This is a genomic window from Streptomyces malaysiense (assembly GCF_000980885.2).
Classification (GTDB): domain Bacteria; phylum Actinomycetota; class Actinomycetes; order Streptomycetales; family Streptomycetaceae; genus Streptomyces; species Streptomyces malaysiense.
The window spans coordinates 1-55,800 of the sequence record NZ_LBDA02000095.1; the positions used below are offsets into that span (position 1 = coordinate 1).

57 protein-coding genes and 1 tRNA gene are annotated in these 55,800 nt (G+C 71.3%); 31 read left to right on the forward strand and 27 right to left on the reverse strand.

Going from position 1 to position 55,800, the window contains the following annotated elements; all coding sequences use genetic code 11:
- Nucleotides 1-327: 327 nt before the first annotated feature.
- The 6 genes from eno to VT52_RS31490 all read left to right on the forward strand — a co-directional run bounded on the left by eno (nt 328) and on the right by VT52_RS31490 (nt 7,102).
- Nucleotides 328-1,623, forward strand: a complete 1,296-nt coding sequence (gene eno, locus VT52_RS31465) for a phosphopyruvate hydratase (protein WP_046419843.1) — start codon at nt 328-330, stop codon at nt 1,621-1,623.
- Between the two features lie 149 nt (nt 1,624-1,772).
- Nucleotides 1,773-2,249, forward strand: a complete 477-nt coding sequence (locus VT52_RS31470) for an FtsB family cell division protein (RefSeq protein WP_046419841.1) — start codon at nt 1,773-1,775, stop codon at nt 2,247-2,249.
- A gap of 45 nt (nt 2,250-2,294) precedes the next feature.
- Nucleotides 2,295-2,834, forward strand: coding sequence for a DUF501 domain-containing protein (locus tag VT52_RS31475; protein WP_046419840.1), 540 nt, complete (start codon nt 2,295-2,297; stop codon nt 2,832-2,834).
- Nucleotides 2,831-3,772 carry a Ppx/GppA phosphatase family protein gene (locus tag VT52_RS31480; protein WP_046419837.1) on the forward strand — a complete coding sequence of 314 codons (942 nt, stop codon included), beginning with the start codon at nt 2,831-2,833 and terminating at the stop codon, nt 3,770-3,772. Before VT52_RS31475 ends, VT52_RS31480 begins: the two co-directional genes overlap by 4 nt.
- Before the next feature lie 444 nt (nt 3,773-4,216).
- Entirely contained in the window at nt 4,217-5,590 is a 1,374-nt protein-coding gene (locus VT52_RS31485; protein ID WP_079175401.1) for an NAD(P)/FAD-dependent oxidoreductase, read from the forward strand.
- A 213-nt stretch (nt 5,591-5,803) separates the two neighbouring features.
- Entirely contained in the window at nt 5,804-7,102 is a 1,299-nt protein-coding gene (locus VT52_RS31490) for a class I SAM-dependent methyltransferase (protein ID WP_046419834.1), read from the forward strand.
- 115 nt (nt 7,103-7,217) lie between these two features.
- Here VT52_RS31490 and VT52_RS31495 read toward each other — a convergent pair whose 3' ends face one another.
- Together VT52_RS31495 and VT52_RS31500 are read right to left on the reverse strand one after the other, a co-directional pair.
- Nucleotides 7,218-9,746: an ABC transporter permease gene (locus VT52_RS31495; protein WP_046419831.1), complete on the reverse strand. Its 2,529-nt coding sequence runs from the start codon at nt 9,744-9,746 to the stop codon at nt 7,218-7,220.
- Entirely contained in the window at nt 9,746-10,519 is a 774-nt protein-coding gene (locus VT52_RS31500) for an ABC transporter ATP-binding protein (RefSeq protein WP_046419830.1), read from the reverse strand. Before VT52_RS31500 ends, VT52_RS31495 begins: the two co-directional genes overlap by 1 nt.
- 395 nt (nt 10,520-10,914) lie before the next feature.
- Here VT52_RS31500 and VT52_RS31505 point away from each other — a divergent pair.
- Together VT52_RS31505 and VT52_RS31510 are read left to right on the forward strand one after the other, a co-directional pair.
- A tRNA-Leu gene (locus VT52_RS31505) sits at nt 10,915-11,001 on the forward strand.
- Nucleotides 11,002-11,191: 190 nt separating this feature from the next.
- Entirely contained in the window at nt 11,192-12,076 is an 885-nt protein-coding gene (locus VT52_RS31510; protein WP_046419829.1) for a Bax inhibitor-1/YccA family protein, read from the forward strand.
- A gap of 77 nt (nt 12,077-12,153) precedes the next feature.
- Here VT52_RS31510 and VT52_RS31515 read toward each other — a convergent pair whose 3' ends face one another.
- Complete coding sequence (locus tag VT52_RS31515) at nt 12,154-12,384, reverse strand: DUF4287 domain-containing protein (protein ID WP_046419828.1); 231 nt, start codon at nt 12,382-12,384, stop codon at nt 12,154-12,156.
- A gap of 99 nt (nt 12,385-12,483) precedes the next feature.
- Here VT52_RS31515 and VT52_RS31520 point away from each other — a divergent pair, with 99 nt between their 5' ends.
- Nucleotides 12,484-12,795, forward strand: coding sequence for a hypothetical protein (locus VT52_RS31520; RefSeq protein WP_240509954.1), 312 nt, complete (start codon nt 12,484-12,486; stop codon nt 12,793-12,795).
- Nucleotides 12,796-12,855: 60 nt separating this feature from the next.
- Here the strand turns inward: VT52_RS31520 and VT52_RS31525 are convergent, their stop codons facing one another.
- From VT52_RS31525 to VT52_RS31535, 3 genes are all read right to left on the reverse strand, one after another.
- Nucleotides 12,856-13,635: a hypothetical protein gene (locus VT52_RS31525; protein ID WP_046419825.1), complete on the reverse strand. Its 780-nt coding sequence runs from the start codon at nt 13,633-13,635 to the stop codon at nt 12,856-12,858.
- 308 nt (nt 13,636-13,943) lie between these two features.
- Entirely contained in the window at nt 13,944-15,164 is a 1,221-nt protein-coding gene (locus VT52_RS31530) for an acetyl-CoA C-acetyltransferase (protein WP_046419824.1), read from the reverse strand.
- A 154-nt stretch (nt 15,165-15,318) separates the two neighbouring features.
- Nucleotides 15,319-16,338 (reverse strand): SGNH/GDSL hydrolase family protein, encoded by a 1,020-nt coding sequence (locus VT52_RS31535; protein ID WP_206306659.1) that lies wholly within the window; start codon nt 16,336-16,338, stop codon nt 15,319-15,321.
- 159 nt (nt 16,339-16,497) lie between these two features.
- Here VT52_RS31535 and VT52_RS31540 point away from each other — a divergent pair, with 159 nt between their 5' ends.
- Nucleotides 16,498-17,889 carry a cystathionine beta-synthase gene (locus tag VT52_RS31540; protein WP_046419822.1) on the forward strand — a complete coding sequence of 464 codons (1,392 nt, stop codon included), beginning with the start codon at nt 16,498-16,500 and terminating at the stop codon, nt 17,887-17,889.
- Between the two features lie 58 nt (nt 17,890-17,947).
- Here VT52_RS31540 and VT52_RS31545 read toward each other — a convergent pair whose 3' ends face one another.
- The 4 genes from VT52_RS31545 to VT52_RS31560 are packed head-to-tail and all read right to left on the reverse strand — an operon-like array spanning nt 17,948 to nt 19,354.
- Nucleotides 17,948-18,139: a DUF397 domain-containing protein gene (locus tag VT52_RS31545; RefSeq protein ID WP_046419820.1), complete on the reverse strand. Its 192-nt coding sequence runs from the start codon at nt 18,137-18,139 to the stop codon at nt 17,948-17,950.
- Nucleotides 18,136-18,330 carry a DUF397 domain-containing protein gene (locus VT52_RS31550; protein ID WP_046419818.1) on the reverse strand — a complete coding sequence of 65 codons (195 nt, stop codon included), beginning with the start codon at nt 18,328-18,330 and terminating at the stop codon, nt 18,136-18,138. Before VT52_RS31550 ends, VT52_RS31545 begins: the two co-directional genes overlap by 4 nt.
- Nucleotides 18,327-18,521, reverse strand: coding sequence for a DUF397 domain-containing protein (locus tag VT52_RS31555; RefSeq protein WP_046419816.1), 195 nt, complete (start codon nt 18,519-18,521; stop codon nt 18,327-18,329). Before VT52_RS31555 ends, VT52_RS31550 begins: the two co-directional genes overlap by 4 nt.
- Entirely contained in the window at nt 18,518-19,354 is an 837-nt protein-coding gene (locus VT52_RS31560; RefSeq protein ID WP_046419814.1) for a helix-turn-helix domain-containing protein, read from the reverse strand. The genes VT52_RS31555 and VT52_RS31560 overlap by 4 nt, the downstream gene beginning before the upstream one ends.
- A gap of 121 nt (nt 19,355-19,475) precedes the next feature.
- Here VT52_RS31560 and VT52_RS31565 point away from each other — a divergent pair, with 121 nt between their 5' ends.
- The 3 genes from VT52_RS31565 to VT52_RS31570 all read left to right on the forward strand — a co-directional run bounded on the left by VT52_RS31565 (nt 19,476) and on the right by VT52_RS31570 (nt 20,795).
- A complete protein-coding gene (locus VT52_RS31565) occupies nt 19,476-19,934 on the forward strand; it encodes a hypothetical protein (protein ID WP_046419813.1) in 459 nt (152 codons plus the stop codon).
- Between the two features lie 163 nt (nt 19,935-20,097).
- Entirely contained in the window at nt 20,098-20,271 is a 174-nt protein-coding gene (locus tag VT52_RS38270; protein ID WP_167377758.1) for a hypothetical protein, read from the forward strand.
- 56 nt (nt 20,272-20,327) lie between these two features.
- Nucleotides 20,328-20,795 (forward strand): hypothetical protein, encoded by a 468-nt coding sequence (locus VT52_RS31570; protein WP_143070947.1) that lies wholly within the window; start codon nt 20,328-20,330, stop codon nt 20,793-20,795.
- A 197-nt stretch (nt 20,796-20,992) separates the two neighbouring features.
- Here the strand turns inward: VT52_RS31570 and VT52_RS31575 are convergent, their stop codons facing one another.
- From VT52_RS31575 to VT52_RS31595, 5 genes are all read right to left on the reverse strand, one after another.
- Nucleotides 20,993-21,439: a hypothetical protein gene (locus VT52_RS31575; protein WP_046419808.1), complete on the reverse strand. Its 447-nt coding sequence runs from the start codon at nt 21,437-21,439 to the stop codon at nt 20,993-20,995.
- An 87-nt stretch (nt 21,440-21,526) separates the two neighbouring features.
- Entirely contained in the window at nt 21,527-22,180 is a 654-nt protein-coding gene (locus VT52_RS31580) for a carbonic anhydrase (protein ID WP_079175402.1), read from the reverse strand.
- Nucleotides 22,181-22,399: 219 nt separating this feature from the next.
- Nucleotides 22,400-22,864 (reverse strand): hypothetical protein, encoded by a 465-nt coding sequence (locus tag VT52_RS31585; protein WP_046419806.1) that lies wholly within the window; start codon nt 22,862-22,864, stop codon nt 22,400-22,402.
- Between the two features lie 131 nt (nt 22,865-22,995).
- Nucleotides 22,996-24,792: an alpha/beta hydrolase gene (locus VT52_RS31590; protein WP_046419803.1), complete on the reverse strand. Its 1,797-nt coding sequence runs from the start codon at nt 24,790-24,792 to the stop codon at nt 22,996-22,998.
- Between the two features lie 7 nt (nt 24,793-24,799).
- Nucleotides 24,800-25,240 (reverse strand): hypothetical protein, encoded by a 441-nt coding sequence (locus VT52_RS31595; protein WP_053055470.1) that lies wholly within the window; start codon nt 25,238-25,240, stop codon nt 24,800-24,802.
- A 366-nt stretch (nt 25,241-25,606) separates the two neighbouring features.
- Here VT52_RS31595 and VT52_RS31600 point away from each other — a divergent pair, with 366 nt between their 5' ends.
- Nucleotides 25,607-26,449, forward strand: a complete 843-nt coding sequence (locus VT52_RS31600) for a MurR/RpiR family transcriptional regulator (RefSeq protein ID WP_206306660.1) — start codon at nt 25,607-25,609, stop codon at nt 26,447-26,449.
- A 148-nt stretch (nt 26,450-26,597) separates the two neighbouring features.
- Entirely contained in the window at nt 26,598-27,152 is a 555-nt protein-coding gene (locus tag VT52_RS31605) for a hypothetical protein (protein ID WP_046419802.1), read from the forward strand.
- A 10-nt stretch (nt 27,153-27,162) separates the two neighbouring features.
- Here VT52_RS31605 and VT52_RS31610 read toward each other — a convergent pair whose 3' ends face one another.
- The 5 genes from VT52_RS31610 to VT52_RS31630 all read right to left on the reverse strand — a co-directional run bounded on the left by VT52_RS31610 (nt 27,163) and on the right by VT52_RS31630 (nt 30,898).
- The gene (locus VT52_RS31610; RefSeq protein ID WP_046419800.1) at nt 27,163-27,537 is read right to left on the reverse strand and encodes a roadblock/LC7 domain-containing protein; all 375 of its coding nucleotides are present in this window, start codon (nt 27,535-27,537) and stop codon (nt 27,163-27,165) included.
- An 11-nt stretch (nt 27,538-27,548) separates the two neighbouring features.
- Complete coding sequence (locus tag VT52_RS31615) at nt 27,549-28,037, reverse strand: roadblock/LC7 domain-containing protein (RefSeq protein WP_046419798.1); 489 nt, start codon at nt 28,035-28,037, stop codon at nt 27,549-27,551.
- A gap of 31 nt (nt 28,038-28,068) precedes the next feature.
- Nucleotides 28,069-28,965: a hypothetical protein gene (locus VT52_RS31620; RefSeq protein WP_046419796.1), complete on the reverse strand. Its 897-nt coding sequence runs from the start codon at nt 28,963-28,965 to the stop codon at nt 28,069-28,071.
- Complete coding sequence (locus VT52_RS31625; protein ID WP_046419793.1) at nt 28,962-29,345, reverse strand: hypothetical protein; 384 nt, start codon at nt 29,343-29,345, stop codon at nt 28,962-28,964. The genes VT52_RS31620 and VT52_RS31625 overlap by 4 nt, the downstream gene beginning before the upstream one ends.
- A gap of 179 nt (nt 29,346-29,524) precedes the next feature.
- A complete protein-coding gene (locus VT52_RS31630) occupies nt 29,525-30,898 on the reverse strand; it encodes a type III PLP-dependent enzyme domain-containing protein (protein WP_240509955.1) in 1,374 nt (457 codons plus the stop codon).
- Nucleotides 30,899-31,036: 138 nt separating this feature from the next.
- Here VT52_RS31630 and hutU point away from each other — a divergent pair, with 138 nt between their 5' ends.
- The 4 genes from hutU (at nt 31,037) to hutI (ending at nt 36,547) form a co-directional block, all read left to right on the forward strand.
- Nucleotides 31,037-32,701 carry a urocanate hydratase gene (gene hutU, locus VT52_RS31635; protein ID WP_046419788.1) on the forward strand — a complete coding sequence of 555 codons (1,665 nt, stop codon included), beginning with the start codon at nt 31,037-31,039 and terminating at the stop codon, nt 32,699-32,701.
- An 89-nt stretch (nt 32,702-32,790) separates the two neighbouring features.
- Nucleotides 32,791-33,990 (forward strand): allantoate amidohydrolase, encoded by a 1,200-nt coding sequence (locus VT52_RS31640; RefSeq protein ID WP_206306662.1) that lies wholly within the window; start codon nt 32,791-32,793, stop codon nt 33,988-33,990.
- A complete protein-coding gene (locus VT52_RS31645; RefSeq protein ID WP_046419786.1) occupies nt 33,987-35,321 on the forward strand; it encodes a formimidoylglutamate deiminase in 1,335 nt (444 codons plus the stop codon). Before VT52_RS31640 ends, VT52_RS31645 begins: the two co-directional genes overlap by 4 nt.
- A gap of 50 nt (nt 35,322-35,371) precedes the next feature.
- On the forward strand, nt 35,372-36,547 hold the full coding sequence (gene hutI / locus VT52_RS31650; RefSeq protein ID WP_046419848.1) for an imidazolonepropionase: 1,176 nt from the start codon (nt 35,372-35,374) through the stop codon (nt 36,545-36,547).
- A gap of 129 nt (nt 36,548-36,676) precedes the next feature.
- On the opposite strand, the gene VT52_RS31655 is transcribed toward hutI, so the two are convergent.
- The gene (locus VT52_RS31655; RefSeq protein ID WP_046419783.1) at nt 36,677-37,573 is read right to left on the reverse strand and encodes an RNA polymerase sigma factor SigF; all 897 of its coding nucleotides are present in this window, start codon (nt 37,571-37,573) and stop codon (nt 36,677-36,679) included.
- Nucleotides 37,574-37,820: 247 nt separating this feature from the next.
- Here VT52_RS31655 and VT52_RS31660 point away from each other — a divergent pair, with 247 nt between their 5' ends.
- The 5 genes from VT52_RS31660 (at nt 37,821) to VT52_RS31680 (ending at nt 42,695) form a co-directional block, all read left to right on the forward strand.
- A complete protein-coding gene (locus VT52_RS31660) occupies nt 37,821-38,207 on the forward strand; it encodes an STAS domain-containing protein (RefSeq protein ID WP_046419781.1) in 387 nt (128 codons plus the stop codon).
- A 415-nt stretch (nt 38,208-38,622) separates the two neighbouring features.
- The gene (locus VT52_RS31665) at nt 38,623-39,210 is read left to right on the forward strand and encodes an ATP-binding protein (RefSeq protein ID WP_046419780.1); all 588 of its coding nucleotides are present in this window, start codon (nt 38,623-38,625) and stop codon (nt 39,208-39,210) included.
- A gap of 199 nt (nt 39,211-39,409) precedes the next feature.
- On the forward strand, nt 39,410-40,144 hold the full coding sequence (locus tag VT52_RS31670) for an LPXTG cell wall anchor domain-containing protein (protein WP_046419777.1): 735 nt from the start codon (nt 39,410-39,412) through the stop codon (nt 40,142-40,144).
- Nucleotides 40,145-40,356: 212 nt separating this feature from the next.
- A complete protein-coding gene (locus tag VT52_RS31675; RefSeq protein ID WP_046419775.1) occupies nt 40,357-41,412 on the forward strand; it encodes a hypothetical protein in 1,056 nt (351 codons plus the stop codon).
- Nucleotides 41,413-41,414: 2 nt separating this feature from the next.
- Entirely contained in the window at nt 41,415-42,695 is a 1,281-nt protein-coding gene (locus tag VT52_RS31680; RefSeq protein ID WP_046419772.1) for a hypothetical protein, read from the forward strand.
- Nucleotides 42,696-42,851: 156 nt separating this feature from the next.
- Here VT52_RS31680 and VT52_RS31685 read toward each other — a convergent pair whose 3' ends face one another.
- Nucleotides 42,852-44,357, reverse strand: coding sequence for a peptide MFS transporter (locus tag VT52_RS31685; RefSeq protein WP_046419771.1), 1,506 nt, complete (start codon nt 44,355-44,357; stop codon nt 42,852-42,854).
- A gap of 498 nt (nt 44,358-44,855) precedes the next feature.
- Between VT52_RS31685 and VT52_RS31690 the strand changes: the two genes are divergently transcribed.
- Nucleotides 44,856-45,533 (forward strand): response regulator transcription factor, encoded by a 678-nt coding sequence (locus tag VT52_RS31690; protein WP_020940464.1) that lies wholly within the window; start codon nt 44,856-44,858, stop codon nt 45,531-45,533.
- A gap of 41 nt (nt 45,534-45,574) precedes the next feature.
- Nucleotides 45,575-46,846 carry an ATP-binding protein gene (locus tag VT52_RS31695; protein ID WP_046419766.1) on the forward strand — a complete coding sequence of 424 codons (1,272 nt, stop codon included), beginning with the start codon at nt 45,575-45,577 and terminating at the stop codon, nt 46,844-46,846.
- A 51-nt stretch (nt 46,847-46,897) separates the two neighbouring features.
- Here the strand turns inward: VT52_RS31695 and VT52_RS31700 are convergent, their stop codons facing one another.
- Nucleotides 46,898-47,404 (reverse strand): GtrA family protein, encoded by a 507-nt coding sequence (locus VT52_RS31700; protein WP_046419764.1) that lies wholly within the window; start codon nt 47,402-47,404, stop codon nt 46,898-46,900.
- A gap of 217 nt (nt 47,405-47,621) precedes the next feature.
- On the opposite strand from VT52_RS31700, the gene VT52_RS31705 reads away from it, so the two are divergent.
- The 3 genes from VT52_RS31705 to VT52_RS31715 are packed head-to-tail and all read left to right on the forward strand — an operon-like array spanning nt 47,622 to nt 50,520.
- Nucleotides 47,622-48,761, forward strand: coding sequence for a 5-(carboxyamino)imidazole ribonucleotide synthase (locus VT52_RS31705; protein WP_046419761.1), 1,140 nt, complete (start codon nt 47,622-47,624; stop codon nt 48,759-48,761).
- A complete protein-coding gene (gene purE, locus VT52_RS31710) occupies nt 48,758-49,336 on the forward strand; it encodes a 5-(carboxyamino)imidazole ribonucleotide mutase (RefSeq protein WP_079175403.1) in 579 nt (192 codons plus the stop codon). Before VT52_RS31705 ends, purE begins: the two co-directional genes overlap by 4 nt.
- A 5-nt stretch (nt 49,337-49,341) precedes the next feature.
- Entirely contained in the window at nt 49,342-50,520 is a 1,179-nt protein-coding gene (locus VT52_RS31715; RefSeq protein ID WP_046419759.1) for a dipeptidase, read from the forward strand.
- Between the two features lie 68 nt (nt 50,521-50,588).
- Here VT52_RS31715 and VT52_RS31720 read toward each other — a convergent pair whose 3' ends face one another.
- A complete protein-coding gene (locus VT52_RS31720) occupies nt 50,589-50,981 on the reverse strand; it encodes a VOC family protein (protein WP_046419757.1) in 393 nt (130 codons plus the stop codon).
- 20 nt (nt 50,982-51,001) lie between these two features.
- Nucleotides 51,002-51,370 carry a VOC family protein gene (locus tag VT52_RS31725; protein ID WP_046419756.1) on the reverse strand — a complete coding sequence of 123 codons (369 nt, stop codon included), beginning with the start codon at nt 51,368-51,370 and terminating at the stop codon, nt 51,002-51,004.
- 99 nt (nt 51,371-51,469) lie between these two features.
- On the opposite strand from VT52_RS31725, the gene VT52_RS31730 reads away from it, so the two are divergent.
- Nucleotides 51,470-51,976 (forward strand): CGNR zinc finger domain-containing protein, encoded by a 507-nt coding sequence (locus VT52_RS31730; RefSeq protein ID WP_046419753.1) that lies wholly within the window; start codon nt 51,470-51,472, stop codon nt 51,974-51,976.
- 135 nt (nt 51,977-52,111) lie between these two features.
- On the opposite strand, the gene VT52_RS31735 is transcribed toward VT52_RS31730, so the two are convergent.
- Entirely contained in the window at nt 52,112-53,455 is a 1,344-nt protein-coding gene (locus VT52_RS31735; protein ID WP_046419751.1) for a UDP-glucose dehydrogenase family protein, read from the reverse strand.
- 200 nt (nt 53,456-53,655) lie between these two features.
- Here VT52_RS31735 and VT52_RS31740 point away from each other — a divergent pair, with 200 nt between their 5' ends.
- Complete coding sequence (locus VT52_RS31740) at nt 53,656-54,813, forward strand: acyl-CoA dehydrogenase family protein (protein WP_037660888.1); 1,158 nt, start codon at nt 53,656-53,658, stop codon at nt 54,811-54,813.
- A 199-nt stretch (nt 54,814-55,012) separates the two neighbouring features.
- Here VT52_RS31740 and VT52_RS36330 read toward each other — a convergent pair.
- The coding region (locus VT52_RS36330) for a tyrosine-type recombinase/integrase (protein ID WP_143070949.1) at nt 55,013-55,800 on the reverse strand (788 nt) is incomplete at its 5' end.

A 55,800-nucleotide genomic window follows, 5' to 3' on the forward strand; every position in this document is an offset into this window, starting at 1 on the left:
CCCGGGGAACCCGGCTCTTGTGGCCGCCACCCCCAACCGCCACAGGGCCCGCCCCCCACGGTTCCCCCCGGCCCCCGAACTCCCCGCCCCGGTGCGAATTCCCCCGTTCACGCCGGGGCGGGGTCTTGCCGTTTTCCAGGATTTCAGCCGGGTCTCATCCGCGAACCCCTTTGTTCCGGCAGTGAACAATGGGTACCGTCTGCATGTCCCCGTCGCCCACCAGACGGTCGGTCGGTGGCCGGCGACCCCGGGACGGTTAGGCTCTAGTCGCAAGGCGCAGCCGCACGGCCGCCGCCCCGCACTTCCAGCGTCACATCCAAGAAGGAGATGCTCGTGCCGTCCATCGACGTCGTCGTAGCCCGGGAAATCCTGGACTCCCGAGGCAACCCCACGGTCGAGGTCGAGGTCGGCCTCGACGACGGCAGCACCGGTCGTGCCGCCGTTCCGTCCGGCGCCTCCACCGGCGCCTTCGAGGCCATCGAGCTGCGCGACGGTGACCCCAACCGCTACCTGGGCAAGGGTGTCGAGAAGGCCGTCCTCGCCGTCATCGAGCAGATCGGCCCGGAGCTGGTCGGCTACGACGCGACCGAGCAGCGCCTGATCGACCAGGCCATGTTCGACCTGGACGCCACCGACAACAAGGGCTCGCTGGGCGCCAACGCCATCCTCGGCGTCTCCCTGGCGGTCGCGCACGCCGCCTCCGAGGCGTCCGACCTGCCGCTCTTCCGCTACCTGGGCGGCCCCAACGCGCACCTGCTGCCGGTGCCGATGATGAACATCCTGAACGGCGGCTCGCACGCCGACTCCAACGTGGACATCCAGGAGTTCATGATCGCCCCGATCGGCGCGGAGTCCTTCTCCGAGGCGCTGCGCTGGGGTGCCGAGGTCTACCACACCCTCAAGAAGGTCCTGAAGAGCAAGGGCCTGGCCACCGGTCTCGGCGACGAGGGCGGCTTCGCCCCGAACCTCGGCTCCAACCGTGAGGCCCTGGACCTGATCCTCGAAGCCATCAAGGAAGCCGGCTACGCGCCCGGCGAGCAGATCGCCCTCGCCCTCGACGTCGCCGCCTCCGAGTTCTACAAGGACGGCAAGTACCTCTTCGAGGGCAAGGAGCGCTCCGCCGCCGAGATGACGGAGTACTACGAGGAGCTGGTGGCGGCCTACCCGCTGGTCTCCATCGAGGACCCGCTGTTCGAGGACGACTGGGCCGGCTGGAAGGTCATCACCGACCGGCTCGGCGACAAGGTCCAGCTGGTCGGCGACGACCTGTTCGTCACCAACCCCGAGCGCCTGGCCCGCGGCATCGAGGAGGGCTCCGCCAACGCCCTGCTGGTCAAGGTCAACCAGATCGGCTCGCTGACCGAGACCCTGGACGCCGTCGAGCTGGCCCAGCGCAACGGCTTCAAGTGCATGATGTCCCACCGCTCCGGCGAGACCGAGGACGTCACCATCGCCGACCTGGCCGTCGCCACCAACTGCGGCCAGATCAAGACCGGTGCCCCGGCCCGCTCCGAGCGCGTCGCCAAGTACAACCAGCTGCTGCGCATCGAGGAGATCCTCGACGACGCCGCGGTGTACGCCGGCCGCAGCGCCTTCCCGCGGTTCCGCTCCGCGAACCAGTAGGCGCGAGCACGGCGAGGGCTGACCCACCCCGGGTCACCTCTTGGCCAGTCGTACGTACGTCCCCGTACCCGGTCCCGTACCGTGTCCGGGGACGTACGCACGTGTGCGACCGCCTGAAGAGGGCGTGAAAGGGGAGGCGGAGAGCCGACATGGCCGCAAGGGACCGGGACCGTTTCTCCACCGCGACCAGGCTGCGGCTGCTCGGCGAGCAGACGGCGGCCCGGGTCTACCGCTCGCAGACCAAGCGGCAGGCGCGCCGCTCCCGGCTGACCGGCCGCGCCGCGCTGCTCGCGCTGGTGCTGTGCTCGATGGTGGTCGCGCTCGCCTACCCGATGCGTCAGTACGTCTCCCAGCGCGCCCAGATCTCCGACCTCCAGCGGCAGCAGTCCGAGGCCAGCGAGCGCGTCGAACAGTTGCGCGACCTCAAGGCGCGCTGGCAGGACGACGCCTACGCAGAGCAGCAGATCCGCAGGCGTCTGCACTATGTGATGCCCGGCGAGACCGGGTACGTGGTCGTCGACCCGGGCGCCGTCCGGCAGTCCCGCACCGACACCGGGGCCGCCCACCGGCCCTGGTACACGAACATCTGGGACGGGGTCGACAAGTCCGACGCCTCCGACCAGTGACCGGCCCCGGCCGGTGACCCACAGAAAGCCACTCTGAGAGCAGTCATGGAAACCCCTCCGCCGCCCACTCCGCGCACCGAGCCCACCGACGCGGACGTCGAGGCATTCAAGCAGCAGCTCGGCCGCCCCCCGCGGGGCCTGCGCGCCATCGCGCACCGCTGCCCGTGCGGTCAGCCGGACGTCGTGGAGACGGCGCCGCGCCTGCCCGACGGCACCCCCTTCCCGACGCTGTACTACCTGACGTGTCCCAAGGCCGCCTCGGCGATCGGCACGCTGGAGGCGGGCGGCGTCATGAAGGAGATGACCGAGCGCCTGCGGAGCGACCCGGAGCTGGCCGCCGCCTACCGGGCCGCGCACGAGGACTACATCAGGCGCCGGGACGAGATCGAGGTCCTCCAGGGCTTCCCGAGCGCGGGCGGCATGCCGGACCGGGTGAAGTGCCTGCACGTCCTGGTCGGCCACTCGCTGGCCGCGGGCCCCGGCGTCAACCCGCTCGGCGACGAGGCGATCGCGATGCTGCCCGAGTGGTGGCGCAAGGGCGCGTGCGTGACGCTCGCGCAGGAGCCCGAGGGGGAGGCGCAGTGACCCGGGTCGCCGCGATCGACTGCGGTACGAACTCCATCCGGCTGCTGGTCGCGGACGCGGACCCGGCGACCGGCGAACTGGTCGACCTGGACCGCCGCATGACGATCGTGCGGCTCGGCCAGGGCGTCGACCGTACCGGCCGGCTGGCCCCCGAGGCGCTGGAGCGCACCTTCGCCGCGTGCCGCGAATACGCCGCGATCATCAAGGAGCACGGCGCCGAGCGGCTGCGCTTCGTCGCCACCTCCGCCTCCCGGGACGCCGAGAACCGCGACGACTTCGTGCGCGGTGTGCTGGACATCCTCGGCGTGGAGCCGGAGGTCATCACCGGCGACCAGGAGGCCGAGTTCTCCTTCACCGGTGCGACCAGGGAGCTCACCGGCCGCACGGATCTCGCCAGGCCCTATCTGGTGGTGGACATCGGGGGCGGCTCCACCGAGTTCGTCGTCGGCGACGACCACGTGCGCGCCGCGCGCTCCGTGGACATCGGCTGCGTGCGGATGACCGAACGGCATCTGGTGCACGGCGGCGAGGTGAGCGATCCGCCCACCGAGGAGCAGATCGCCGCGATCCGCGCCGACGTCGAGGCCGCGCTGGACCTGGCCGAGCAGACCGTCCCGCTGCGCGAGGCGCGCACCCTGGTCGGCCTCGCCGGCTCGGTCACCACGGTCTCCGCGATCGCCCAGGACCTGCCGGACTACGACTCCGCGCGCATCCACCACTCCCGTGTCTCGCGCGCCCGGGTCCGCGAGATCACCGAGCACCTGCTGCACTCCACCCACGCCGAACGCGCCACCATTCCCTCCATGCACCCGGGCCGGGTCGACGTCATCGGGGCGGGCTCCCTGGTGCTCCTCGCGATCATGGACCGCATCGGCGCCGAGGAGGTCGTCGTCAGCGAGCACGACATCCTCGACGGCATCGCCTGGTCGGTGGCGTAGCTCTCTTTTGTTACCCATCGGTAGCATCCGGCTGAGCAGGTCGGATAACGTTTGAGCGTCTTCGAGGGGCCCCCAGGGGCCCCTCGTCCGCACCCCGGCGGAAACCTTCGTGAAGTTCTTCACAAGGAAATGGGTCATGACTGCTCCCTGGAGGGGGCCGGTTGGCCCTTCCGGGGGGTCAAAACCCGTTTGAACATGTTCAGATGAGGCGCGCAAAGATGGCCGGAAGGAGGGGTTCCACAGGTCGCCCCGGAGTCTCTACGATCGCCTCGAAGACTCGGACCAGCAGCTCACGCGGCCTTGACAACGGTACGAACCGCCTCGCGGTTCCTCCTCGGCGACATGATCTGTGTCACGCGGGCCGCGGAGTTTAGCACAGCCCCTCCACAACCTTGTGAAGGGGCGCACGAGCCACCCCCCTCCAGCGGGTGGATACTCGATGCCATGAGCACCACGGAGCGTCCCAGGATCCTCGTAGTAGGCGGTGGGTACGTAGGCCTGTACGCAGCTCGGCGCATTCTCAAGAAGATGCGCTACGGCGAGGCGACCGTCACGGTCGTCGACCCCCGGTCGTACATGACCTACCAGCCCTTCCTCCCCGAAGCCGCCGCCGGCAGCATCTCCCCTCGCCACGTCGTCGTCCCGCTGCGACGCGTGCTGCCGAAGGCGGAGATCCTCACCGGTCGGGTCACCACCATCGACCAGGACCGCAAGGTCGCCACGATCGCCCCCCTCGTGGGCGAGGCGTACGAGCTGCCGTTCGACTACCTGGTCATCGCCATGGGCGCGGTCTCCCGCACCTTCCCGATCCCCGGCCTCGCCGAGCAGGGCATCGGCATGAAGGGCATCGAGGAGTCCATCGGCCTGCGCAACCACGTCCTGGAGCAGCTGGACAAGGCTGACTCCACGACCGACGAAGAGATCCGCCGCAAGGCGCTCACCTTCGTCTTCATCGGCGGTGGCTTCGCGGGTGCGGAGACCATCGGCGAGGTCGAGGACATGGCCCGCGACGCCGCCAAGTACTACAAGAACGTCTCCCGCGAGGACATGCGGTTCGTCCTCGTGGACGCCGCGGACAAGATCCTTCCCGAGGTCGGCCCGAAGCTCGGCCAGTACGGCAAGGAGCACCTGGAGAGCCGGGGCGTGGAGATCTACCTCTCCACCTCCATGGACTCCTGCGTCGACGGCCACGTGGTCCTCAAGAACGGCCTCGAGGTCGACTCCAACACGATCGTCTGGACCGCCGGCGTCAAGCCGAACCCGGCCCTGAGCCGCTTCGGTCTGCCCCTCGGCCCGCGCGGCCACGTCGACTGCGAGCCCACGCTCCAGGTCAAGGGCACCGACTACATCTGGGCCGCGGGCGACAACGCCCAGGTCCCGGACCTCGTCGGCCGCAAGGCGGGCAACGAGAACGCCTGGTGCCCGCCGAACGCCCAGCACGCGCTGCGCCAGGCCAAGGTCCTCGGCGACAACGTGGTCTCCGGCATGCGGGGCTTCCCGCAGAAGGAGTACGAGCACGCCAACAAGGGTGCGGTCGCCGGTCTCGGCCTGCACAAGGGCGTGGCGATGATCGTCATGGGCAAGACCAAGATCAAGCTCAAGGGCCGTCTCGCCTGGTACATGCACCGCGGGTACCACGGTCTGGCGATGCCGACCTGGAACCGCAAGATCCGTATCTTCGCCGACTGGACGCTGGGCATGTTCCTCAAGCGCGAGGTCGTGTCCCTGGGCGCCATGGAGAACCCCCGCGAGGAGTTCTACGAGGCCGCCAAGCCGGCGCCGGTCGCCGCCGCGAAGACCGAGGCCAAGGCTTCCTGACGCCCGGTCACCGAACGACCCGAAGGACCTCCCGCCATCCGTGGTGCGGGAGGTCCTTCGGCGTTCCCGGCCCGCCCTCGCCGTTCCGGGCCCGTCCAGGTGGTCTGTGCGACTGTTTTGCCCAGCCGTAACTCCTTCGCGGGACTGTGCCGGACGCTCCATGGTGTTTACGTGGTATCCGGCATCCGGGATCTCGTCTTGGAGGTGTGCGTCATGACCGACGCCGCGTCGCGGCTGAGCAATCTTGCCGAGCAGATGCTGGGGGCCCCGCTCCCGCTACGACTGCGGGCCTGGGACGGATCACAGGCCGGACCTCCCGGCGCTCCCACGCTCGTCGTGCGCAACCGGCGCGCTCTGCGCCGGATTCTCTTCAAACCCGGGGAGTTGGGCCTGGCCCGCGCCTGGGTCTCCGGCGACCTGGCCATCGAGGGCGACCTGTACGCGGCGCTGGACGCCGTGTCGGGACTGATCTGGGAGCGCGACGACGGCGGCCGCACGCTCGTCCAGGCGCTGCGCGACCCGGCCGTACGGGCCGCGGGCCGCGAGCTGCTGAAGCTCGCCGGGCCGCCCGTCCCGCCCGCGCCGCCGCAGGAGGAGGTCCGCCGGCACCGTCATCTGCACACCCGGCACAGCGACAGACGGGCCATCAGCCACCACTACGACGTGGGCAACGACTTCTACGAGCTCGTCCTCGGCCCCTCGATGGTGTACTCCTGCGCCTACTGGGAGTCCTTCGGCGAGGACGCCACCCTGGAGGCCGCCCAGCGCGACAAGCTCGAACTGGTCTGCCGCAAGCTCGGCCTCAGGGAGGGCCTGCGGCTGCTGGACGTCGGCTGCGGCTGGGGCTCCATGGCCCTGCACGCGGCCCGTGAACACGGCGTGAGCGTCGTCGGCGTCACCGTCTCCCAGGAACAGGCCGGCTACGCCCGCAAGCGGATCGCGGACGAGGGTCTGACCGACAAGGTGGAGATCAGGGTCCAGGACTACCGGGACGTCTCCGACGGCCCCTTCGACGCCATCTCCTCCATCGGCATGGCCGAGCACGTGGGCGCCGAACGCTATCTGGAGTACGCGCGGCAGCTGTACGGCCTGCTGAAGCCCGGCGGGCGGCTGCTGAACCACCAGATCGCCCGCCGCCCGCAGACCGACGAATCGGCGTACAGCGTCGACGCGTTCATCGACGCCTACGTCTTCCCGGACGGCGAACTCGCCCCCATCGGCACCACCGTCACCCAGCTGGAGCACGCCGGGTTCGAGGTGCGCGACGTGGAGGCGCTGCGCGAGCACTACGCCCGCACCCTGCGCGAGTGGGTGGCCAACCTGGAGGCCGGCTGGGAGCGCGCGGTCCGGTTCACCAGCCCCGGCAGGGCGCGCGTGTGGCAGCTGTACATGGCCGCCTCCGCGCTCGCCTTCGAGCACAACCGCATCGGTGTCAACCAGGTCCTCGCGGTCCGCACCCCGCCCTCGGGCGCCTCCGTACTGCCGCCGCGCACCCGCACCTGGCAGGTCTGATCCGGCCGGTACGCCGAAGGGCCCCGCTCCGGTGCCGGAGCGGGGCCCTTCTCGGTGCCGGACGAGCGTGGCGCCGTACGGGTGCCGTACGGGCCCGGTGTCGTACGGCCGTTCGCTACTCGGCCTTGATGGCCGTCAGCATGTTCAGCCGGGCCGCGCGGCGGGCCGGCCACATGGCGGCGAGGATGCCGACCACGCCCGCCAGCAGCAGGAAGAGCGCCAGCCGGCCCCAGGGCAGGACCAGTTCGTACGTGGGCATCGTGGTGCCGAGCAGCTCACCGGCCGCCCAGCCGAAGAACACGCCGAGACCGATGCCGAGCACGCCGCCGAAGAGCGAGATCACCAGGGACTCCAGGCGGACCATCCGCTTGACCGACCGGCGGTCCAGGCCGATCGCGCGGAGCATGCCGATCTCCTGGGAGCGCTCGAACACGGACATCGCCAGGGTGTTGATGACGCCGAGGACCGCGACGATCACCGCCATGCCGAGCAGTCCGTAGACCATGTTCAGCATCATCGTGAACATCTGCGCGATGTCATCGGAGATGTCCTTCTTGTCCTGGATCTTGATCGCCGGGTTGGAGCCCAGGGCGCTCGCCAGCCGGTCCTTGGTGGCGGTCGAGGCGCCGTCGACCGTCTTGACCATGACCTGCATGTCGGCGGGCCGGCGCAGGTGCGGGGTGAGCACCTTGTCGTCGAGCATGATGCCGCGGATCATGTCGTTGCCGTCGTAGATCCCGGCGACCGTCAGGGTCTGCGCCTTGCCGTCCTCGAAGTGGGCGGTGAAGTGCGAGCCGGGCGTCCAGCCGTACTCCTTGGCCCGGTCCTTGTCCACGACGACGTCGTTGCCGCCGACCGTGAAACGGCCCCGGTCGACCTTCAGGTCCGTCAGCTCGGCGATGGACGCGCCGTCGACGCCGGTCACGAACTCGGTCTTGCCGTCGATGCGGGACTCGGCGTTGCGCAGCGGGCTGCTCGCGCTCACTCCGTCGGTGGCGGCGATCTTCCGCGCCACGTCCGGGGAGAGCGGGGAGTGGTTCGCCATGGAGACCACGTAGTCGGCGCGGATCGCGGAGGCGGCCATCTTGTCGATGGACGACTGGAGGCTGCCCGCCATCACCGTCATGCCGGTGATCAGGGTCAGGCCGATCATCAGCGCGGAGGCGGTGGCGGCCGTACGGCGCGGGTTGCGCACCGAGTTCTGGCGGGCCAGCTTGCCCGAGACACCGAACGCGCGCAGCAGCGGGGCGGCGGCCGCGATCAGCGGGCGGGACAGCAGCGGGGTCAGCACGAACACGCCGATGATGAGCAGGACGGCGCCGAGGCCCATCGGGGCCTCGCCGGAGGAGGCGTCCATCGACGTGGCGGCGACGGTCACCGCGGCACCGGCCGCCGTGAACAGCGCGCCGATGGTGTTGCGCAGCACCAGCGACTTGGTGGTCGCCTGGGCGTGCACGCTGTTCATCGCCGCCACCGGCGGGATCCTGGCGGCCCGGCGGCCGGGCAGCCAGGCGGCGAGCATGGTGATGAGGATGCCGACCGCGAGGGCGGCCGCCACGGTCCCCGGGCTGATCACGAGCGGTCCGTCGGGCATGCTCGCGCCGAAGGAGCCCACCAGGGCGCGCAGGCCCGCGCCGATGCCGATGCCTGCGGCCAGACCGGCCACACCGGCGACCGCGCCGACCACGAAGGCCTCGATCAGCACCGAGCGGGTGACCTGCCGGCGGGAGGCGCCGACCGCCCGCATCAGGGCCAGCTCCTTGGTGCGCTGGGCGACCAGCATGGTGAAGGTGTTGGCGATGATGAACGTGCCGACGAACAGGGCGATCCCGGCGAAGACCAGCAGGCCCTGCTTCATGCTGCTCATCGAGTCGGCGATCGCCTTCGCCTGGTCGGCGGCGAGCTTCTGGCCGGTGGTGGTCTTCACCTTCTGCGTGGGCAGCGCCTTGTCGAGCGCGTCCTTGAGCGCGGCCTGGCCGGTGCCGGGCTTCGCCTTGACGTCGATCTCGTCGTAGGTGCCCTTCTTGTCGAACAGCTTCTGCGCGGTCGGCGTGTCGAACAGGGCGAGGCTGCCGCCCGCGGTCACGTTGCCGTCGTCGGTGGTGAAGACGCCCGCGACGGTCGGGGTGAGCACGGGGCCGTCGACCGAGAGCCGTACGGTGTCGCCGACCTTGTAGCCGGCCCGCTGGGCTGTCTTGGCGTCGAGCAGCACCTCGTTCGCGCCGTGCGGCGCGTGGCCGCTGGTCAGCGGGTACCGGGCGTCCTTGGTGCCCCAGTAGTTGCCGCCGCGGGACTGCCAGTTGCCGCCGACGAGTTTGCCGTGCTTGTCCGCGACGGCCGTGAAGCCGCCCACGACCCCGGTGGCGGAGGCGGCGCCGGGCACCCCGGCGGCCTTGTCGAGCATGTCCTGGGTCAGGTCCGGCAGCTTGCCGACCTTGTCGCCCGCGGAGTCCTGGTACTTCGGTACGACGGCGACGTCGACCTGGTCGAAGCCCTTGGCGGAGCTGTTCTGGAAGGCGTCGGAGATGGTGTTGGTGAAGACGAGCGTCCCGGAGACGAAGGCCACGCCGAGCATCACGGCGAGCACCGTCATCAGCAGCCGGGCCTTGTGCGCGAGGACGTTGCGCAGGGCGGTGCGGAACATCAGCTGGTCCGGCCCTTCGCGTCGAACTGCTTCATGGTGTCGAGCACCGAGTCGGCGGTCGGGCCGTACAGCTCGTCCACGATCCGGCCGTCGGCCAGGAAGACCACGCGGTCCGCGTAGGCGGCGGCCACCGGGTCGTGGGTCACCATGACCACCGTCTGGCCCAGCTCGCGCACGGAGTTGCGCAGGAAGCCGAGGACCTCGGCGCCGGAACGCGAGTCGAGGTTCCCGGTCGGTTCGTCACCGAAGATGATCTCCGGCTTGGAGGCCAGGGCGCGGGCGACGGCGACGCGCTGCTGCTGGCCGCCGGACAGCTGGGACGGCCGGTGGCTCAGCCGCCCGGACAGGCCCACCATCGAGATGACCTGGTCCAGCCATGCCTTGTCGGGCTTGCGCCCGGCTATGTCCATCGGGAGGGTGATGTTCTCCAGCGCGGTCAGGGTCGGCAGCAGGTTGAAGGCCTGGAAGATGAAGCCGATCTTGTCCCGGCGCAACTTGGTGAGCTGCTTGTCCTTCAGCGAGCCCAGCTCGGTGTCGCCGATGCGCACGGAGCCGGACGAGAAGGTGTCGAGGCCGGCCACGCAGTGCATCAGGGTGGACTTGCCGGAACCCGAGGGGCCCATGATCGCGGTGAACTCGGCCTGCCGGAAGTCGACGGAGACCTGGTCCAGGGCGACCACCCGGGTCTCACCCTGCCCGTAGATCTTCGACAGCTCCGTGGCGCGGGCGGCCACGGCGGTGGCCGTGCCTGCGGCGGTGGGTGTGGTGGTCACGGGACGGTGCTCCTCGGGGCGACGGGTCGTGGGGACCCCTCCATCCTCCCGGCGCCGGACGCCCGGGGAGTCAGCCGCTGTTCCGGTTCCCGGGGGCGACTCGGGGCGGACCAGGGAGGTGCCGCCTCATACCTGGGGAGGACCCCGGACCCCGAGGCCGGGAGGGGCCCGGCGCCAAGAACGGGGGGAGCGCCCTTCTTCGGACGGTGAAATTCCGTCATTTCACATACAGGTGCACGTGTGTCACGTCACGCTACTGGCAAGTGCGGATGGCGAGTTCCATGGTCTGATGCACCCTCAGACGTCAATAAAATAAGACAACATCGGTCCGACGTTCCGCTGTTCGGGGGATGCGTCCCGATAGGCTCGGACCCTCGAAGCGGAGCCCATGGCCTGCCCGGATGGTGGAATGCAGACACGGCGAGCTTAAACCTCGCTGCCCCTTCGCGGGCGTGCCGGTTCAAGTCCGGCTCCGGGCACCACCACTCCACCCGTTCGGCCAGGTAGCAGGTTCGTCATAGAAGACGATCATCCATGGCCGGGACGGCCTCCTCCGCGTAGCGTGTGAGTCAACACGGCAGGGGAAAGATCCTCCTCAGGTAGCACGATCGATCTTTTGCCAATCCATTACGCTTGAGCCAAGGCTGCGCGAGGCAGCCATGGAGGAGTGAGATGAGGAGCAGCAACCCGGTCTTCTCGCGACGGGGCTTCAGCCGCGACAACGGCTACGCCGGCTTCAACACCGCACCGCAGGCCGGGTACGCAGGCGGCAACCCGTACGCGCAGAACCCGTACGCGCAAGGTGGCCAGAACCCGTACGCGCCGAGCGGCCACGGACAGCCGGGCGTCCAGTACGGCGCCCCGCCGCAGGCCCCGGCCGCCACCGGCCGGATGACCATGGACGACGTCGTCGTCCGCTCGGCCCTGACGCTCGGTACGGTCGCGTTGGGCGCCGTCCTGGCCTGGGCCCTGCTGCCGGTCTCGCCCACGAGTTACGGACTGGCCGTCGGCTCCGCGCTGATCGCGTTCGTCCTCGCGATGGTCCAGAACTTCAAGCGCACCCCGGTGCCCGCGCTGATCCTCGGATACGCGGCCTTCGAGGGCGTCTTCCTCGGTGTCATCAGCGAGATGTACAACAGCCGCTGGCAGGGCGCCCCCTTCCAGGCGGTGCTCGGCACCATGGCCGTCACCGGCGCCACCCTCCTGGTCTACAAGGCGGGCTGGGTCCGCGTCACCGCGCGCTACGCCCGCATCGGCCTCGCCATCGCGATGGCCTTCATGGCCGTCATGGTGGTCAATCTGCTGCTGGTCGTCTTCGGTGTCGCCGAGGACGGCGGCCTGCGCAGCTTCGGCCCGCTCGGCGCGGTCGTCGGCATCATCGCGATCCTGCTCGGCGCGTTCTTCCTGACCCTCGACTTCAAGCAGATCGAGGACGGCATCGCGTACGGCGCGCCGCGGGGCGAGTCCTGGCTCGCCGCGTTCGGCCTCACCGTCACCCTGGTGTGGATCTACCTGGAGATGCTGCGGCTGGTGGCGATCTTCACCAACAACGACTAGCGCGCGTACGGCACGCAGTTCGGCCAAGGGCCCCGGGCTTCCCGTCCGGGGCCCTTCGCCGTCCGGGGGCGGGTGTCTCAGAGCAGCTTGCGGGCCGCCCTGCGCAGGTCGTACTCGTGCACGATGGCCTTGGCGTGGCCGTACGCCAGGTCGTACTCGTGCCTCAGCCAGCTGACCTTCTCCTCGAAGCGGAACAGGGCGGGGCCTTCTTCGACGGTGCGCAGCCAGTCGGAGACCTCACGACCGGTGCAGTGCGGGATGCGGGCGAGCATGTTGCGATGGGTCTCCTCGGAGAAGACTTGGGACATCGGCACCTCCGGGCGCAAAGGGGATGTGAGCCGGTCCTTCACGTCACCGTGCCCGAGGGTTCGCCTCTTGGCAACAGTGCGGCGCGTTACGCTCGGCGCGTGGTTGATACGACGCCCCTGACCCAAGCAGTGGATCACTTCGCCGACCGGCTGCGTGCCGCGCCGCAGAGCAGGCTCCAGCGCAGCGCTGCCGGGGAGGCACTGGCGCTGGCCCGGGAGTTGTCCCGGCGGGCGCAGGCGGTGGAGGAGCCGGGCGCCGAGCCGCGGGAGATGCCGGACGCGGGGATGTTCGCGGTGGCGGACCAGATCCTGGTGGCCGCGCACGACTTGGCGCTGGTGCTGAGGAGCGACGACGAGGTCGGCGAGGCGGTGCGGCTGGTCGAGGAGGCGCGGGCGCGGGCGGGGGTCTGAGCGCGCCGCCGGGTCCGGAGCTGGGCCGGGGCTGGGGCGCCGTGCGCCGGCGCCGTTCGGCTACAGGGACGCGATGACGCGGTCCGCCAGGATGTAGAGCATGTCCTCGCCGCACGCGAAGGTGAGCGTGTAGGCGCCGGAGACGCCCGAACCGCCCAGCAGATAGGGGGCGTCGCCCGCCTCCACGGCCCGCGCGAGGCGCTCGGCCGTCTCCCGGTGCCCCGGGGTCATGCACAGCGTGGTGCCGTCGGCGAAGACGTAGACGTCGAGGGTGCCCAGCGGGCCGGGGCGCACATCGGACAGTTCCACGCGCTCGTCGGCCAGGTGCTCCAGCGTGGTGGCCGTGCGCTCGTGGTCGCCCGCGGCCGACTGGGCCGGGACGAAGTCCGGGTGGGAGGGGTGCCGGCGGCGGGCCGCGGCCAGCTCCGGGGACTCACCGGCGAACTCGTCGGCGTCGGCGGCGGACTCCGTCACCGGCTCCAGGCCCGCGAAGTCGGACTGCCGCGGCAGGAAGGGCTCGTGGTCGGGCAGGCCGAGCGCCGAGGGCCCGTCGGAGGCGTCCCGGGCCTCCTGTGCGGCCCAGAAGGCACGCGCCTCGGCGAGTTCCCGCTCCCGCTCCTCGGCGAGCGCCTCGGCCACGGCCGCGCGTATCCGCTCGGTGTCGGCGTGGGTACGGGCATGCGGCAGCAGCGCGTGCGTCGCGGCGGACTGGTTCTCCGCGAGCTGCGCCTGAAGCTCCGTGAGCTGACGGCGCAGCTTCAGCACGGTGCGCAGGACGGCGACGCCCACGGCGCCGGTGGCGGCCGTGGTGAGCAGCAGGGCGATCGGCATGGCGCTCACTGACGTACTCCCTGGTTCAAAAGTCGACCCCCCGACTTCCTACATCAGCTTGAAGGGCGGACTACCCAGCTGTCAGTGCGTAACGTCACGAAACGGACAGTTCTTTGGTTCGGCGGTCATCTCCGGGAGTGTGCCGTCCGGGGCTGACCTGCGCTGATGTCCGGGGCGGGGAGATAGGTCACATCCTGGGGGAGATTGGATCACAGAAAGGCCCAGAACCCGGCGGTTTTGCGGGTTCTGGGCCGATCCGTGACGTCAAGTGCCCGGACTGCTACGGAGGGTGTCCCGGCCGCCGCGGGCGGGTCGTGTCAGCTGAGGCGTTCGATGACCATCGCCATGCCCTGGCCGCCGCCGACGCACATCGTCTCCAGGCCGAACTGCTTGTCGTGCCACTGGAGGGAGTTGATCAGCGTGCCGGTGATCCGGGCGCCGGTCATGCCGAAGGGGTGGCCGACGGCGATCGCGCCGCCGTTGACGTTCACCTTGTCGAGGTCGAAGCCGAGCTCGCGGTAGGAGGGGATCACCTGCGCGGCGAAGGCCTCGTTGATCTCGACCAGGTCGATGTCGTCCGAGGTCAGACCGGCTCGGCGCAGTGCCTGCCTGCTGGCCTCGACCGGGCCGAGGCCCATGATCTCCGGGGAGAGGGCGGAGACGCCGGTGGACACGATGCGGGCGAGCGGGGTCAGACCCAGCTCGCGGGCCTTGGTGTCGCTCATGATGACGAGGGCGGCGGCGCCGTCGTTGAGCGGGCAGCAGTTGCCGGCGGTGACCAGGCCGTCGGGGCGGAAGACCGGCTTCAGGCCGGAGACGCCCTCCATGGTGACCCCGGCGCGCGGGCCGTCGTCCTTGCTGACGACGGTGCCGTCGGGCAGCGTGACCGGGGTGATCTCGCGCTCCCAGAAGCCGGCCGCGATGGCCTTCTCGGCGAGGTTCTGCGAGCGGACGCCGAACTCGTCCATCTCCTGGCGGGTGATGCCCTTCCAGCGGGCCAGGTTCTCGGCGGTCTGGCCCATCGCGATGTACGCGTCCGGGATCAGCCCGTCCTCGCGCGGGTCGTGCCAGGTGGTGCCCTCCTGCTGCGCGACGGCCGCCGTGCGGGCCTCGGCCTCGGCGAACAGCGGGTTGCGGGTGTCCGGGAAGCTGTCGGAGCTGCCCTTGGCGAAGCGGGAGACGGTCTCGACGCCGGCCGAGATGAAGACGTCGCCCTCACCGGCCTTGATGGCGTGCAGGGCCATGCGGGAGGTCTGGAGCGAGGAGGAGCAGTAGCGGGTGATGGTGCAGCCGGGCAGGTGGTCCATGCCCATCTGCACGGCGACGATCCGGCCGAGGTTGTTGCCCTGCTCGCCGCCGGGCAGACCGCAGCCGAGCATCAGGTCGTCGATGTCCGTCGGGTCCAGCTCGGGGACCTTGGCGAGCGCGGCCTGGATGATCGTGGCGGTGAGGTCGTCGGCGCGCAGATCCTTGAGCGACCCCTTGCCGGCGCGGCCGATGGGGGAGCGGGCGGTCGAGACGATCACGGCTTCGGGCATCGGGGCTCCAGGTGAACGGGGTTTTGTGCAGGGCCGGTCTGGAAGCTACCCGCCCGTAGTTGACAGGTCATCGGTGTGGGGGTGTGACGCTGGCCGCAGTTTCTAAGCGCTTGCTTTGGCTGATGGGTGTCATCGGCGGGCCGGGCGGGCGCCGTCAGGGCGACGGCGCCGCCGCCTCGGGCTCCGGGACACGGCGGCGGTGGCGCCGCTTGAGCAGCGCCCAGGGGCCGCGCGGCCCCGTCGGCATCGCGGCCGTGACCTCCGTGCCGGCCTCCGCCGCCGCCTCGGCCGCCGCCCGCGCCACCGGCAGGAAGCCCTCGCGCCGGGTCAGGTCCGGCCGGTCCTCCTCCGCCGGCCACAGGCCCAGCGCCGCGCACACCGTGGGCAGCACGGCCATCGCCGCCGTCGCGTAGCCCTCGGCCGAGGGGTGGTAGTTGTCCGGACCGAACAGTTCCCGGGGGTTGGCGGCGAACTCCGGGCCCAGCAGATCGCCCAGCGAGACCGTGCGCCCGCCCTGCTCCACCGCCCCGATCGTCTGCGCCGCCGCCAGCTGCCGTGACGCCCGCCGGGCCAGCCAGCGCAGCGGCTGCTGCACCGGCTCGATCGTGCCGAGATCGGGACAGGTGCCGACCACCACCTCCGCACCGGCCGTGCGCAGCCTGCGTACCGCCGCCGACAGGTGCCGCACCGAACGCGTCGGCGGCATCCGGTGCGTCACGTCGTTCGCGCCGATCATGATCACGCAGATGTCCGGCGCGGGCAGTCCGGCCGACAGCACCAGCGCGACCTGGCGGTCCAGATCGTCGGACTGCGCCCCGGTCAGCGCCACGTTCCGCAGCTCCACCGGGCGTTCCGCGACCGCCGCGAGCCCGGAGGCCAGAAGGGCGCCCGGGGTCTGCCCCGACCGGTGCACCCCCTGCCCCGCGGCCGTGGAGTCACCGAGCATCACCAGGCGCAGGGGCGGCTCACCGGGCACGTCGTACACCCGGCCGTACACTCCCTCCGCGCCCGGCACCCGCTCACCGGTGCCGTTGCCCACATGGCGCCGGGCCAGCCGTACCTCCGCGAGCAGCAACCCGACCGCGGCCGCTCCGACCAGCCCGGCCCCGCCCCCGCCGTAGGCCGCCCCGGCCGCGATCCGCCGGGCCACCCGTGCCCTCGACATGTTCGTCATGCGTCGCCGCCACCTCCTCATAGCCGTACACCCACTCCTTGCCCCGTACAGGGCGTGCGCCAATCTCGACGGGGAGTGAACGACCGCCCGAGCGGTGCCGGGGGCCGTAGGCTGACGGCACCACTACGACCACTTTTTTTGCAGCGACCGGAGACAACGGTGCGATTCCACGACTCGATGATCAGCCTCGTCGGCGACACCCCGCTGGTGAAGCTCAACAACGTGACCAAGGGCATCCAGGCGACCGTCCTGGCGAAGGTGGAGTACTTCAACCCGGGCGGTTCCGTGAAGGACCGCATCGCCCTGCGCATGATCGAGGCCGCCGAGGAGAGCGGGGAGCTGAAGCCCGGCGGCACCATCGTGGAGCCCACCAGCGGAAACACCGGTGTGGGTCTGGCGATCGTGGCCCAGCAGAAGGGCTACAAGTGCATCTTCGTGTGCCCTGACAAGGTGAGCACCGACAAGATCAACGTGCTGCGTGCCTACGGCGCCGAGGTCGTCGTCTGCCCGACCGCCGTGGACCCCGAGCACCCGGACTCGTACTACAACGTCTCCGACCGCCTGGTGCGCGAGACCCCGGGCGCCTGGAAGCCCGACCAGTACTCCAACCCGAACAACCCGCTGTCGCACTACCACTCCACCGGTCCGGAGCTGTGGGACCAGACCGAGGGGAAGATCACCCACTTCGTGGCGGGCGTCGGCACCGGCGGCACCATCTCCGGCACCGGCCGCTATCTGAAGGACGCCAGCCAGGGCAAGGTCCAGGTCGTCGGCGCCGACCCCGAGGGCTCCGTCTACTCGGGCGGCTCCGGGCGGCCGTACCTGATCGAGGGCGTCGGCGAGGACTTCTGGCCGACCGCCTACGACCGCACCGTCGCCGACGAGATCGTGGCCGTCTCCGACAAGGACGCCTTCCAGATGACCCGCCGCCTCGCCAAGGAGGAGGGCCTGTTGGTGGGCGGCTCCTGCGGCATGGCCGTGGTCGCCGCGCTGCGCGTCGCCGAGCGGCTCGGCCCGGACGACGTCGTCGTGGTGCTCCTCCCGGACAGCGGCCGTGGCTACCTCTCGAAGATCTTCAACGACGAGTGGATGGCCGACTACGGCTTCCTGGAGGACGAGGGCCCGAGCGCCCGCGTCGCCGACGTCCTGAACGACAAGGCGGGCGCCACCATCCCCTCCCTCGTGCACATGCACCCGGAGGAGACCGTCGGCCAGGCCATCGAGGTGCTGCGCGAGTACGGCGTCTCGCAGATGCCCGTCGTCAAGCCGGGCGCCGGCCACCCGGACGTGATGGCCGCCGAGGTCGTCGGCTCCGTCGTGGAGCGCGAGCTGCTCGACGCCCTGTTCTCCAAGCGCGCCTCCCTGGAGGACCCGCTGGAGAAGCACATGTGCGCCCCGCTGCCCCAGGTCGGCTCCGGTGAGCCGGTCGGCGACCTGATGCAGGTGCTGGGCACGGCGGACGCGGCGATCGTCCTGGTCGAGGGCAAGCCCACCGGTGTCATCAGCCGCCAGGACCTGCTGGCCTTCCTGGCCAAGGGCGGCAACAAGTAGCCCATCGGCACGGGCCCCTTCCCGCCCGGGAAGGGGCCCGTTCTGGTGCCCGGTGCGTTCAGACGGTCTGGTGAGAGGCGAACTGGACGAACGCGGACCAGGAGTCGGTGCGGAAGGTGAGGGTGCCGGCGTCGCGGTCCTTGGTGTCGCGTACGGGGATGGTGCCGGGGACGTTGACGGCGACTTCCACGCAGTCGCCGCCGTTGCTGCTGTGGGAGGAGGTGAACCAGCGGGGGGAGTCGGTCGTCACGGGGTGCCCTTCTGAGAGGCGAACTGGACGAAGGCGGACCAGGAGTCGGTGCGGAAGGTGAGGGTGCCGGCGTCGCGGTCCTTGGTGTCGCGGACGGGGATGGTGCCGGGGACGTTGGCGGCGACTTCCACGCAGGCGCCGCCGTTGTTGCTGTAGGAGGACGTGAACCAGCGGGGAGAGTCGGTCGTCACGGGGTGCCCTTCTGAGAGGCGAACTGGACGAAGGCGGACCAGGAGTCGGTGCGGAAGGTGAGGGTGCCGGCGTCGCGGTCCTTGGTGTCGCGGACGGGGATGGTGCCGGGGACGTTGGTGGCGACTTCCACGCAGTTGCCGCCGTTGTTGCTGTAGGAGGAGGTGAACCAGCGGGGGAAGTCGGTCGTCACGGGGTGCCCTTTCGTACCTCGTCGATCATGGCCACCGATGCCGCCTGGGGCAGAGCTTCGGCCTGCAACTGATGGTAGGCCGACAACAGGGGCAGTACGGCTGCCGTATCGCGTTCCACATGCCCTCGCAACTGGGATTCCGCGTACGCGACGACGGACAGGTCTGACATCGTCAGTAGGTTCATGGGAAGGTCGAACGTGCGGCGCTCCCCTATGCCGTACGGGGCGATTTGGAGCACGGTGTTCGGTAGTTCGGCGAACTGTGCCAACCGGTCGAGCTGAGCGTTCGTGACCTTGGAGCCGCCGACCGGTCTGCGAACGCAGCTCTCGTCCATCACCACGAGGATCATGGGCGGGCGGGGCCGCTCCAGGGCGGCTTGCCGCTCCGCCAGGAACGCGACGCGTTCATCCGCCTGTTCGGGTGTGATGGTGCCTCGCCGCACCGCGCTGTTCGCCAGCACCCTTGCGTACTCCGGTGTCTGGAGCAGTCCGGGGACGATTCCGATCTCGTACAGCCGGATCTCCGCGGCCCTCCCCTCGTACTTGATGTACTCCGGGAAGCCTTCCAGCAGGTTGCCGTGCTTGATCTCGCGGTATTCGCGCTCGAACGACTCCGCTGTGTCGGAGACACCGAATGCCCTGTCAGCACTACGCGAAAAGCGAAGGGTTGGAGGCTTCCGACCAGTTTCGATGGCCGAGATATGCACGCTGGAATATTCCGTGAGGATGGCGAGGTCCTCCTGGGTCCAGCCGCGAGCCTCGCGCTTGCTGCGCATACGCGCCCCGAAGGCCGCCTGGGGCGAGGCGTCGGGGTTCAACTCCTTGCGGTTCAAGGGTCGTACGACGTCCTTCCGTTCCAGTCTGACCAGTTGAAGGGGTTTCCACTGTAGGTCACTCTGAAGTCGCACGGTAGCGATTCCGCTACACAGAGGAGTGGTTGAGAAAGGCTGGGCGATGCACCCCCACACCGGCATGGCCGTCGAGGTCGCGGAGATCACCAACTCGCTCGCGGCGGTCCTGAACGAGGCCGCCATCAAACTCCCCCAGTTCCACGCCAGGTTGGCCCCGAACGAGTGCCGGGACTTCGTCGTCCGGCTGGGTGACTGCAATGGGCGGCAGGGGCGGGCCCTCCTCGGTCTGCTGCTGGACGGGTTGATCCTGCGCCAGAGGCATGCCGATGAGTCCCGGGCGAGCGCTCCGGTGAGACCCCTGACGCCCGAGGGGAAGCCGGACGACACGCTGGCCAGGCTGAAGTGCGCCTTCAGCGACGCGGGTTGGCTGGTCGACCTGGACGTCATCCAGACCGCCTGGGGGCCGCGCCTCGCCTTCCGCGACGGCCTGGGGCTCGACCACGCGGACGAGCTGATTCTGACGGTCCAGGCCGGCGTCAGGGCCAGGGTGATCAAGGTTTGACGATGACTCTCGCCGTGTACCGGGTGGACCGCCGGGGGAACCGGCACGTGGTGCGGAAAGAGCACGAGGTGACTCCCCTCAAGTGGCCGGAATTCTCCAGCGCTTGGCCTCCGTGCCGATGTCCGAGGCACCGTCACGGCAACCGCCCATGAGGCCCCGGCCCTTGACGCGAGGCTTCTGCCTCCTGTGCCGCCACACCAAGTACGTCTTCTGGATCGGTCCGGTCGAGCACGACGGACAGCGCGCGCCGGCCTATGCCTGCGAGGACTGCTGTGCGTTCGTACGGACCTACATCCACCGCTGCAACCAGCAGTGGGACCAGCGTCCCGCCACATGACCGCCCCTCATCGCAATCCCGCGCCCGGGAGCCCACGAATGTTCCGATGCAAGGCCATGACCGGCTTGGACGACGCCGTCCGAGCCCTCGCGAAGCAGATCCCGTCCCCGCGTGCGGACATCGACTGGGCGCCGTCCCCGTCGCTCCGGTGCATGCTCGAAGACGTGCCGCACGACCACCACATGGCGTTCCTCCGCACCGGTGCGAGCGCGGCTCCGGACTCCGACGTCTTCGTGTGCTGGCGCGACGGGGCGTCCGCGCAGTGGATCGAGGACATCGAGTGCTGCATGAACAGGCCGAACCCCCTGGCCACGGGCTGCACCCTCTTCAAGGGGCACCCCGGACGCTGCGAGTGGCAGTACGCCGACCCCGAGGACGGTTTCGGCGGGGAGCCGGATCTGGTGGGTGACGGCCCGGTTCTTCGTCCACGGGCCCGTGACCTCGGCGAACTCGGGGTGACCACGGCCGTTCGAAACGCCGTGCAAGTGGTACGAGGGTGTCACGTGGACGCAGCACCCCCTTAACACGCGTCCAGCAGATTAGGGGTTGTCGGCGTCACGGACCTCCGGAGCGGCTCCCGGACCTCCATGGACGCCAAGGACGCGCGGCCCGGCCCTGACCCGGCCCGCGTCCCCCGCGGGGACCGCCGTCGTCCCGCCCCCCGGCAACGGGGGTGCGGCGGTCCCCGCGCAAATCCTTTTCCGCGTGCGGCGGGCCGGAGTCATTCGTCCCCGCCGGACGACCGGCGGCGCCCCGACAGCAGCTCGGGGTGCTGGCGTATCGCCTGGGCCGCGTTGACCCCGACGATCCCGATCCAGGCGACCACCATTCCGGCGAATCCCGTGAGGGCGCCGGCGATCGCCGACAGCGGGATGGCGAGGACCAGAGTGAGCAGGGCGAATCCGTACCGCTCGCCCCAGGAGTCCACCGGGTTCCGGCGCACGGCGGTGCCGCGCGCCGCCGCCATCTGATGCTCGGCCAGCTGCCGCCGCACCCGCCGGTCCACCGCGCCGTCGAGCCGCTGCTCGACCTTCTCCAGGAAGGATTCGACCAGGGCGGAGTCGTAGTCGTCCCCCAGGTCCCGGCGGGCCCGGACGGTCGCGTCGAGGTCCTTCCGCAGCTCGGCGTCGCCCTTGAGTCCGACGTCCTGCGGGTCACGTGTGCTCATGCCCTCACCCTAGGAAACGCCGGACCCCCACCGCACTGGGGAAAGCCCCCCTTCTCCTGCTGGTGCGGGCCCCTCGGGGCAGCCCGCTCAGGGCAGCAGCGACACCAGCCCCGACCCGGCGTCCATCCGTGCGGCCACCACCTGGGCCGCCCCGAAGGCGGGGTCGGCCCGGATCGCGTCCCGTACCCAGGTGGTCTGGGCCCGCAGCGCGTGCTCCGCCCAGTCGCCGGGCCGGTTCCGGGTGCGGCGGGCGGCGGGGGCGATCTCCTCCACCAGCAGCTCCAGATGGCCCGGCACCGGCGCCCCGGTGCGCAGTCGCTCAAGCGTGGCGGCCACGGCGGCGCACCGCTCGTGTCCGAGGACCAGCACGAGCGGCGCGCCGAGTTCCTGCACGCCGTACTGCACGGACCCGAGCACGGCCTCGTCCAGGACCAGCCCGGCGGTGCGGACGCACAGCAGCTCCCCGAGCGGCTGGTCGAGGACCAATTCCGGCGGTACGGGCGCGTCCACACAGCCGATGACCACTGCGCACGGCCGCCGTCCGGTGGGACGGACGTACGGCTGCCGGGGGAGGCCACCGGTGCGGCGGGCGTTGCCGGCGAGGAGTTCGTCCAGGACGGCGGCCGCGGTGGGCCGTGGCTCGTCCGCGTCGGGTGGGGGGACGAGGGAGGGGAAGGCGGGACAGGGCGGACGGGGAGCGGGCGCGGTCGGCGTCCGTAGGGCCCGGTGGGGGGTGGCCATGACGCTTCCTCGGTGTTCGTGTCAGTGGTGTTCACCGTAGGCACGCGCGCCATCACTCTGGGTGGCGATTTAACGACACTTGGTCGTTTCCGCGCCGGATCATCGCCGCCGCGATACCGCCTCTTGGAAGCCGGTGCCGGACGCGGCGGGCAGCCGGGCCCACGTCCAGGGTGCTTTGAGGCGCCCAGGTGAAGGAATCAACCGGGCATCACGCTCCGATCAGTACTGGGTGCTGAGATCCGTGCCCTTTGGCGCCCGCCAGCAGCCGGAGACGATGTTGATCAGGATCTTCGGTTCCTTCTCGCGGCCGGCCGTCGGGCTCGACACCCAGAGTTCGGCGTCCACGGAGAAGGGCTCGGTCGTGGAGTCCGCCGTGAGTTCGAGGGTCTTGGCGCGGCTCTTGTTCGGGCCGTACCGCCAGATTTTCCACCCCTTCCCGGGAAGGGCGTCCCGCAGCCGCTGGAAGCCTGCCTTCAGCTCGTCCTCGGGCACGCCGTAGACCGACCACGGGTGCTCGGTCTTGTAGAGGTGATCGGGGTCCTCGTCGCAAGGGGCGATGCTCGGGCCCGGCTCGGTGACCTTGCCGGAGGGGATGTTGATCAAATCGTAGATCTGGCTGGATACGGCCTTCGCCTTCTCCCGGGCTTTGTCCACGTCGAGGACGGTGGGTTTCGAGTCGGTCATCTCGTGCGTCGGTGTGGCGTCTGTTCGGTGATCCATGGTGTTCGAGCAACCTGTTCCGGTGAGGGAGAGGACGGTGACGGCCAACGCGATGCCAAGCCGACTGCCCCGGGAGTGGCAACGGAAGGGGGGAATCAATTGTCCTCCCGGACCTTGTCGTAACGGCCGACCACCACCGCCGCCTGGTTCTTGAGGCTGTCCGATCCTTCATCCCAGTAACCGCTGTGGCCGCTGGTGTCCACGTGCATCCTGTGGGCACCGAAAGCCTCGTCGGACGGGACCGTCTGGATCGGCCCGGCGTCGTACGGAATCCCGTCCCAGGTCTGGACGCCCCACTTATAGCCGCCGAGATGGGCGATCTTGCCGCCCAGCGGGACCGCGTCGTCGCCTGCGGCCTCGGACCAGACGTGCTTCCTGCCGACGTCCAGATCACTTGCGTCGCCGACCAACATGCCGGGGCTGCCCGCCACGACGATGTCGTCCGCCGCGAAGTGCCCGGGGGCCTTGGACGCGGCGCCCACGGTGGTGGATCCGTAGCTGTGGCCGATGACGGTGGTGTGGCTGGCGTCCGGGCCGCCCTGGGCCGTCTGCAGACCGTCCAGGAAATTGTCGAGCCTGGGTGCACCCTCGTAGGCCCAGTGTTTCTCCATGGCCTCGGGGGCGATGCTCTGCGGGGCGTCGTATCCGATCCATGTGATCGTTGAGGTGGACTGGCCGACTGACATGCTGCTGGCTTCTTTCCACACCCGCATCATGCGTCCGATGTCCCCTCCGGCACCCGCGAGCTTCGACTTCGTCCCCGGCACATAGACCGCCGTGTTGTCCGCCGTGTCCGGGTCGCCGTTGGCCAGGACGACGTGTCCGTTGCCCTTGAGGTCGAAGCCCAGCAGGTAGGCCGGAGGCAGGCCGTCGACGCCGGTCTGGTCGAAGCGGGACTCGACGGCGGCCATGCCCTTGAGCTGGTTCTGGAACCGCGTGCCGCCCTTGGCGTTCCATATGTTCCACTCCGGGTTGCTGTGGGTCCTACCGCCCGCGTCGAGGATTGTCCTGGGCGGATCCGGCCCCAGCGCCGCGAGGTCGTGCTTGACCTGCGCCTGGGCCTCGTCCAGCACGATTCGATTGGCGGAGTCACGGACCACGCTGGGGAGTCCGTCGAGCGCGCCGATCTCGGCCGGGTAGAGCGTCGCGTACTCCTCGCGCTGCTCCTGCGCAAGGCCGTCCCACCACTTCCTGTTGTCAGCCGGGGACTTGCCGTGCGGGATGCCGCCCTTGTCGAGGTGGGGTCCGACCGCCTTCTGGACGTCGCCCATGTCACGGGCCTCGTCCACGAGCATGTCGTCGGTGACGGCCAGGCCGTCCGGCGCCTTCAGCTCGCGCAGGATCCTGGCGTACCGGTTGTCGATCTCGACGGCGCTGTTCACCGCCTGGGAGATGCGCTCGGCGATGTCCTCGGCCTTGCCCTTGTCGGGGTCGCCGTTCGCCTCGCCCGCCCCGGGCAGGTACGGGACCGGAGCGCCCGGCTTGGCGACTCCGCTGCCGAGGGAGGTGCCGGGGGCCATGGGAAGCTCGGTGCTTCTCGGGTACTCGACCGAGCCGTCCTCGTTGACCGTGAACTTGAGACCGGCGGCGTCGTCGAGCGCTTGCTTCAGCTTCTTCTGCGCGCCGGATAGCTCGGAGGCGAGAGCGCTCAGCGTCGTGCGGACGAGACCGCATTCGCCGTAGATGTACTGATAGTTCCGGCTCAGCCGCGTCAGATCCCGTTCGGCCGAGGTCTGTGCCTCACCCTTCTGCGTGGCACGGAGCGGGCCGGCCATCTCCTGTTCGGTCCGGATACGCGCGGCGTCGGCCCGGTTGCTGACCATGGTCCAGCCGTCTGCCGCGTTCTCGTACTCCGTCAGCTTCGCGTCGCGCAGTTGCCGCCATCTGGGCATGCTCGGCTCACCGCACCCAATCGGGCTTGTAGCCGCCCACGTGCACACCGTTGACCTTGGCGGCCACGGCGGGATCGATCTCGCCGAAGTCCCGGCCGGTCATGGCGAGCGCGCCGTGCAAGCGGTCACACTCGTCGCGCACCGAGGTCAGCCGCTTCTCCCAGGTGGGCAGGATCTCGTTCAGCGCGGCGGTACTCGTGAAGCCGTCGGTCCCGCCCTTCACACCCTCGTGGGCCGTCTTGAGCTCCGTCAGCCCCGCGCTCGTGACCGTCCGCAGGTCCTGAGCCACGCCGGAAGCCTTGGTCCACGGACCCTTCGACGCTTTCAGATCAGGAGCCGATCCGCCGGGGGTGCTGCTTGGCCCCCCGCCTCCCGGATCGACCAGATGGTCGATCTGCATCCGCTGGGCCGCACCTGCCTTGAGCTGCTCCCACTCGTCCCATGCCATCGGTGTGGCCCTCCCCCTCCTTGTGGCGGCGACGCGGTGTGTGCCGTGATGCGTTGCCGCGGTGCGTCAGCCTATGAATCCGGTCCCGGGAGCGCCTGAGTACGAGTACTGAGTGGCTGAGTACCTGTCCTCATCCATGGCGAACTTGGCCTGTTTCCCGCGTGCGACAGTTCCGGGGGGCCGGCAGTGGACGCGCCGCACCGCCTCATGGGCGAGTACGAGCAGGCGGCGCGACGGTGCGGCGGGCCGCTTCCGCGCTGTATAACGGTATACAACGAAATCTTGACTGAATATCGGTCCGTGTTCCACGCGGCCCCGGCGCTGTACTCTCCCGGGGCGTCGAGGACACCCGAGGGGGAGTACGTGATGAGCGTGACCGACAGCCCGGCCAACCGCTTGCAGGCGCTCTTCGAGGGCCACCGGCTCACGCCGACGCAGCGCCGCATCGCGCACAGCATGGTGCGGCGCGCCGCCGACGTGCCCTTCCTGTCCAGCGTGGAGCTGGCCGAACTGGCCGGGGTCAGCCAGCCGTCGGTGACCCGGTTCGCGGTCGCCCTCGGCTTCGACGGCTACCCCGCGCTGCGCCGGCACCTGCGCGAGGTGGTGCCCGCCGAACCGGCCCCCGAGAACGGCGTGCACAACGAGTACCAGCTCGCCGTCGAGGCCGAGATCGAGAATCTGCGCCACCTCGCCGAACTGCTCGCCGACCCGCGTCCGGTGCAGCAGGCCGGGCGGATACTCGCCGCCTCTCGCCCGCTGCCGGTGCTCGGCCTGCGCGCCGCCGCCTCCCAGGCGTACGGCTTCGCGTACTTCGCCGCCAAGGTCCACCCGGACGTCCGGCTGCTCGACGAGGGCGGCACGATGATCCAGGACCGCATCGACGCGGCCGTCCGCGCCGGCGCCCGTGCCCTGCTCTGCTTCGCGCTGCCCCGCCATCCGCGCGAGGTGGTCGACACCCTCGCCTACGCCCAGGACGTCGGGCTGACCGTCGTCACCGTCGCCGACTCCGCGTTCGCGCCGGTCGCCAAGCACTCCGACCTGCTGCTGCCGGCCGCCGTCGGCACCGGCCTCGCCTTCGACACCGCGTGCGCGCCGATGCTGCTGGGCCGGGTGCTGCTCGAAGCGGTCTGCGACGACCTGCCGGACGCGCAGGCCCGCCTGGAGGAGTTCGACGCGAAGGCCGCCGCCCGGGGGCTCTTCGTGGAGTGAGTCCCGGTCCTCTCAGATCTGTCTCAGGTTCGCCCGCTAACGTCCCCGCCGGACAGAGGCGGTACGGGGACTCGTGACACGGGAGGGTGACGTGGCGCGCGGAGAGCGTGGAGAAGGCAGGGAGCGCGGCGGCCGGGGACTGGCCCGGGTGGCCGTCGTCGTACGGGCGGGAGCCGCCCCGCTGTGGTGGTCCGGGGTGGTCGCCGCCGGCGTCGGCGCCGTGCCCGAGGGATGGACGGGACGCCGGACCGGGGCGCTCGCCGGGGCCGTGCTCTTCGTCCTCGCCGCCGCGGTGGTGGCACTGACGCGGCGGCGACGCTACGACATCCTCGCCCGGGGCGCGACCCGCGCGGGCAGGTACGACGTGCTCCAGGACCGCGCGGTGACCGTGCGCAACTGGCGCCGCGGGCACCGCTGGTGGCTGGTGCTGGCCTGGGTGCTCGCGCTCGGCTCCACCTTCGCGGTGCCGGTGGCCGGCGGGCTGCTGCTGGCCGGGTGCGGCACCGGGCTGCGGCTGAAGGCCGGCTGGCTCGGGCGCCGCGAACGGGCCCTGGAGAGCCTGCTGTGGGTACGCGTCGACCAGCTCGACGCACGCGCCGGCCGCCCGGCCGGCAAGACGGTCGGTGGACTGCGCGGTACGGGCGTCGCGGCCGGCGACGCGGCCCCGGGCGGGGCGCGCCGCCGTACCGCGGCCCTCGTCTGATCCGGAGGTCCTAGACCTCCAGGTCCTCCTCGATCCGCTTGAGCTGGTGGCGGGCCATCGCCAGGTTGGCCCGAGTGGTGTCCAGGACCAGGTAGAGGAACAGGCCGTTGCCGCCGCGCCCCTTGAGCAGCCGGATCAGGTGGTACTGGTCGGACAGCGTGATGAGGATGTCCTCGATCTCGCTCTTGATGCCCAGCATCTCCATCGTGCGCATCTTGGCGCGGATCACGTCGGTGTTGCCGGCGGCGGCCACGTTCAGGTCGAAGGTCTTGCCGCCGCCCATCGTGCCCAGCGCCATCCCGCTGGTGTAGTCGACGAGCGCGACGCCGGTGGCGCCCTCGATAGAGGTCAGCGCCTCTTTGAGGGCGGTCTCGGTGTTGGCCATGTCGGGTCCTCTCAACTGTCGGTTGTGGTACGTGCGGTGGTCGTGCGCGGGGTCCGCGTGGGGCGGGTGCGCGGGGGTGCGGTGGCCTCGCGGGCGGGCGCGTTCCGGGCGGCCTGGGCCTCGGCGGCGTCCAGGACTTCGCCGATCCGGGCGCCGGAGCGGCGGCCCTCCAGATGCAGCCGGCCGACGTTGACCCGGTCCTGCGCGAGCAGGGTCAGTACGGCGCTGCGCCCGGCCGCGTAGGTGGCGACGTAGCCGCGCTCGCCGCGCACCAGCAGTTCCCGCAGGCCGCCGTTGCCGGTGGCGTCGGCGACCCGCACGGAGACGCCGAGCGAGGCCGCGGTGAGCGCCGCGAGCCCCTCGGGGTCGACGCCGGGCGTGTCATGGGCGACGACGAGTCCGTCGACGCCGGCCGCGAGCGCACCGGTGAGCTGCGGCACCCGGGTGCGCAGCCGGTGCAGCTCCTCCAGGACGGTCCGAAGGTCGTCCTCGGACACCATCAACTCTCTCCTCTCGGCGGGGCGTGGCCGTTCAAAGGGCCTCCAGCGCATCCCTGAGCCTCTTCAGCAGCGCGATGTCGGGGTCGGTGACCGGGGGCAGTGGCGGAGGAAGGTTCCGGGCCTGCTCCGGTGCGGTCGGGGGCGGTGGCGCGAGTACGGGAACGACCGGCGCCAGGGGTCTGAGGTGCCCGGCCGCCGCCAGCCTGCGGACGTCGACCAGCGTGTGGAACGCCTGCCGGCCCAGTTCCCGGGCGATGTGGGCGGCCGTACGGGTGCCGTCCACGCGGTCCAGGACGGCGCGCTGGCGGGGGGCGACGGGGGCGGGGCGAGCGGGTCCGGCGGGCTCGGCCGCCGGCTGCCCGGGGTTTTCGCGAGGGCGCCGGCGGGCCGGTGGGTCGGCGCGGATCAGGGGCGCGGTGTCCGCGGCCGGGTCCGGCCACAGGCGGTGCAGTTGCAGCCGGCGGCGCAGCGTCTCGCGTTCCAGCGCGACCACCGGGACCGAGGGCAGCGGGCCGGTGCGGGGCGCGCCGTCGTAGTGGAACCGGCCCGGGGTACTGCTCGGTGCCAGGGCGAAGTACCCGGCGTCGTACAGCGCGTCCAGATGGCACAGTTCCAGGGCGCCGGCGGGTAACAGGCCGGACTCCAGGAGGAGTTCGGCCGCCCGTAACGGACCCTCGGCCGCCGCGGCGGCCCGCTGCCAGGCGGCGGCCGCCAGGGTGCCGTGGGCCGTGAGGAGCACGTCGAGACCCGGGGCGAGGGGACTCTCGGCGTACACCACCCGGCCCTCGGCGAGGTGCAGGGTGCCGTGCTCGCGGACCAGGACGCCGGTGGCCCGTTCCTCGGCCAGCCGGTTCAGCATCGGCGACAGCGCGCGGGCGGCGTCCTTGTCCCGCACCGGCAGCGGTGGCGGCGTACGGACCATGGTCATCCCAGCACCAGCCGGGCGGCCATCTCGCCGAGCCGGATCCGGGCGAGCGCGAGGTTGCCCTCCTCGCGCCCCAGCCACAGGTGCAGGAAGACGCTGCTGTCGAAGGACGTGTCGATGAACCGCAGCAGGTGGTAGCTGTCCGGGTTGCTGACGATCACGTCCTCCACCGGCGGCCCGTCGGCCCCCTGCACCGTGAACGTGCCGTGCTCCGCGGCCAGCCGGGCCAGCTCGGCGGCCTCGGCGGCGGCCGTCTCGTGGTCGCCGCCGGGCGCCTCCCCGACCGTGCCGAGCGCGAGGCCGCTCGTCCAGTCCACCAGCGCGGCCCCCCGGGCACCGGGCAATCGCATCGCTTCCAGCAGACACTCGTCGATTCCGGGCACCGCGTGGCTCCCCTCCCGCCTGGGACTCGGCTGAGTGACCCCGACACTACGCAACGTGTGGGGGAGGGGTGAGTCGTTTGGCATTTTCCAGTGGAACATGCGTCCGGCGTACTAGAGTTGGCCGACTGGCCCGTGCGTCAGCGGAGTCGATCCATTTGTTCGAGTGCGGCGGGGGCGCGTCAACGGCTCTCGGGCGCACGCAGGGTGGTGAGCGCCGAAGCGTGCGCGCCCCCGGACTCGGCCACCACCTCCGCGATCGTCTGCGGCTCCCGTACGGTGGCGAAGGCGATGCCTCCGGTCCCGTCCGGCGCGAAGCCGTAGATCCCGGGCCGGGCCAGGGAGTTGTAGGCGTAGTGGTGCCCGAAGTAGTACGCGCCCGTGTCCAGCGCCGCCGCGTGGTCCCCCTGCGCCAGCTCGGGCAGCGCGCGCCCCTCGGCCAGCAGGTCGCCGGAGAAGCAGGCCGGGCCCGCCACGTCCTGCACCACCTCGGGCCCCGACTTCGGCCGCCCCTCGGCGTCGTAGGCGGCGATCCGCAGCGGCCACGCCCCCGGCGCGTACACCGTCCGCGTCGCCACCTGCACCCCCGCGTGCGTCACCGCGATCCGCCGCCCGCCCGAGCGCTTGGCGTACTCCACCCGCGCCACCACCGTGCCGTGCTTGGCCAGCAGCGACCGCCCGAACTCGGTCACCAGTCCGTAGCGCCCCGCGCACAGCCCCGGCGCCCGCTCGGCCAGCAGTCGCGCGTACCGCGCGTACGTCGGCGCCGTCGCCTCCCCCGCGAAGTTCACCGGAAGGCCGCCGCCGATGTCGAGCGTGTCGATCTGCCGCCGCCCCACCCGCGCGTTGATCTCCTCCGCCAGCGCGTACGTCTCCGCCGCGCCCCGCGCCAGCAGTTCCAGCGGAATGCCCTGCGAGCCGGTGTGCGCGTGCAGCCGGGTCAGCCACGGCCGCCGCGCGTACGCCTCCACGACCCACTCGCGCGCCCCCTCGTCGCGCAGCGCCACCCCGAACTTCGAGGTCTCGGTCGCCGTCGAGGTCGACCCGATGCTGCCGCCGCCGATCTGCGGGTTGACCCGGATGCCGAGCGGGGACCGGGTCGGCGCGGACCGTACGAGGGCGTCCAGACGGTCCAGCTCCTGCGGGTTGTCCGCGTTCACGGCGACGCCCAGCGCCAGCGCCTCGCGCAGCTCCGCCGGGGTCTTGGCGGGCGAGTCCAGCACGGTCCGCCCCGCCGGTACGCCGGCCGCGCGCGCCAGCGCCAGCTCGCCGGGGCTCGCCACCTCGGCGCCGATGCCCTCCTCGTGCAGCAGCCGCACCACCGGCACCAGCGGGGACGCCTTCACCGCGAACGCGTGCAGCACCGGGGTGCCGGGCGCGAGGACCGCCTCGAACGCCGTCCGCAGCGCCGTCGCCGACTCCCGGATGCCGATCGCGTCGAGCAGCCCCACCACCGCCGCGTCCGGGCCCAGCAGGCCCTGTTCCACGGCGGCGCGCACCGCCTCGTCCCGGCGCCCGGCCCGCTCCCGGGCCTCGGTCTCGGCCTCGTGGTCCACCGCGATTCCCTCCTGTCGGACGTCAGCTGGTTCCAGCCAAACACCCGGGACGCGCGGACGGGGCCGCCCCGATGTATTGACTAGTTCTATTCATGAAGTCAGGATGTGAATAGACGTAGCAACAGCAGGAGGCAGACGATGTCGGGACCCCGCCCCGTACGAGCACCGCGTGGCACGGAACTCAGCGCCCTGGGCTGGCAGCAGGAGGCCGCCCTGCGCATGCTCCAGAACAACCTCGACCCCGAGGTGGCCGAGCACCCCGACAAGCTCGTCGTCTACGGCGGCACCGGCAAGGCCGCCCGTGACTGGCGCTCCTTCGACGCGATGGTGCGCACCCTGCGGACCCTCAAGCAGGACGAGACCATGCTGGTCCAGTCCGGCCGCCCGGTCGGCGTCATGCAGACCCACGAGTGGGCGCCGCGGGTGCTCATCGCCAACTCCAACCTGGTCGGCGACTGGGCCAACTGGGAGGAGTTCCGCCGCCTGGAGGCCCTCGGCCTGACCATGTACGGCCAGATGACCGCCGGGTCCTGGATCTACATCGGCACCCAGGGCATCCTCCAGGGCACCTACGAGACCTTCGCCGCCGTCGCCGCGAAGAAGTTCAACGGCACCCTCGCCGGGACCATCACCCTCACCGCCGGCCTCGGCGGCATGGGCGGCGCCCAGCCGCTCGCCGTCACCATGAACGACGGCGTCGCCATCTGCGTCGACTGCGACCCGCGCGCCATCGACCGCCGCATCGAGCACCGCTACCTGGACGTCAAGGCCGACGACATCGACCACGCGCTCCGGCTCGCGACCGAGGCCCGCGACGCCCGCCGCCCGCTGTCCATCGGCGTCCTCGGCAACGCGGCCGAGCTGGTCCCGCAGCTGCTCGCGATGAACGCCCCCATCGACATCGTCACCGACCAGACCTCCGCCCACGACCCGCTGGCCTACCTGCCGGTCGGCGTCGCCTTCGAGGACATGGCCGACGCCGCCGCGAAGGACCCGGCCGGGTTCACCACGCGGGCGCGCGAGTCGATGGCCAGGCACGTCGAGGCCATGGTCGGCTTCATGGACGCCGGTGCCGAGGTCTTCGACTACGGCAACTCCATCCGCGGCGAGGCCCAGCTCGCCGGGTACGACCGCGCGTTCGCCTTCCCCGGCTTCGTGCCCGCCTACATCCGGCCGCTGTTCTGCGAGGGCAAGGGCCCCTTCCGCTGGGCCGCGCTGTCCGGCGACCCGGCGGACATCGCCAAGACCGACAAGGCGCTCCTCGAACTCTTCCCCGAGAACGAGTCCCTCGCGCGCTGGATCAAGATGGCCGGCGAGCGGGTGCACTTCCAGGGCCTGCCCGCGCGCATCTGCTGGCTCGGCTACGGCGAGCGGGACAAGGCAGGCGAGCGGTTCAACGACATGGTGGCCTCCGGTGAGCTGGCCGCGCCGCTCGCCATCGGCCGCGACCACCTCGACTGCGGTTCCGTCGCCTCGCCGTACCGCGAGACCGAGGCCATGCTCGACGGGTCCGACGCGATCGCCGACTGGCCGCTGCTGAACGCCATGGTCAACGTGGCCTCGGGCGCCTCCTGGGTGTCCATCCACCACGGCGGCGGCGTGGGCATGGGCCGGTCCATCCACGCCGGCCAGGTCACCGTCGCCGACGGCACCAGGCTCGGCGGCGAGAAGATCCGCCGCGTGCTCACCAACGACCCGGGCATGGGCGTCATCCGGCACGTGGACGCCGGGTACGACATCGCGGAGTCCGTCGCCGCGGAGCGTGGGGTCCGGGTGCCGATGCGTGAGGGTGACGAGGCGTGACGCAGGCGTTGGGCGGGCACGGCAACGCTCCGGTCGGGGCCGCGGGTCCGCCGCCGGCCGCGGCCCGGCCCGGCTCCTCCTTCCACGAGATGTGGCGGGAGCTGCTGCCGATCGGCCGTGACGCGGACTCCGGCGGATACCGGCGCCACGCCTGGACCGGGCCCGATGCCGAGTGCCGGGCCTGGTTCGAGGCGCAGGCCGTGGGCCGGGGGCTCGGGTACGAGGTCGACCGGAACGGCAACCAGTGGGCCTGGCTCGGCGACCCGGCAGCCGGGGACGCCGTGGTCACCGGGTCGCACCTGGACTCCGTGCCGGACGGAGGGGCCTTCGACGGGCCCCTCGGGGTCGTGTCCTCCTTCGCCGCGCTCGACGAACTGCTGCGCAGGGGAGCGCGGTTCGCCAAGCCCCTCGCCATCGTCAACTTCGGCGACGAGGAGGGCGCCCGGTTCGGCCTCGCCTGCGTCGGGTCCCGGCTGACCTCGGGCGCGCTCACCGTCGAGGACGCGCACCGGCTCACCGACGGGGACGGCGTCAGCCTGCCCCGCGCCATGGCGGCCGCCGGATACGACCCGGAGGCGATCGGGCCCGACCCCGAGCGGCTGGCCGGGATCGGCGCCTTCGTCGAGCTGCACGTCGAACAGGGCCGCGCGCTGGACCTGTCCGGCGACCGGGTGGGCATCGCCAGCGCCATCTGGCCGCACGGCCGCTGGCGGTTCGACTTCCGGGGCGAGGCCAACCACGCCGGCACCACCCGGCTGGCCGACCGCCACGACCCGATGCTGTCGTACGCCGAGACCGTGCTCGCCGCCCGCCGCGAGGCCGAACTCGCCGGTGCCGTCGCCACCTTCGGGAAGATCGCGGTGGATCCGGGCGGCGTCAACGCGATCCCCTCGCGGGTGCGCGGCTGGCTCGACTCCCGCGCCGCCGACCAGGAGACCCTGGACACGGTGGTCGGCGGCATCCGGAAGGCGGCCCGGGAGTACGCGGACGCGCACGGCGTGGACCTGGACGTCGTACGGGAGTCCTTCACGCCCGTCGTGGAGTTCGACCACGCGCTGCGCGACGAACTCGGCCGCATCCTGGGCCGGGACACCGGGCTCACGGTGCCCGTCCTCGGCACCGGCGCCGGACACGACGCCGGCATCCTCTCGGGGAGCATCCCCACCGCCATGCTGTTCGTGCGCAACCCCACCGGCGTCTCGCACTCCCCGGCCGAGTTCGCGGCCGAGGACGACTGCGTGGCCGGGGTGGGCGCGCTCGCCGACGTACTGGAAGGGCTGGCCTGTTGACCAGGGCGACGTACTGGCTGGAGCACGCCTGGCTCGGCGACCGTGTCGAGCCGGGGGTGCTGGTCGAGACCCGCGACGGGCGGATCGGTGCCGTGCGCACCGGGACGCCCGTCCCGCCGCCCGGCGCCGAGGCGCTGCGCGGACTCACCCTGCCCGGACTGGCGAACGCCCACAGCCACGCCTTCCACCGGGCACTGCGCGGCACCGTCCAGGTCGGCAGCGGGACCTTCTGGACCTGGCGCGAGGTGATGTACTCCGTCGCCGACCGGCTGAACCCGGACACCTACCACGCGCTCGCCCGCGCGGTGTACGCCGAGATGGCGCTGGCCGGCATCACCTGTGTCGGCGAGTTCCACTACGTGCACCACGCCCGCGGCGGCACCCCCTACGCCGACCCCAACGCCATGGGCGAGGCACTGATCGCGGCAGCCGCCGAGGCCGGCATCCGGATCACCCTGCTCGACACCTGCTACCTCGCGGCCGGCTTCGACCAGGCGCCCAACACCCACCAGCTCCGCTTCTCCGACGGCAGCGCGGCGGCCTGGGCCGAACGCTGCGCGGTTCTGAAGGAACGGGACCACGCGCGGATCGGGGCGGCGATCCACTCCGTTCGGGCGGTGCCCGCCGACCAGCTGGCGACCGTGGCCCGCTGGGCCGAGGAGCGGCGGGCCCCGCTGCACGTCCATCTGTCGGAGCAGACCGCCGAGAACGACGCCTGCCTCGCCGCGCACGGCCGCACCCCCACCCGGCTGCTCGCCGACCACGGCGTCCTCGGGCCGCGCACCACCGGGGTGCACAGCACCCACCTCACCGAGGAGGACATCGCCCTGCTCGGCGGCTCGCGCACCGGCACCTGCATGTGCCCGACCACCGAGCGGGACCTGGCCGACGGCATCGGACCGGCCGTCGCCCTCCAGCGGGCGGGCTCCCCGCTCTCCCTCGGCTCCGACAGCCACGCCGTCATCGACCTGCTCGAAGAGGCGCGTGCCATGGAGCTGAACGAGCGGCTGCGCACCCGCACCCGGGGCCACTGGACGGCCGCCGGCCTGCTGCGGGCCGCCACCGCCGACGGACACGCCGCCCTCGGCTGGGACGAGGGCGGCCGCATCGAGCCGGGCGCGCTCGCCGACCTGACCACGATCGCCCTGGACTCGGTCAGGACCGCGGGCCCCGAGCCCCGGCTGGGCGCCGAGACGGCCGTATTCGCGGCGGGCGCGGCCGATGTACGGCATACGGTCGTGGGCGGCCGGCAGGTCGTACGCGACGGCGCGCACACGCTCGTACCGGACGTGCCGCGGGCGCTGGCCGCGGCCGTCGAAGCCCTGCGCTGACCGTGCCGGTCCCGGCGCCGACCCCCACCGCCCCCCACGAGGACGACACCATGAGCAGCAGCACCGTCATCACCAACATCGCGGCACTGGTCACCAACGACCCCTCCCTCGGTGACAACTCCCCCCTCGGCCTGATCCAGGACGCGGCCGTCGTCATCGAGGGCGACCGCGTCATGTGGACCGGTGAGTCGGGTGAAGCACCCGCCACCGACAACCGGGTCGACGCGGGCGGCCGGGCGGTGCTGCCGGGGTTCGTGGACTCCCACTCGCACCTGGTCTTCGCCGGGGACCGCACCCAGGAGTTCAACGCCCGGATGTCCGGCCGCGCCTACTCGGCCGGCGGCATCCGCACCACCGTCGCCGCCACCCGCGCCGCGAGCGACGCGGAACTGGCGGCCAACCTGACCCACTACCTGGCCGAGGCGCTGCGCCAGGGCACCACCACCTTCGAGACCAAGTCGGGCTACGGCCTGACCGTCGAGGACGAGGCCCGCGCCCTGCGCATCGCGGCCGAGCACACCGACGAGGTGACGTACCTCGGCGCGCACATCGTCTCCCCGGACTACGCGGACGACCCGGCGGCCTACGTCGCCCTGGTCACCGGCGAGATGCTGGACGCCTGCGTGCCGCACGCCCGCTGGATCGACGTGTTCTGCGAGAAGGGTGCCTTCGACGGCGACCAGGCCCGCGCGATCCTCACCGCGGGCAAGGCGCGGGGCCTGCACCCGCGCATCCACGCCAACCAGCTCTCCTACGGCCCCGGTGTCCAGCTGGCCGTGGAACTGGACGCGGCCAGCGCCGACCACTGCACCCATCTCACGGACGCGGACGTCGACGCCCTGGCGAGCGGCGACACGGTCGCCACGCTGCTGCCCGGCGCCGAGTTCTCCACCCGCGCGCAGTGGCCCGACGCCCGCCGGCTGCTGGACGCGGGGGTCACCGTCGCCCTGTCCACGGACTGCAATCCGGGCTCCTCGTTCACCTCGTCCGTGCCCTTCTGCATCGCCCTGGCCGTCCGCGACATGGGCATGACCCCCGACGAGGCGGTCTGGTCCGCCACGGCGGGCGGCGCCGCGGCCCTGCGCCGCACCGACGTCGGCCGCCTCGCCCCCGGCGCGCGCGCCGACCTGACCCTCCTCGACGCGCCCAGCCACGTCCACCTCGCCTACCGGCCGGGCGTGCCCCTGGTCAGCGGGGTGTGGCGGAGCGGCGTCCGCGTCGTCTGAGACGTCCGCGCGGTCCGGGCGGGAACCCGGTACGCACACGCCGAAGCGGCCTGGACGGGGCGTCCGGGCCGCTTCGGCGTATACGTGGGGACGGGGACGGAGGACGGCCGGGGGCCGTCGTCCCCGGGGTCACTCCTCCACCGTCAGTCCCTTGCGCAGCCGTACCAGCGTGCGGGACAGGAGGCGGGACACGTGCATCTGGGAGATGCCGAGCTCCTCGCCGATCTCCGACTGGGTCATGTTGGCCACGAACCGCAGGGACAGGATCTTCCGGTCGCGCTGGGACAGCCCGGCGATCAGGGGCTTGAGCGACTCGATGTACTCGATGCCCTCGATCCCGTGGTCCTCGTAGCCGATGCGGTCCGCGAGCGCGCCCTCGGTCTCGTCCTCCTCGGGCTGGGCGTCCAGCGACGAGGCGGTGTACGCGTTCGAGGCGGCCATGCCCTCGACGACCTCGTCCTTCGAGATGTCCAGGCGCTCGGCCAGCTCCGTGACGGTCGGCGCGCGGTCCAGCTGCTGGGCCAGCTCGTCCCCGGCCTTCGCCAGGTCCAGCCGCAGTTCCTGGAGCCGGCGCGGTACGCGCACGGACCACGAGGTGTCGCGGAAGAAGCGCTTGATCTCGCCGATGATGGTCGGCATCGCGAACGTGGGGAACTCGACACCGCGCGAGAGCTCGAAGCGGTCGATCGCCTTGATCAGGCCGATGGTGCCGACCTGGATGATGTCCTCCATCGGCTCACTGCGGGAGCGGAAGCGGGAGGCGGCGAACTTGACGAGCGCGAGGTTCAGCTCGACGAGGGTGTTGCGGACGTACGCGTGTTCGTGCGTCCCTTCCTCCAGCACGCCCAGGCGTTCGAAGAGGGTCTTGGACAGAGCCCGCGCGTCGACGGGGTCGACCTCGTCGTACGGGGGGATCTCCGGGAGGCCCTCGAAAGGGTCGTGGAGATCGATGGGATGATCCAGTTGATCCGGTGGGTATGTCGACGTCGCGGTCGGGGTAGACGAGGCGTCGAGCCGGGGTGACATGGGTGTCCTCCATCGTTCTCGGCATACGGCTGCCGAAGCCATCAGGTGCACTACGGAGTGCGGCGCCTCCAAAGCCGGCGTGTAGAAGTACGTGTCTTTACTAGCCCTATCGGCTTTGATGGAGCGATCGCAAGTGCGTTTCGTTCGGGTATGTCCGATTATGTGAGGTTGTTCGGGTGCCGGACTGCGCCAGGAAGGCGTAATGTTCGAGGGCATCAGCAAGCCACGACCTCGGGAGAGAGACGGCATGGACCACGGGATGGTCGGCAGCGCACAGTCGGGCCGGCTTCTGGTGGAGGTGCGTGAAGAGGGCGCCAGCGCGGTTGTCACACCGGCGGGTGAGCTTGACCACCACACCGCCGATCTGCTGCGTGAACCCCTCGACGACCTCCTGGGCAAGGGTTTCTCGCGGCTCGTGGTGGACTGCTCGCGCCTGGAGTTCTGCGACTCCACGGGGCTGAACGTCCTGCTCGGAGCCCGCTTGAAGGCGGAGGCCGCCGGTGGTGGTGTCCATCTGGCGGGAATGCAGCCTGTAGTCGCCCGCGTGTTCGAGATCACCGGAGCCGAGGCGGTCTTCACCGTCCATGACTCCGTTGCGGACGCCCTGGCCGGGGAGGGTGACGGCACCGACTGAGTCCGCGATCACACGCGGCCGGGTGCGACGCGACTCTCCTCGCTCTTCCCTTCACGACTCCGGAAGTCACCGGGTGTCCCGGGGGGCCCGTGTATCCCACGGAAGACGGGGGTGTTCCGGCGCCCGGGTCGGGCAGGAGACATGCTGACGACCATCCACCGTCAAGGCGGCGTCGCCGCGCTCCGGGTGTGACGTACCCGTGGGTGTGCGACGGGCTCGAACGGGCAGGAACCTGCCCGGACGGGACTGCCACGAACAGGAGTGCGAGGCGTCACGCGATGAGCGGACGGGGGCTGATGTGCGGATGACGGGACGTACGACGGGGCGGCGCTGCCGGCGACGGACGGACCGACCGGTGCGGGGGAGTACCGGAATTTTCAATCGTGAACTGGTGATTCGGTGAGGTGAAGCGCTGATGAGCACCACCCGGCCCTACCCGCCGGGCGACCGCGGCCATGAGCCCAGCGGCGCTTCCGGGGTGTCCGGGTCCTCCGGGGAGGACGTGCCGGCCGGCGCCGCCATGGCGTCCGCGACGGGCGCGACCGCCGCGCCGCCGTCCCCGGCGGACATGGGCGGCGTAGCGGCGGCGCGGGGCCGGCAGGTCCGCAGACTCGACCTAGTAGGGGCCAGTGGCGTCGTCCCGCTCGCCCGCGACTTCACCCGGCAGGCGCTGTACGACTGGGGCTGGCTGCCCGCCGCGAGCGCGGACCAGCGGGCCGCGGCGGAGGATGTGCTGCTCGTCGTCTCCGAGCTCGTCACCAATGCCTGCCTGCACGCCGAGGGACCCGACGAACTCGCTCTCACCTGTGACAACAAGGTGATCCGCCTTGAGGTCACCGACCGCGGCACCGGCCAGCCGGCGCCCCGCAACCCCCACCGCGCGGGCCGCCCCGGAGGCCACGGCATGTTCATCGTCCAGCGCCTGTGCCTGGACTGGGGCGTGGTGCGTGCCGAGGGCCGTCCGGGCAAGACGGTGTGGGCGGAACTGGGCGCTCCGGCCTGACGGCGGCACCGAGCGGCACGGCGGGCGGTCCCGGCTCCGGGGTCGCCCGTCCGTCGTTCCGGGCGGCCCGCGGGGGCCCTCACCCTCACACAACCCCCGCCGGTACGTGTCTTCCTTCCTCGGGGCCCCGGGCGTACCTTGACGGCTTACCTGATGCACCGTCAGGAAACCGCCGGGAACGAATTGGGGTGGACCGATCGTGTCGTACCCGAAACGAACCGCCGCGTTCGCGTCCGCCGCGGCGCTGGCCGGAGCGGCCGTGGTGCTGACCGCGCCGACGGCCCAGGCCGACGTGGTCGACGTCAACTACAGGTGTGAGACGCCGATCGGGGTCAAGAGCGCGCTCTCGCCGATCGACATCAAGGGCGTCCGGAGCGGCGCCGGCTACAAGGTCACCATGTCCTGGCAGAAGGGCGTCTCCTCCAGCCCCGTCGAGCTGGGCAAGGGCGCGATGAGCCCGAGCGCCACCATCAAGCTGGGCGGCGCCGACAGCGGCACGCTCCCGGTGAGCGGGCCCTCCAACGCCGCCGCGATCCCCGCCGACACCCCCATCAAGATCAGCGACCTGAGCGGCACCTACACGCCCAGGAAGTCCGGCAAGGTCACCCTCACCGCGGGCACGCTCACCATCAAGGCGCTCGGTACGACGACGACCTGCACCCCCACCAACAACCCGGGCCCCTCCCTGACGCTGAACGTGACGGCGGCGGGCGGCGGTTCGACCGGAAGCTCCTCGTCCGGCTCCACCGGCTCGTCCACCGGCTCCACCGGCTCCTCCTCGGGCTCCTCCGGCTCCGCGCCCGGCGGCACCCTCCCGCAGACCGGCCCCGACGACTCCGCCGTCGCCCTCGGCACCCTCGGCGGCACCGTGCTCCTCGCCGGCGCGGCGGGCGCCCTCTGGCTGACCCGGCGCGGCCCCGCCGTACGCCGCTGAACCCCGCCGCCGCACGCCGCCCCCTCGGGGCACCAGCGCTGGAGCCGCCCATGCCGTCCGCCGTACGCGCCCTCGGACCGACGCCGCCGACGCCGCCGGGCACCGCGTCACCCGCCCGCCCGGCCGGCCGTGTTCCCCGTCCGGCTGTGTGGACGTCGTACCGGCGGGAGCGGAGCCCCGTCCCGGGAGGCCGGTCCGGCGGGCGCGGTGCCGTGCGGCGGATCGCGGTCCTGGCGCTCGCGGCGCTGCTCCTGCTGCCGCTCGCGGGTCCCGCGGCGGCGGACGGACCTGCCGTACGGCTGTCCGCGGCGCAGGCCGGCACCGGCGGCTCGGTCACCGTCCACGGCAGCGGATGGCGGCCACGCACCCTGCTGACGCTGCTGGTCTGCGGCCGGGCCACCCCGTCCCGGGGCGTCGTCGGCGGCACCAGCTCCTGCGCCAACGCGGACGGTCGCGCCGTCACCACCGACGGCGAGGGCGCCTTCGCCAAGAGGCTGCCGGTCGCCGAGCCGCCCGTGCCCTGCCCCTGCGTGGTGCACGTGGCCACGGTCACCGGCGCCCCCGCGCAGGCGGACGCCGTCCTCGACGTCGCCGGACACCCCGTCGCCCCGCTGCCCGCCGAGCCCTCCGGCGGGCGCCTGTCGATCCTCTCCGACACCCGGCTGACCGGGTCCGGGTCCCCACTGACCTGGTTCGGCGCCCCGCCCGCCCGCACCCTGGTCTTCACCGCCGGCAACCTCGGCACCACGCCCGTCGAGGACCCGGTCTTCCAAGTCGGCACCGCGCACGGCGTGTTCGCCCCCGAGTGGGACGACCGGCAGTGGCACGGCACCCTCGCGCCCGGAAAGAAGGCGCAGATCGAACTGCCGGTGGAACTGTCCGCCGGGGCGCACGGCGACTACACCGTCACCGTGAAGTACGACGGCAAGCTCCTCGCCCAGCAGCCCTGGGGCGTGGGCCGGCCCTGGGGTGTGACCCTCTTCTGGCTCCTGCTCTGCCTGGTCGTACCGGCCGCGTTGTTCCGTGCCGGGATGGCGGTGGTCGACCGGGTACGGCCCGGTCGCCCGGCCGGGCCCCGCCCTCCGCGCTTTTGCGTCGCGCGCCCCGCCCGCCGTGCGAAGAACCCGCCCCGCGAGTCCCCGTCCGCCCGGTCCCCGGCCGCCGCCCTCCCGTGGTTCGCCCCGGGCGAGGCGCCCGGCCCGCTCCGCGCACCGCACGCCGACGACCCGACGGGTCGTACGCCCCCCACCAGGAAGGGACCCACGTGAGCATGCGAAGGAGAGGCGCGGCGGTGGGCGCCGCGCTGGTGCTGGGCGGTGCGGGTGCCCTGCTGGGCCAGGCCGCGACGCCCGCGTGGGCGGCCACCGTGGCGTACGCCACGCACTGCGTGCCGCCCGCGGGCATCAGCCCCGTCGACGGCACGACGAAGGTCGAGATCACCGCGCCGGCGACGGCGAAGGTGGGCGACACGGTGGACGTCGTGTGGAAGTTCGTCCAGGCCGCGTCCAGGAACCCGGACATCATCGACCTGCCCGCGAACTCGGTGCAGCCCTCGGGCGTGCTGAAGGCGGCCGGCGCGCAGAGCGCCGACATCGCGATGCGGGGTCCGCGGCAGAACCCCGCGATCCCCAAGGGCGCCCAGATGGTGCTGTCCGACATGAAGGGCAGCGTGAAGCTGACGGCGCCGGGGCAGGTGACGCTGACGCCGGACGCGTACACGGTGAACGCGATGTCGACGGACACGAAGTGCACGCCCAGGGAGGCGGTCCAGCGGTCGGCGACGATCGACGTCACCGCGGCGGGCGGCACCCCCACGCCGACCCCGACCCCGACCCCCACGCCGACCCCGACCCACACCGCCACGCCGACCCCCACCCCGTCCACGTCGGGCGGCACCGGGCAGACCGACTTCACCGGCAAGGAGGTGCGGATCCCCTACGCGTGCAAGACCCCGATCGGCGACAGGAGCGCGACCTCGCCGGTGCGGATCGACGCGAGGCGGGACGGCGGGGACTACGCCCTCACGGTGCGGTTCGGGAAGTCGGTGATGGACAGCCCCGCGGACATCCCCGCGGGCTCCGTGAAACCGTCCATGGAGGTGGTCGCCGGCGGCGCGGACAAGGGCACGGTGCATGTGGCGGGCCCCGCCAACGCCGCTCCCGTCAAGGCGGGCGACCCCATCGAGATCCCCGACCTCACCGGCACCTACAGACCCGGCGCGACGGGCTCCTCGACCCTCTCCCCGGGCGTCCTGACGATCAACGCCCTGGGCACGACGACCACGTGCACCCCGACCAGCACGCAGGTCTCCCTCACCCTGGACACCAGCGGGCAGCCGGGCGGAACTTCGGGAGGAACGTCGGCCTCCGGCGGACCGACGGGCGGCACCGGCGGCACCGGCGGCTCCAGCGGCACCGGTGGCTCCGGCGGTCTGGCCGACACGGGCGCGAACGGCCGCGGAGCCCTGAAGGCCCTGGGTCTGGTCGCGGGGACGGCGATCCTGCTGGGCGGCGCGGTCCTCACCTTCATGCCACGGCGCCGGACGCGTTAGCCGACCTGTTCTCCTGGGGTACGGGGAACCGCGCGAACGACCGCGAACCACCCGCACTCGCCGACGCGCGGACTCCCCCACGCGCCTGGGCGAAAAGCCGAGAGGGCCGCCACACCCACCCGGGGTGCGACGGCCCTCTCGGCCAGGTCCCGGCGACTAGCGCACGTCGCCCATCAGCTTGTTCACCTTGCCGCGGTACATCCACACCGCCACGCCGGCGAGCACCGCGAGGACGGACTCCAGTGCCACGAAGCCCATCTTGTCGAGGTTGACCCCGCCGATCGCCGGGTTCGACAGCAGCGCGGTGATGGAGTCGCCCGCGGTGACCGCGAGGAACCAGACGCCCATCATCTGCGAGGCGTACTTCTTCGGCGCCATCTTGGTCGTCACCGACAGACCCACCGGCGACAGCGTCAGCTCACCGACGGTCTGGAAGAAGTAGATGCCGACCAGCCACATCGCGGCGGCCTTGTGGCCGTCCTGCGCGATGGACAGCGGGGCGAGGAACAGGAAGAAGGAAGCGCCGACCAGCACCAGACCGGAGGAGAACTTCACGATCGTGCTCGGCTCCCTGCCGCTCCGGTTCAGCCACAGCCACAGCCAGGCGAAGACCGGCGCGAGGGCCATGATCATGACCGGGTTGACCGACTGGTACCAGGAGACCGGGAAGTTCCAGCCGAAGATCGTGTTCTTGGCGGAGGCGTCCGCGAACAGCGACAGGGTCGAACCACCCTGGTCGTAGATCATCCAGAAGACCGCGGCGGCCACGAAGAACCAGATGTAGGCGCGGACCTTGGAGCGCTCCTCGCCGTCGAGGTCCTTGTCGCGCAGGATCCGGCTGATGACCAGGATCGGCACGATGAGACCGATGAGGGTCAGCGGGATCAGCGCCCAGTTGAGGGTGAAGTGACCGGTGAAGCCGACGAGACCGTAGAAGACGACGGCGATGGCCAGCCAGATCAGGCCCTTGCGCAGGGTGGTGGCCTTCTCCTGGGCCGTCATCGGCGTCGGGACGACCGCGCTCTGCTCGCTCAGGTGGCGGCCGCCCAGCAGGTACTGGGCCAGACCCAGCGCCATGCCGAGCGCGGCCAGCGCGAAGCCGAAGTGCCAGTTGACGTTCTCACCGATGGTGCCGATGACCAGCGGGGCGACGAACGCGCCCAGGTTGATGCCGATGTAGAAGAGCGTGAAGCCACCGTCGCGGCGCGCGTCCTTCGGGCCGTTGTACAGGTGGCCGACCATCGTGGAGATGTTGGCCTTGAGCAGACCAGAACCGACGGCGACCAGCACCAGGCCGACGTAGAAGCTCGCGGCGGCCGGCAGGGCCAGGCACAGATGGCCCAGCATGATGATCAGACCCGCGACCGTGACCGTCTTGCGGGGGCCGAGGAGCCGGTCGGCGACCCAGCCGCCGGGCAGCGTGAGCAGGTAGACGAGCGACAGGTAAACGGAGTAGATCGCCGTCGCCGTGCCCGCCGTCAGGTGCAGGCCGCCCGGGGCCACCAGATACAGGGGGAGCAGGGCCCGCATGCCGTAGTAGGAGAACCGCTCCCACATCTCGGTCATGAACAGAGTGGCCAGGCCGCGGGGGTGGCCGAAGAAGGTCTTCTCGGTGCCGGGGGTGCCCGGGTGGACCGAGTCCTTCGTCAGGCTGGACGCCATGGTCGTTCCTTGCTGGTCGGGACGCGCGGTGGAGCGTTGCGCGCCCGGTGGGGGTAGCGGCCGGCACCGGCGGGGTCGGCCGTCCGCCCCCAACGCCCGGGGGGAGTCCGCTCCGGATCACGAAGCGGTGGACGGCGACCACCGGGATCCACGCTCTGTGACGCGACGATGCGTCCGGAGCCCGGCCAGAGGTCATTCCTTTCAAGGCCGGTCGGACACGACCGGCCCGCACACAAGAAGGACCTTCAGCGTCAATGCCCGCCAAAGGTCCTCGGGTGTACTACAGGCGTTCACGTCACTGTACGTCAGGACACCGCCCGGTATGGAAGGACTTGAGACACGGATCACAGGTGTCGGTGGAACCGCGCGACGGATTTCGAAGGCCCCCTCTACCATCGCATCCCACAGGCGATGGTTCGTACCGCCGGGCACCCCGGGTAAGAATCCCGGGAACCGATCACACCCCGCCGCCGCACGCGGGCGGTCTACCATCACCTCATGACCCGTGTACTGCTCGCCGAGGACGACGCGTCCATCTCGGAACCGCTGGCCCGCGCCCTGCGCCGGGAAGGTTACGAGGTCGAGGTGCGCGAGGACGGCCCCACCGCGCTCGACGCCGGAATGCAGGGGGGCGTCGATCTGGTCGTACTGGACCTGGGCCTGCCCGGCATGGACGGCCTGGAGGTCGCCCGCAGGCTGCGCGCCGACGGCCACACCGTGCCGATCCTCATCCTGACCGCGCGGGCCGACGAGGTGGACACCGTCGTCGGCCTGGACGCGGGCGCCGACGACTACGTCACCAAGCCCTTCCGCCTCGCCGAACTGCTGGCCCGCGTACGGGCCCTGCTGCGCCGCGGCGCGGCCGAGCCGCAGCAGCCGCCGGCCACACACGGCGTGCGCATCGACGTGGAGTCGCACCGCGCGTGGATGGGCGACGAGGAACTCCAGCTCACCGCCAAGGAGTTCGACCTGCTCCGGGTGCTGGTGCGCGACGCCGGCCGCGTGGTGACGCGCGACCAGCTGATGCGCGAGGTCTGGGACACCACGTGGTGGTCGTCCACCAAGACCCTCGACATGCACATCTCCTGGCTGCGCAAGAAGCTCGGCGACGACGCGGCCAACCCCCGCTACATCGCCACGGTCCGTGGCGTGGGCTTCCGCTTCGAGAAGAGCTGAGCCCCGCACCGGGGGCCGGCGGTCACCTCAGGTAACGGAACATGCGTCGACGTCTCATTCAATCCACCCTCGCCGTCGTCCTCGTGGTGATCGCCGTCTTCGGCGTCTCCCTGGTGATCGTCGAGACCCGGACGATCACCAACAGTGCCCAGGAGCGGGTGGAGTCCGAGGCGGTGCGGCTGGCCAGCATCGTGGACAGCCGCATCCTGGCCGCGGAGAACGTCAACGCCGACGCGCTGCGCAATCCGGTCAGCAAAGAGCAGTACGCGGTGATCCGGATGCCCGGCCGGACGCCGATCGAGATCGGCACCCGGCCCGTCGGCGACGTCATCCACGCCACCCAGCACGGCGAGGAGGGCGAGACCGTCACCGTGCAGGAGCCGCGCTCCGCGGTCACCCGCGAGGTCGGCCGCACCCTGCTGATCATCGGCCTGGTGGCGCTGCTCGCGGTGGTCGCGGCCGTCCTGCTCGCGGTGCGTCAGGCCAACCGGCTCGCCTCCCCGCTGACCGACCTCGCCTCCACCGCCGAGCGCCTCGGCTCGGGCGACCCGCGCCCGCGGCACAAGCGGTACGGCGTCCCCGAACTGGACCGGGTCGCCGATGTGCTGGACTCCTCCGCGGAGAAGATCGCGCGGATGCTGACCGCCGAGCGGCGGCTCGCCGCCGACGCCTCCCACCAGCTGCGTACCCCGCTCACCGCGCTGTCCATGCGGCTGGAGGAGATCACCCTCACCGACGATCCGGACATCGTGAAGGAGGAGGCGAACGTCGCGCTGACACAGGTCGAGCGGCTCACCGACGTGGTCGAGCGGCTGCTGACGAACTCCCGCGACCCGCGCACCGGCTCCGCCGTCACCTTCGACCTGGACGAGGTCATCCAGCAGCAGCTCGCCGAATGGCGGCCCGCCTACCGCGGCATGGGGCGGGCCATCGTCAGCTCCGGCAAGCGGCACCTCCAGGCGGTGGGCACCCCGGGCGCGGTCGCCCAGGTGCTGGCCGCGCTGATCGAGAACTCGCTGATGCACGGCGGCGGCACCGTCGCCCTGCGCACCCGGGTCACCGGCAACCAGGCCGTGGTCGAGGTCACGGACGAGGGGCCCGGAGTGCCGGCCGACCTCGGGGCGCGGATCTTCGAGCGGACCATCAGCGGCCGCAACTCCACCGGCATCGGCCTGGCCGTCGCCCGGGACCTGGCCGAGGCCGACGGCGGCCGCCTGGAACTGCTCCAGGCCCAGCCTCCGGTCTTCGGCCTGTTCCTCTCGCGCACACCCCCGGCCCGCAAGACGGACGAGGAACTGCCGACCGTCCGCTGAGCGGCACGGCCGGCAGGGGTGCTCACCACGGTCCGCCGAGCCGAGCAGCGGTCACGGAACCCGCTGCGCCCTCGGCTCGGGCAGGCTAGGGGAGCGGCGCGACTCCGCCGCCAGGATCGACTCCGCCTCCTGCGCGGGCAGCGCGCGGAACACCCAGGTGCGGTACGACCAGAACCGGAACAGGGTCGCGATGCCGATGCCGAGGAACTTGAAGACGTTGCTCTCCAGCGGGCTGTCCCAGCCGAGGCCGTAGGTGGCCAGGTAGAGCACGCCGTTCTCGATCACCAGGCCGATCGCACTGAAGAACAGGAACAGCGTGAGTTCCTTGGTGCGGCCGCTGCGGTCGCGGTCCCGGTACGTCCAGTAACGGAAGCCGACGTAGTTGAAGGCGATGGCGACCACGGTCGCGATGATGCTGGCGCGCACCACCGGCAGGGTGGAGACGTGCCGGACCAGGTTGAACACACCCAGGTTCACCAGGACGCCGGCGCCGCCCACGGCACCGAACTTGGCCATCTCGCCCACGAGCCGTTGCAGCCCCGAGGAACGCTGTTCCATCGCGTTGCAGCTCCCGTCGGTAGATTTTGGTCAACCCGGCCATGCTATCGGCGTGCGGGGCTCGACGCCCGAGGACCAGGCCAGCGCGGGGAAACAGGTCGGAAAGAGGCCGGAAAGCGGTGGGTAAGAGCCGGGGACCCGCCCGGAACACCCTCGCGAGGGGCCGGTGCGGAGGGAGGCGATCCGGCCGGTCCCCGATGGCCGATACGCTGTAGGTGTGACGTTCCCGGTAGTCGGCATGGTCGGCGGTGGTCAGCTCGCGCGTATGACGCACGAGGCGGGCATCCCGCTGGGCATCAGGTTCAAGCTCCTCAGTGACACCCCTCAGGATTCCGCGGCACAGGTCGTGAGCGATGTCGTCATCGGCGACTACCGCGACCTGGACACGCTGCGTGACTTCGCGCGCGGTTGTGACGTGATCACCTTCGATCACGAGCACGTGCCCACCGAGCACCTCAGGGCCCTCGAAGCGGACGGCATCCCCGTCCGCCCGGGTCCCGACGCGCTCGTGCACGCCCAGGACAAGGGCGTGATGCGGGCACGGCTCGACGCGATCGGCATCCCGTGCCCGAGGCACCGGATCGTGGCGGACCCGGAGGACGTGGTCCGGTTCGCGGGCGAGGGGGACGGCTTCCCCGTCGTCCTCAAGACGGTCCGCGGCGGCTACGACGGCAAGGGCGTGTGGGTCGTGGAGACCCCCGAGGAGGCCGCCGAGCCGTTCCGGGCGGGCGTGCCGGTCCTCGCCGAGGAGAAGGTCGACTACGTCCGCGAGCTGGCCGCCAACGTCGTGCGCTCCCCGCACGGCCAGGCCGTCGCCTACCCGGTGGTGGAGTCCCGCCAGGTCGACGGCGTCTGCGACACGGTCGTGGCCCCGGCCCCCGGCCTGGCCGACGAGCTGGCCCTGCACGCCGAGCGGATGGCCCTGACCATCGCCAAGGAACTGGGCGTCGTCGGGCACCTCGCCGTCGAGCTGTTCCAGACCCGCGACGGCCGCGTCCTCGTCAACGAGCTGGCGATGCGCCCGCACAACTCCGGCCACTGGACCCAGGACGGCGCGATCACCTCGCAGTTCGCCAACCACGTCCGCGCCGTCCTCGACCTGCCCCTCGGCGACCCGCGCCCCCGCGAGAAGTGGACCGTGATGGTCAACGTGCTCGGCGGCGACTTCCCGGACATGTACTCCGCGTACTTGCACTGCATGGCGCGCGACCCCAAGCTCAAGATCCACATGTACGGCAAGGACGTGAAGCCCGGCCGCAAGGTGGGACACGTCAACACCTACGGCGACGACCTGGACGACGTGCTGGAGCGCGCCCGTCACGCAGCCGGCTACCTGAGAGGCACCATCACCGAATGAGTCCCGCCCCCCCGTCACCCGACCGCGGCCCCTCGACGAGCTCTGACGCGCGCCCCCTTCCCCTGGTCGGCATCGTCATGGGGTCGGACTCCGACTGGCCCGTCATGGAAGCCGCCGCCAAGGCCCTGGACGAGTTCGAGATCGCCTACGAGGTCGACGTCGTCTCCGCGCACCGGATGCCCCGCGAGATGATCACGTACGGCGAGCAGGCGGCCGACCGCGGGCTCAAGGCGATCATCGCCGGTGCGGGCGGCGCCGCCCATCTGCCGGGCATGCTCGCCTCCGTCACCCCGCTGCCGGTCATCGGTGTGCCGGTGCCGCTGAAGTACCTCGACGGCATGGACTCCCTGCTGTCGATCGTGCAGATGCCGGCCGGCGTCCCCGTGGCCACGGTCTCCGTCGCCGGTGCCCGCAACGCCGGGCTGCTCGCGGCCCGTATCCTCGCCACGCACGACGAGGACCTGCTGCACCGCATGCGCGACTTCCAGCACGACCTGAACGAGCAGGCCACCGAGAAGGGCAAGCGGCTGCGCTCCAAGGTCGCGGGCTCCGGCGGCTTCGGCTTCGGGAAGTGAGCGCCGTGACGAACCTGGACGAGGCCCGCGCCCTGCTGCGCGAGTTCCCCGTGGTCGACGGCCACAACGACCTGCCCTGGGCGCTGCGCGAGAAGGCGGGCTACGACCTGGACCGCCTGGACATCTCGGGCCACCAGCACGAGCACCTGCACACCGACATCCCCCGGCTGCGCGCGGGCGGCGTCGGCGCCCAGTACTGGTCGGTGTACGTGCCGGCCGAGCAGCCGGACCCGGTCGCCGCGACCCTGGAGCAGATCGACTGCGTACGGCAGCTGCTCGACCGCTACCAGGCGGACCTGGCGCCCGCGCTGACCGCCGCCGACATGGAGGCGGCGCGCGGTGAGGGCCGTATCGCCTCGCTGATGGGCGCCGAGGGCGGCCACTCCATCGCCAACTCGCTGGGCACCCTGCGCGGCCTGTACGCGCTCGGCGTGCGCTACATGACGCTCACTCACAACTCCAACGTGGACTGGGCGGACTCGGCGACCGACGTCCCGAAGGCGAACGGCCTGACCGCGTTCGGCCGCGAGGTGGTCCGCGAGATGAACCGGCTCGGCATGCTGGTCGACCTCTCGCACGTGGCGCCGTCGACGATGCGCGACGCGCTGGACACGAGCAGCGCGCCGGTGGTCTTCTCGCACTCCTCGGCCCGCGCGGTCTGCGACCACCCCCGCAACATCCCGGACGACGTCCTGGAGCGGCTGCCCGCCAACGGTGGTGTCGCGATGGTGACCTTCGTGCCGAAGTTCGTGCTCCAGGCGGCCGTGGACTGGACGGCCGAGGCCGACGAGAACATGCGCGCCCACGGCCTGCACCACCTGGACACCACCGCCGAGGCGATGAAGGTGCACCGCGCCTTCGAGGAGCGCGTCCCGCGCCCGATCGCCACGGTGCCGGTGATCGCCGACCACCTGGACCACATGCGCGAGGTCGCCGGCATCGACCACCTCGGCATCGGCGGCGACTACGACGGCACGGCCTTCACCCCGGACGGCCTGAACGACGTCTCCGGCTACCCGAACCTCCTGGCGGAGCTGCTGGACCGCGGCTGGTCCAGGGCGGACCTCGCCAAGCTCACCTGGCAGAACGCGGTACGGGTGCTGGGTGCGGCGGAGGACGTGGCCCGCGACCTCCGGTCCAAGCAGGCGCCGTCCAACGCGACGATCGAGTCGCTGGACGGCTGACGCGGTGACGTGAGGGGGCGGGGCGGCCGACCGGCCGCCCCGCCCCCTTCGCAGTACCGGCGCGCGCCCTACCGTTGCTCGATCCGGCACAGGCAGAACGGGTGCCCGGCCGGGTCGGCGTACACCACGAAGTCCTTCTTCTCGCGGTCCTCCAGGTCCAGCGGGCGGGCGCCGAGCGCCAGGACCCGCTCATGGGCCGTGTCCATCTCCGCCCAGGTGCTGCCCGCGTCGAAGTCCAGGTGGAACTGCTGGCCGTTGTGGTCGGCGTGCGGCCACTCGGGCGGGGTGTGGCCCTCGGCCCGCTGGAAGGCCAGCCGGGGGCCGCCGGGAACCTGGAGGACGACCCAGGTGTCGCTCTCGGTCACGGGCGTGCCCCCGCCCAGCGCCGCGTAGAAGGCGGCCAGGGCGTGCGGGTCGGGGCAGTCCAGTACGACGGTGCGGAAATGGGCGACGGACGCCATATGTCCTCCTCGGTATCGGTTCAGCAGGCGCAGAGACAGAACGGGTGCCCGGCCGGGTCGGCGTACACCCGCCAGGTACGGGCGGGCTCCCCGGCGTCCAGGAGCGTCGCCCCCAGCTTCAGCACGCCCTCCTGCGCCGCGTCCAGGTCCGGCACGGTCAGGTCCAGGTGGAACTGCTGACCGTCGCTCTCGGCGCGCGGCCACCGCGGCGCGGTGTGCCCATCGGCCCGCTGGAAGGCCAGCGACTGCCCGCCGGGCAGCGCCAGGTCCACCCAGTCGCCCTTCTCGTCGCGCTCCACCGTGCCGCCGAGCACCTCGGCGTAGAAACCGGCCAGCGCGTCGGGATCGGGACAGTCCAGGACCACCACACCGAGCTTGGCGAGAGCCATGTCGACCTCCTTCTGCCATCCAGAGAGGCGGTTACCCATAGGAGCGGGTAACCGGTAACGGTGACCTCATGCTCCCGGACAAGGGGTAACGTCGCAACCATGAATGAGAGATCGGCCGCTCCCGGGGGTCTGGCCCTGGTCGAGTCCCTGGTCAACACCGTGGACCTGGCGGACGGCGCCGACTCGCTGGACACCGAGGAGGGGCGCGGGCGCCTCGGGGTCACCGAAGGGGAACTCGCCGGGGCGCGGGAGCTGCGGGAGTCGCTGCGCGCCGCCCTGCTCGCCCACGCCGGGCATCCGCCGCACCGGACGGTCACCCCGCTCGGCGAACTGCTGGCCCGCGCGCCGCTGTACGTCGCCGTGGACGAGGGGGACGGCTCGGCGGCCCTCGCCCCCGCCGCGGACGCCGCCCTGCTCTCCCGGGTCGCCGCCGCCGTCGCCGAGGCGCTGGTGGCGGGCACCTGGATGCGGCTCAAGGCGTGCGAGGCCGCGAGCTGCCACTGGGCGTACTACGACCGCAGCCCCGCCGGGCGTGGCCGCTGGTGCTCGATGCGGGTCTGCGGGGCGCGCGAGAAGATGCGGCGCTACCGAGCCAAGGGGGCGTAAAACGCGGGAAGCCGGGGCCCTGGGCCACCGGCGGCTGGGGCAAAATGCGGGACGGCGCCGGTTCGGCCGACTGAGCCTCGGCCGAACCAGCGCCGCTTCCTCCGCCCGCGCCGACCCGTCCGCGGCATCCGTCCGTCAGGCGGTCGGCCGTCCCATCGCCCGGTACGTCCAGCCCGCCCGGCGCCACAGCTCCGGGTCGAGCGTGTTCCGCCCGTCGAGCAGCAGCCGGTCCGCCGCGACGGCGCCCAGCTCCGCCGGGTCCAGTTCGCGGAACTCGCGCCACTCGGTCAGGTGCAGCACGACGTCCGCGCCGCGCACGGCGTCGAGTGCCGTCTCGGCGTATCCCAGCGTCGGGAAGACCCTGCGGGCGTTGGCCATGCCCTTCGGGTCGTACACGGTCACCTGGCCGCCCTGGAGGTGTATCTGGCCCGCCACGTTCAGCGCGGGCGAGTCGCGGACATCGTCCGAGTCGGGCTTGAAGGTGGCGCCGAGCACCGCGACCCGCTTGCCGAGGAAGGAGCCGCCGCCCAGCGCCTCGCGGGTCATCTCCACCATCTGGCCGCGCCGGCGCATGTTGATGGAGTCGATCTCCCGCAGGAAGGTCAGCGCCTGGTCCGCGCCCAGCTCGCCGGCGCGGGCCATGAACGCCCGGATGTCCTTGGGCAGGCAGCCGCCTCCGAAGCCGATCCCGGCGCGCAGGAACTTGCTCCCGATCCGGTCGTCGTGCCCGATCGCCTCCGCCAGCTTGGCCACGTCGCCGCCGCCCGCCTCGCAGACCTCCGCCATCGCGTTGATGAAGGAGATCTTGGTGGCGAGGAAGGAGTTGGCGGCGGTCTTCACCAGCTCGGCGGTCGGGAAGTCGGTGACGACGAAGGGGGTGCCCTCGCCGATCGGCGTCGCGTACACCTCGCGCAGCAGCTTCTCGGCCCGCTCGCCGCGCACCCCGGCCACGATCCGGTCCGGGTGCAGGGTGTCCTCGACGGCGAAGCCCTCGCGCAGGAACTCCGGGTTCCAGGCCAGCTCGGCGTCGCCGCCCGCGGGGGCGTGCTCGGCGAGGTAGGCGGCCAGCCGGTCGGCCGAGCCCACCGGGACCGTGGACTTGCCGACCACCAGGGCCGGGCCGCGCAGGTGCGGGGCCAGCGAGGCGATCGCGGAGTCGACGTACGACATGTCGCAGGCGTACTCGCCGTGCTTCTGCGGGGTGTTCACACACACGAAGTGCACATCGCCGAAGGCGCCGATCTCGGCCCAGTCGGTGGTGAAGCGCAGCCGCCCGGTCGACCCCTCGAACCCGGCCACGTGCCGCCGCAGCAGCTCCTCCAGCCCCGGCTCGTACATCGGGGTCTCGCCACGCTCCAGCATGGCGATCTTCTCGGGGACGACATCCAGGCCCAGCACCTCGAATCCCAGCTCGGCCATGGCCGCGGCGTGGGTGGCGCCGAGATACCCGGTGCCGATCACGGTGATCTTCAGGCTCATGGACGCGCTCCAGCTCGGGGATTCTCTCGTGCGGAGCCCGAGCATAGCCGGGCCGCCCGGGGGGCAACTTTCCCGCTGTCGCCAACCTCACGTAGGCGAGTCGGGGCCAGGGCTCTAAAATTTGGGTTACTTAACGGTAATTAGCGTTTGTAATGTCCGTGATGCGTCACAATCACTGCGTCTTTGGAGCGTGAGAGACCTTGGCCGGATCGGCTGACTTCGACCTGTACCGCCCGTCCGAGGAGCACGACATGCTCCGCGACGCCGTCCGTTCCCTGGTCGAGGCGAAGATCGCGCCGTACGCCGCCGCGGTGGACGAGGAGGCCCGCTTCCCGCAGGAGGCCCTCGACGCCCTGGTGGCCAACGACATGCACGCCGTGCACGTCCCCGAGGAGTACGGCGGCGCCGGCGCCGACGCGCTCGCCACGGTCATCGTGATCGAGGAGGTGGCCCGCGCCTGCGTCTCCTCCTCCCTGATCCCCGCGGTGAACAAGCTGGGCTCGCTCCCGGTGATCCTCTCCGGCTCCGAGGAGCTGAAGAAGAAGTACCTCGGCCCGCTGGCCAAGGGCGACGCGATGTTCTCGTACTGCCTCTCCGAGCCGGACGCGGGTTCGGACGCGGCCGGCATGAAGACCAAGGCGGTCCGCGACGGCGACCACTGGATCCTCAACGGCGTCAAGCGCTGGATCACCAACGCGGGCGTCTCCGAGTACTACACGGTCATGGCCGTCACCGACCCGGCCAAGCGCTCCAAGGGCATCTCCGCCTTCGTGGTCGAGAAGTCGGACGAGGGCGTCTCCTTCGGCGCCCCCGAGAAGAAGCTCGGCATCAAGGGCTCCCCGACCCGCGAGGTCTACTTCGACAACGTCCGCATCCCCGCCGACCGCATGATCGGTGAGGAGGGCACGGGCTTCATGACGGCCATGAAGACCCTGGACCACACCCGCATCACCATCGCGGCCCAGGCGCTCGGTGTCGCGCAGGGCGCCCTGGACTACGCCAAGGGCTACGTCCAGGAGCGCAAGCAGTTCGGCAAGGCGATCGCCGACTTCCAGGGCATCCAGTTCATGCTCGCGGACATGTCGATGAAGATCTCCGCCGCCCGCGCCCTCACCTACCAGGCCGCCGCCGCCTCCGAGCGCGGCGACGCCGACCTCACCTACCTGGGCGCCGCCGCCAAGTGCTTCGCCTCGGACGTCGCCATGGAGGTCACCACCGACGCCGTCCAGCTCCTCGGCGGCTACGGCTACACCCGCGACTACCCGGTCGAGCGCATGATGCGCGACGCCAAGATCACCCAGATTTATGAGGGCACGAACCAAGTTCAGCGGATCGTGATGGCGAGGAACCTGCCCTAGCAGGGTTTTTGCAGGTCAGAAGCTGTTTCGAAGGTCCGGAGGGACACCCTCGGGTTTCTGCCCGTTGCGGCCCGATCAGGGCTGTTCCTGGGCGTCATGCTGGGGGAATCCTGGGCAGATGCCGGACTGAAAACAGCGACTGACCTGCACAAACAACACAGCCCCCGGCGCGACGCCGGGGGCTGTTGTCGTACGCGTATCAGGCGACCTCTGATGCCTCTGTCGGGTCGTCGGCGCCGGGCGTCAACATCGTCGCGATGGCGGCCCGACCGCGCTGCTCGGCCCCTTCGAAGATGTAGTGGTAGTGCTCCCTCAACACGTCCGTACTGCTGTGGCCCATCCAGTCGGCCACATCGTTCTCGGGGACTCCGGCGTACAGCAGCCGCGACCCGTAGTAGTGCCGGAGTGAGTGCGCCTTGCAGTACTTCACCTGTCCCTTGCCCAGAGCCTCCATCCAGATCTTCGGGTAGAAGTACGACGCGTAGAGGTAGCCGGTCCGCGTCACGTTGGGGAAGAGAAGCCGCTCCGGCCCCCATACGCCGTGGTTCTTGATGTGCCGCCGAAGCTCGAAGGCGACGTTCGGAGGGAGGGGGACAGTGCGCCCTGGCTCGCCTTCGTCACGAGCCTTGATGTGCCGACGCTGGATGGCGCTGTTCTTCCCCGACTCGGTGTCTCCGTCCTCCGCAATCTGGAAGTCGACGCGAAGCGTCTCGGCCTTGAAGTCGATCTGATCGCGGGACACCGCCATGGCCTCACCCAGCCGCAGGCCGCACCCGGCCATGAGCCACAGCATCGCGCGGTATCGCGGAGGAGCGGCATCCAGCATCGCCAGGACTTCCCGCGTCGTGAGCCGCCTTGCGGTGCTCTTCTGCTCCCGGATCTCCTTGGCGCGGCTTCCGGCGCCCTTGACCTTCTTGCACGGGTTCCGGCCGATGATCTCGTTAACGACAGCCCAGTCCATCATCAGGGACTTTGCGTGTTGCGGTT

Bases quoted from the DNA above. Each gene is read 5' to 3' on its own strand.
- eno (WP_046419843.1), top strand. From the start codon at position 328: ATGCTCGTGCCGTCCATCGACGTCGTCGTAGCCCGGGAAATCCTGGAC.
- VT52_RS31470 (WP_046419841.1), top strand. From the start codon at position 1,773: ATGGCCGCAAGGGACCGGGACCGTTTCTCCACCGCGACCAGGCTGCGG.
- VT52_RS31475 (WP_046419840.1), top strand. From the start codon at position 2,295: ATGGAAACCCCTCCGCCGCCCACTCCGCGCACCGAGCCCACCGACGCG.
- VT52_RS31485 (WP_079175401.1), top strand. From the start codon at position 4,217: ATGAGCACCACGGAGCGTCCCAGGATCCTCGTAGTAGGCGGTGGGTAC.
- VT52_RS31490 (WP_046419834.1), top strand. From the start codon at position 5,804: ATGACCGACGCCGCGTCGCGGCTGAGCAATCTTGCCGAGCAGATGCTG.
- VT52_RS31495 (WP_046419831.1), bottom strand. From the start codon at position 9,746: ATGTTCCGCACCGCCCTGCGCAACGTCCTCGCGCACAAGGCCCGGCTG.
- VT52_RS31510 (WP_046419829.1), top strand. From the start codon at position 11,192: ATGAGGAGCAGCAACCCGGTCTTCTCGCGACGGGGCTTCAGCCGCGAC.
- VT52_RS31515 (WP_046419828.1), bottom strand. From the start codon at position 12,384: ATGTCCCAAGTCTTCTCCGAGGAGACCCATCGCAACATGCTCGCCCGC.
- VT52_RS31530 (WP_046419824.1), bottom strand. From the start codon at position 15,164: ATGCCCGAAGCCGTGATCGTCTCGACCGCCCGCTCCCCCATCGGCCGC.
- VT52_RS31535 (WP_206306659.1), bottom strand. From the start codon at position 16,338: ATGACGAACATGTCGAGGGCACGGGTGGCCCGGCGGATCGCGGCCGGG.
- VT52_RS31565 (WP_046419813.1), top strand. From the start codon at position 19,476: ATGCACCCCCACACCGGCATGGCCGTCGAGGTCGCGGAGATCACCAAC.
- VT52_RS31570 (WP_143070947.1), top strand. From the start codon at position 20,328: ATGACCGGCTTGGACGACGCCGTCCGAGCCCTCGCGAAGCAGATCCCG.
- VT52_RS31575 (WP_046419808.1), bottom strand. From the start codon at position 21,439: ATGAGCACACGTGACCCGCAGGACGTCGGACTCAAGGGCGACGCCGAG.
- VT52_RS31580 (WP_079175402.1), bottom strand. From the start codon at position 22,180: ATGGCCACCCCCCACCGGGCCCTACGGACGCCGACCGCGCCCGCTCCC.
- VT52_RS31585 (WP_046419806.1), bottom strand. From the start codon at position 22,864: ATGACCGACTCGAAACCCACCGTCCTCGACGTGGACAAAGCCCGGGAG.
- VT52_RS31590 (WP_046419803.1), bottom strand. From the start codon at position 24,792: ATGCCCAGATGGCGGCAACTGCGCGACGCGAAGCTGACGGAGTACGAG.
- VT52_RS31595 (WP_053055470.1), bottom strand. From the start codon at position 25,240: ATGGCATGGGACGAGTGGGAGCAGCTCAAGGCAGGTGCGGCCCAGCGG.
- VT52_RS31600 (WP_206306660.1), top strand. From the start codon at position 25,607: ATGAGCGTGACCGACAGCCCGGCCAACCGCTTGCAGGCGCTCTTCGAG.
- VT52_RS31610 (WP_046419800.1), bottom strand. From the start codon at position 27,537: ATGGCCAACACCGAGACCGCCCTCAAAGAGGCGCTGACCTCTATCGAG.
- VT52_RS31615 (WP_046419798.1), bottom strand. From the start codon at position 28,037: ATGGTGTCCGAGGACGACCTTCGGACCGTCCTGGAGGAGCTGCACCGG.
- VT52_RS31620 (WP_046419796.1), bottom strand. From the start codon at position 28,965: ATGACCATGGTCCGTACGCCGCCACCGCTGCCGGTGCGGGACAAGGAC.
- hutU (WP_046419788.1), top strand. From the start codon at position 31,037: ATGTCGGGACCCCGCCCCGTACGAGCACCGCGTGGCACGGAACTCAGC.
- VT52_RS31640 (WP_206306662.1), top strand. From the start codon at position 32,791: ATGTGGCGGGAGCTGCTGCCGATCGGCCGTGACGCGGACTCCGGCGGA.
- hutI (WP_046419848.1), top strand. From the start codon at position 35,372: ATGAGCAGCAGCACCGTCATCACCAACATCGCGGCACTGGTCACCAAC.
- VT52_RS31655 (WP_046419783.1), bottom strand. From the start codon at position 37,573: ATGTCACCCCGGCTCGACGCCTCGTCTACCCCGACCGCGACGTCGACA.
- VT52_RS31660 (WP_046419781.1), top strand. From the start codon at position 37,821: ATGGACCACGGGATGGTCGGCAGCGCACAGTCGGGCCGGCTTCTGGTG.
- VT52_RS31665 (WP_046419780.1), top strand. From the start codon at position 38,623: ATGAGCACCACCCGGCCCTACCCGCCGGGCGACCGCGGCCATGAGCCC.
- VT52_RS31680 (WP_046419772.1), top strand. From the start codon at position 41,415: ATGCGAAGGAGAGGCGCGGCGGTGGGCGCCGCGCTGGTGCTGGGCGGT.
- VT52_RS31685 (WP_046419771.1), bottom strand. From the start codon at position 44,357: ATGGCGTCCAGCCTGACGAAGGACTCGGTCCACCCGGGCACCCCCGGC.
- VT52_RS31690 (WP_020940464.1), top strand. From the start codon at position 44,856: ATGACCCGTGTACTGCTCGCCGAGGACGACGCGTCCATCTCGGAACCG.
- VT52_RS31695 (WP_046419766.1), top strand. From the start codon at position 45,575: ATGCGTCGACGTCTCATTCAATCCACCCTCGCCGTCGTCCTCGTGGTG.
- VT52_RS31700 (WP_046419764.1), bottom strand. From the start codon at position 47,404: ATGGAACAGCGTTCCTCGGGGCTGCAACGGCTCGTGGGCGAGATGGCC.
- purE (WP_079175403.1), top strand. From the start codon at position 48,758: ATGAGTCCCGCCCCCCCGTCACCCGACCGCGGCCCCTCGACGAGCTCT.
- VT52_RS31720 (WP_046419757.1), bottom strand. From the start codon at position 50,981: ATGGCGTCCGTCGCCCATTTCCGCACCGTCGTACTGGACTGCCCCGAC.
- VT52_RS31725 (WP_046419756.1), bottom strand. From the start codon at position 51,370: ATGGCTCTCGCCAAGCTCGGTGTGGTGGTCCTGGACTGTCCCGATCCC.
- VT52_RS31730 (WP_046419753.1), top strand. From the start codon at position 51,470: ATGAATGAGAGATCGGCCGCTCCCGGGGGTCTGGCCCTGGTCGAGTCC.
- VT52_RS31735 (WP_046419751.1), bottom strand. From the start codon at position 53,455: ATGAGCCTGAAGATCACCGTGATCGGCACCGGGTATCTCGGCGCCACC.